The 55,976-nt window shown below is 71.6% G+C and carries 53 protein-coding genes and 2 pseudogenes (1 of these 55 running past the window's edge); 31 read left to right on the top strand and 24 right to left on the bottom strand.

The genetic code is table 11. From position 1 onward, the window contains the following. Together coaE and ACWDD7_RS15640 are read left to right on the top strand one after the other, a co-directional pair. Positions 1 to 336, top strand: partial view of a dephospho-CoA kinase gene (coaE, locus tag ACWDD7_RS15645; protein WP_351869621.1) — the 3' portion only. It extends 291 nt beyond the left edge of the window; the window shows 336 of its 627 coding nt (coding positions 292-627); its start codon lies off the left edge, out of view; it ends in the stop codon at positions 334 to 336. Between the two features lie 49 nt (positions 337 to 385). Next, entirely contained in the window at positions 386 to 766 is a 381-nt protein-coding gene (locus ACWDD7_RS15640; protein ID WP_351869624.1) for a tetratricopeptide repeat protein, read from the top strand. Between the two features lie 119 nt (positions 767 to 885). Here the strand turns inward: ACWDD7_RS15640 and ACWDD7_RS15635 are convergent. Next, positions 886 to 1,137: pseudogene (locus ACWDD7_RS15635) on the bottom strand (DUF6343 family protein); the annotation flags it as partial. Positions 1,138 to 1,351: 214 nt separating this feature from the next. Between ACWDD7_RS15635 and ACWDD7_RS15630 the strand changes: the two are divergent. Continuing rightward, entirely contained in the window at positions 1,352 to 2,047 is a 696-nt protein-coding gene (locus ACWDD7_RS15630) for a class I SAM-dependent methyltransferase (RefSeq protein ID WP_450457699.1), read from the top strand. A 73-nt stretch (positions 2,048 to 2,120) separates the two neighbouring features. Here ACWDD7_RS15630 and ACWDD7_RS15625 read toward each other — a convergent pair whose 3' ends face one another. Next, positions 2,121 to 2,705, bottom strand: a complete 585-nt coding sequence (locus tag ACWDD7_RS15625) for an RNA-binding S4 domain-containing protein (RefSeq protein WP_450457698.1) — start codon at positions 2,703 to 2,705, stop codon at positions 2,121 to 2,123. A gap of 175 nt (positions 2,706 to 2,880) precedes the next feature. Between ACWDD7_RS15625 and ACWDD7_RS15620 the strand changes: the two genes are divergently transcribed. Next, a complete protein-coding gene (locus ACWDD7_RS15620; protein WP_351869633.1) occupies positions 2,881 to 3,582 on the top strand; it encodes a uracil-DNA glycosylase in 702 nt (233 codons plus the stop codon). A gap of 74 nt (positions 3,583 to 3,656) precedes the next feature. Here ACWDD7_RS15620 and ACWDD7_RS15615 read toward each other — a convergent pair whose 3' ends face one another. After that, on the bottom strand, positions 3,657 to 4,109 hold the full coding sequence (locus tag ACWDD7_RS15615) for an N-acetyltransferase family protein (RefSeq protein WP_450457697.1): 453 nt from the start codon (positions 4,107 to 4,109) through the stop codon (positions 3,657 to 3,659). 89 nt (positions 4,110 to 4,198) lie between these two features. After that, positions 4,199 to 4,597, bottom strand: a pseudogene (locus tag ACWDD7_RS15610) (RidA family protein); the annotation flags it as partial. Positions 4,598 to 4,740: 143 nt separating this feature from the next. On the opposite strand from ACWDD7_RS15610, the gene ACWDD7_RS15605 reads away from it, so the two are divergent. From ACWDD7_RS15605 to ACWDD7_RS15595, 3 genes are all read left to right on the top strand, one after another. After that, a complete protein-coding gene (locus tag ACWDD7_RS15605; protein WP_450457696.1) occupies positions 4,741 to 5,514 on the top strand; it encodes a nucleotidyltransferase domain-containing protein in 774 nt (257 codons plus the stop codon). Positions 5,515 to 5,617: 103 nt separating this feature from the next. After that, complete coding sequence (locus ACWDD7_RS15600) at positions 5,618 to 6,262, top strand: DUF899 domain-containing protein (protein WP_450457694.1); 645 nt, start codon at positions 5,618 to 5,620, stop codon at positions 6,260 to 6,262. A gap of 153 nt (positions 6,263 to 6,415) precedes the next feature. Then, positions 6,416 to 6,592, top strand: coding sequence for a hypothetical protein (locus ACWDD7_RS15595; protein ID WP_285553730.1), 177 nt, complete (start codon positions 6,416 to 6,418; stop codon positions 6,590 to 6,592). Between the two features lie 24 nt (positions 6,593 to 6,616). Here the strand turns inward: ACWDD7_RS15595 and ACWDD7_RS15590 are convergent, their stop codons facing one another. Further along, positions 6,617 to 7,009, bottom strand: a complete 393-nt coding sequence (locus ACWDD7_RS15590; protein WP_450457778.1) for a hypothetical protein — start codon at positions 7,007 to 7,009, stop codon at positions 6,617 to 6,619. 95 nt (positions 7,010 to 7,104) lie between these two features. Next, entirely contained in the window at positions 7,105 to 7,839 is a 735-nt protein-coding gene (locus ACWDD7_RS15585; RefSeq protein WP_450457692.1) for an ATP-binding protein, read from the bottom strand. A gap of 304 nt (positions 7,840 to 8,143) precedes the next feature. Here ACWDD7_RS15585 and ACWDD7_RS15580 point away from each other — a divergent pair, with 304 nt between their 5' ends. The 3 genes from ACWDD7_RS15580 (at position 8,144) to ACWDD7_RS15570 (ending at position 10,158) form a co-directional block, all read left to right on the top strand. Continuing rightward, positions 8,144 to 9,004 (top strand): helix-turn-helix domain-containing protein, encoded by an 861-nt coding sequence (locus tag ACWDD7_RS15580; protein ID WP_351869650.1) that lies wholly within the window; start codon positions 8,144 to 8,146, stop codon positions 9,002 to 9,004. Continuing rightward, positions 9,005 to 9,259 carry a DUF397 domain-containing protein gene (locus ACWDD7_RS15575; RefSeq protein ID WP_285553724.1) on the top strand — a complete coding sequence of 85 codons (255 nt, stop codon included), beginning with the start codon at positions 9,005 to 9,007 and terminating at the stop codon, positions 9,257 to 9,259. A gap of 89 nt (positions 9,260 to 9,348) precedes the next feature. Continuing rightward, a complete protein-coding gene (locus ACWDD7_RS15570) occupies positions 9,349 to 10,158 on the top strand; it encodes an SAM-dependent methyltransferase (RefSeq protein ID WP_351869658.1) in 810 nt (269 codons plus the stop codon). 63 nt (positions 10,159 to 10,221) lie between these two features. Here the strand turns inward: ACWDD7_RS15570 and ACWDD7_RS15565 are convergent, their stop codons facing one another. After that, positions 10,222 to 11,709 carry a glutamate synthase subunit beta gene (locus ACWDD7_RS15565; RefSeq protein WP_450457691.1) on the bottom strand — a complete coding sequence of 496 codons (1,488 nt, stop codon included), beginning with the start codon at positions 11,707 to 11,709 and terminating at the stop codon, positions 10,222 to 10,224. A gap of 234 nt (positions 11,710 to 11,943) precedes the next feature. Beyond that, positions 11,944 to 12,639 carry a DUF2293 domain-containing protein gene (locus ACWDD7_RS15560; RefSeq protein WP_351869664.1) on the bottom strand — a complete coding sequence of 232 codons (696 nt, stop codon included), beginning with the start codon at positions 12,637 to 12,639 and terminating at the stop codon, positions 11,944 to 11,946. A 174-nt stretch (positions 12,640 to 12,813) separates the two neighbouring features. Here ACWDD7_RS15560 and ACWDD7_RS15555 point away from each other — a divergent pair, with 174 nt between their 5' ends. Then, on the top strand, positions 12,814 to 13,227 hold the full coding sequence (locus tag ACWDD7_RS15555) for a hypothetical protein (protein ID WP_450457690.1): 414 nt from the start codon (positions 12,814 to 12,816) through the stop codon (positions 13,225 to 13,227). 258 nt (positions 13,228 to 13,485) lie between these two features. Next, entirely contained in the window at positions 13,486 to 14,118 is a 633-nt protein-coding gene (locus ACWDD7_RS15550) for a nucleoside/nucleotide kinase family protein (RefSeq protein ID WP_351869670.1), read from the top strand. 102 nt (positions 14,119 to 14,220) lie between these two features. Here the strand turns inward: ACWDD7_RS15550 and ACWDD7_RS15545 are convergent, their stop codons facing one another. Then, positions 14,221 to 15,348 (bottom strand): magnesium and cobalt transport protein CorA, encoded by a 1,128-nt coding sequence (locus tag ACWDD7_RS15545; RefSeq protein ID WP_450457689.1) that lies wholly within the window; start codon positions 15,346 to 15,348, stop codon positions 14,221 to 14,223. 202 nt (positions 15,349 to 15,550) lie between these two features. On the opposite strand from ACWDD7_RS15545, the gene ACWDD7_RS15540 reads away from it, so the two are divergent. After that, on the top strand, positions 15,551 to 16,345 hold the full coding sequence (locus ACWDD7_RS15540; RefSeq protein ID WP_450457688.1) for a methyltransferase: 795 nt from the start codon (positions 15,551 to 15,553) through the stop codon (positions 16,343 to 16,345). A 192-nt stretch (positions 16,346 to 16,537) separates the two neighbouring features. On the opposite strand, the gene ACWDD7_RS15535 is transcribed toward ACWDD7_RS15540, so the two are convergent. From ACWDD7_RS15535 to ACWDD7_RS15520, 4 genes are all read right to left on the bottom strand, one after another. Then, entirely contained in the window at positions 16,538 to 17,518 is a 981-nt protein-coding gene (locus tag ACWDD7_RS15535; RefSeq protein ID WP_450457687.1) for a carbohydrate kinase family protein, read from the bottom strand. Continuing rightward, positions 17,503 to 18,411: a pseudouridine-5'-phosphate glycosidase gene (locus tag ACWDD7_RS15530; RefSeq protein ID WP_392211317.1), complete on the bottom strand. Its 909-nt coding sequence runs from the start codon at positions 18,409 to 18,411 to the stop codon at positions 17,503 to 17,505. Before ACWDD7_RS15530 ends, ACWDD7_RS15535 begins: the two co-directional genes overlap by 16 nt. Before the next feature lie 146 nt (positions 18,412 to 18,557). Next, positions 18,558 to 19,112: a methylated-DNA--[protein]-cysteine S-methyltransferase gene (locus tag ACWDD7_RS15525; protein WP_450457686.1), complete on the bottom strand. Its 555-nt coding sequence runs from the start codon at positions 19,110 to 19,112 to the stop codon at positions 18,558 to 18,560. Between the two features lie 87 nt (positions 19,113 to 19,199). Further along, on the bottom strand, positions 19,200 to 20,075 hold the full coding sequence (locus tag ACWDD7_RS15520) for a glycerophosphodiester phosphodiesterase (protein ID WP_450457685.1): 876 nt from the start codon (positions 20,073 to 20,075) through the stop codon (positions 19,200 to 19,202). Positions 20,076 to 20,353: 278 nt separating this feature from the next. On the opposite strand from ACWDD7_RS15520, the gene ACWDD7_RS15515 reads away from it, so the two are divergent. The 6 genes from ACWDD7_RS15515 (at position 20,354) to ACWDD7_RS15490 (ending at position 28,607) form a co-directional block, all read left to right on the top strand. Continuing rightward, complete coding sequence (locus ACWDD7_RS15515; protein WP_450457684.1) at positions 20,354 to 21,229, top strand: MHYT domain-containing protein; 876 nt, start codon at positions 20,354 to 20,356, stop codon at positions 21,227 to 21,229. A gap of 40 nt (positions 21,230 to 21,269) precedes the next feature. Beyond that, positions 21,270 to 23,426, top strand: a complete 2,157-nt coding sequence (gene uvrB / locus ACWDD7_RS15510; RefSeq protein WP_450457683.1) for an excinuclease ABC subunit UvrB — start codon at positions 21,270 to 21,272, stop codon at positions 23,424 to 23,426. Positions 23,427 to 23,582: 156 nt separating this feature from the next. Then, entirely contained in the window at positions 23,583 to 24,161 is a 579-nt protein-coding gene (locus ACWDD7_RS15505) for a TerD family protein (protein ID WP_392211324.1), read from the top strand. Positions 24,162 to 24,216: 55 nt separating this feature from the next. Continuing rightward, a complete protein-coding gene (locus ACWDD7_RS15500; RefSeq protein WP_450457681.1) occupies positions 24,217 to 26,103 on the top strand; it encodes a TerD family protein in 1,887 nt (628 codons plus the stop codon). A gap of 223 nt (positions 26,104 to 26,326) precedes the next feature. After that, complete coding sequence (locus tag ACWDD7_RS15495) at positions 26,327 to 27,325, top strand: TerC/Alx family metal homeostasis membrane protein (protein WP_450457777.1); 999 nt, start codon at positions 26,327 to 26,329, stop codon at positions 27,323 to 27,325. A gap of 181 nt (positions 27,326 to 27,506) precedes the next feature. After that, positions 27,507 to 28,607, top strand: a complete 1,101-nt coding sequence (locus ACWDD7_RS15490; protein ID WP_450457680.1) for a calcium:proton antiporter — start codon at positions 27,507 to 27,509, stop codon at positions 28,605 to 28,607. A gap of 1 nt (position 28,608) precedes the next feature. On the opposite strand, the gene ACWDD7_RS15485 is transcribed toward ACWDD7_RS15490, so the two are convergent. Then, complete coding sequence (locus ACWDD7_RS15485; RefSeq protein ID WP_450457679.1) at positions 28,609 to 29,913, bottom strand: MFS transporter; 1,305 nt, start codon at positions 29,911 to 29,913, stop codon at positions 28,609 to 28,611. A 175-nt stretch (positions 29,914 to 30,088) separates the two neighbouring features. Here ACWDD7_RS15485 and aroQ point away from each other — a divergent pair, with 175 nt between their 5' ends. Next, positions 30,089 to 30,562, top strand: coding sequence for a type II 3-dehydroquinate dehydratase (gene aroQ, locus ACWDD7_RS15480; RefSeq protein ID WP_351878221.1), 474 nt, complete (start codon positions 30,089 to 30,091; stop codon positions 30,560 to 30,562). A 45-nt stretch (positions 30,563 to 30,607) separates the two neighbouring features. Here aroQ and ACWDD7_RS15475 read toward each other — a convergent pair whose 3' ends face one another. From ACWDD7_RS15475 to ACWDD7_RS15445, 7 genes are all read right to left on the bottom strand, one after another. Then, a complete protein-coding gene (locus ACWDD7_RS15475) occupies positions 30,608 to 31,360 on the bottom strand; it encodes an amino acid ABC transporter ATP-binding protein (RefSeq protein WP_450457678.1) in 753 nt (250 codons plus the stop codon). Further along, positions 31,357 to 32,268: an amino acid ABC transporter permease gene (locus ACWDD7_RS15470; RefSeq protein WP_450457677.1), complete on the bottom strand. Its 912-nt coding sequence runs from the start codon at positions 32,266 to 32,268 to the stop codon at positions 31,357 to 31,359. Before ACWDD7_RS15470 ends, ACWDD7_RS15475 begins: the two co-directional genes overlap by 4 nt. Further along, positions 32,265 to 33,149 carry an ABC transporter substrate-binding protein gene (locus ACWDD7_RS15465; RefSeq protein WP_351878230.1) on the bottom strand — a complete coding sequence of 295 codons (885 nt, stop codon included), beginning with the start codon at positions 33,147 to 33,149 and terminating at the stop codon, positions 32,265 to 32,267. Before ACWDD7_RS15465 ends, ACWDD7_RS15470 begins: the two co-directional genes overlap by 4 nt. 244 nt (positions 33,150 to 33,393) lie before the next feature. Beyond that, the gene (locus ACWDD7_RS15460) at positions 33,394 to 33,933 is read right to left on the bottom strand and encodes a hypothetical protein (protein WP_450457676.1); all 540 of its coding nucleotides are present in this window, start codon (positions 33,931 to 33,933) and stop codon (positions 33,394 to 33,396) included. Positions 33,934 to 34,488: 555 nt separating this feature from the next. Beyond that, a complete protein-coding gene (locus tag ACWDD7_RS15455) occupies positions 34,489 to 36,564 on the bottom strand; it encodes a fibronectin type III domain-containing protein (protein WP_450457675.1) in 2,076 nt (691 codons plus the stop codon). Between the two features lie 232 nt (positions 36,565 to 36,796). Then, complete coding sequence (locus tag ACWDD7_RS15450; protein ID WP_450457674.1) at positions 36,797 to 37,450, bottom strand: MBL fold metallo-hydrolase; 654 nt, start codon at positions 37,448 to 37,450, stop codon at positions 36,797 to 36,799. 293 nt (positions 37,451 to 37,743) lie between these two features. Continuing rightward, positions 37,744 to 38,430, bottom strand: a complete 687-nt coding sequence (locus ACWDD7_RS15445; protein WP_351878242.1) for a maleylpyruvate isomerase family mycothiol-dependent enzyme — start codon at positions 38,428 to 38,430, stop codon at positions 37,744 to 37,746. Positions 38,431 to 38,654: 224 nt separating this feature from the next. Between ACWDD7_RS15445 and uvrA the strand changes: the two genes are divergently transcribed. After that, positions 38,655 to 41,702: an excinuclease ABC subunit UvrA gene (uvrA, locus tag ACWDD7_RS15440; RefSeq protein ID WP_450457673.1), complete on the top strand. Its 3,048-nt coding sequence runs from the start codon at positions 38,655 to 38,657 to the stop codon at positions 41,700 to 41,702. Positions 41,703 to 41,848: 146 nt separating this feature from the next. Here the strand turns inward: uvrA and ACWDD7_RS15435 are convergent, their stop codons facing one another. Both ACWDD7_RS15435 and ACWDD7_RS15430 read right to left on the bottom strand, forming a co-directional pair. Beyond that, positions 41,849 to 42,760 carry a carbohydrate kinase family protein gene (locus ACWDD7_RS15435; RefSeq protein ID WP_450457672.1) on the bottom strand — a complete coding sequence of 304 codons (912 nt, stop codon included), beginning with the start codon at positions 42,758 to 42,760 and terminating at the stop codon, positions 41,849 to 41,851. Next, the gene (locus ACWDD7_RS15430; RefSeq protein WP_450457671.1) at positions 42,757 to 43,887 is read right to left on the bottom strand and encodes a LacI family DNA-binding transcriptional regulator; all 1,131 of its coding nucleotides are present in this window, start codon (positions 43,885 to 43,887) and stop codon (positions 42,757 to 42,759) included. Before ACWDD7_RS15430 ends, ACWDD7_RS15435 begins: the two co-directional genes overlap by 4 nt. Positions 43,888 to 44,131: 244 nt before the next feature. On the opposite strand from ACWDD7_RS15430, the gene ACWDD7_RS15425 reads away from it, so the two are divergent. Beyond that, positions 44,132 to 44,557 (top strand): Rieske (2Fe-2S) protein, encoded by a 426-nt coding sequence (locus ACWDD7_RS15425; protein ID WP_351876815.1) that lies wholly within the window; start codon positions 44,132 to 44,134, stop codon positions 44,555 to 44,557. A gap of 59 nt (positions 44,558 to 44,616) precedes the next feature. Here the strand turns inward: ACWDD7_RS15425 and ACWDD7_RS15420 are convergent, their stop codons facing one another. Next, positions 44,617 to 45,567 (bottom strand): hypothetical protein, encoded by a 951-nt coding sequence (locus ACWDD7_RS15420; RefSeq protein WP_450457670.1) that lies wholly within the window; start codon positions 45,565 to 45,567, stop codon positions 44,617 to 44,619. A 346-nt stretch (positions 45,568 to 45,913) separates the two neighbouring features. On the opposite strand from ACWDD7_RS15420, the gene uvrC reads away from it, so the two are divergent. From uvrC to ACWDD7_RS15375, 9 genes are all read left to right on the top strand, one after another. Beyond that, a complete protein-coding gene (gene uvrC / locus ACWDD7_RS15415) occupies positions 45,914 to 48,232 on the top strand; it encodes an excinuclease ABC subunit UvrC (protein ID WP_450457669.1) in 2,319 nt (772 codons plus the stop codon). Next, on the top strand, positions 48,229 to 49,263 hold the full coding sequence (gene rapZ, locus ACWDD7_RS15410; RefSeq protein WP_392211341.1) for an RNase adapter RapZ: 1,035 nt from the start codon (positions 48,229 to 48,231) through the stop codon (positions 49,261 to 49,263). Before uvrC ends, rapZ begins: the two co-directional genes overlap by 4 nt. Beyond that, a complete protein-coding gene (locus ACWDD7_RS15405; RefSeq protein WP_392211342.1) occupies positions 49,260 to 50,351 on the top strand; it encodes a gluconeogenesis factor YvcK family protein in 1,092 nt (363 codons plus the stop codon). The genes rapZ and ACWDD7_RS15405 overlap by 4 nt, the downstream gene beginning before the upstream one ends. Next, a complete protein-coding gene (whiA, locus tag ACWDD7_RS15400; RefSeq protein ID WP_351876810.1) occupies positions 50,342 to 51,331 on the top strand; it encodes a DNA-binding protein WhiA in 990 nt (329 codons plus the stop codon). The genes ACWDD7_RS15405 and whiA overlap by 10 nt, the downstream gene beginning before the upstream one ends. Positions 51,332 to 51,848: 517 nt before the next feature. Further along, positions 51,849 to 52,856, top strand: a complete 1,008-nt coding sequence (gap, locus tag ACWDD7_RS15395; RefSeq protein WP_351876809.1) for a type I glyceraldehyde-3-phosphate dehydrogenase — start codon at positions 51,849 to 51,851, stop codon at positions 52,854 to 52,856. A 145-nt stretch (positions 52,857 to 53,001) separates the two neighbouring features. Further along, the gene (locus tag ACWDD7_RS15390) at positions 53,002 to 54,213 is read left to right on the top strand and encodes a phosphoglycerate kinase (RefSeq protein ID WP_450457668.1); all 1,212 of its coding nucleotides are present in this window, start codon (positions 53,002 to 53,004) and stop codon (positions 54,211 to 54,213) included. A gap of 6 nt (positions 54,214 to 54,219) precedes the next feature. Further along, the gene (gene tpiA, locus ACWDD7_RS15385; RefSeq protein WP_351876807.1) at positions 54,220 to 54,996 is read left to right on the top strand and encodes a triose-phosphate isomerase; all 777 of its coding nucleotides are present in this window, start codon (positions 54,220 to 54,222) and stop codon (positions 54,994 to 54,996) included. Between the two features lie 126 nt (positions 54,997 to 55,122). Beyond that, entirely contained in the window at positions 55,123 to 55,353 is a 231-nt protein-coding gene (gene secG, locus ACWDD7_RS15380) for a preprotein translocase subunit SecG (protein ID WP_070028463.1), read from the top strand. 210 nt (positions 55,354 to 55,563) lie between these two features. After that, entirely contained in the window at positions 55,564 to 55,899 is a 336-nt protein-coding gene (locus ACWDD7_RS15375) for an RNA polymerase-binding protein RbpA (RefSeq protein WP_003957010.1), read from the top strand. Positions 55,900 to 55,976: the final 77 nt, after the last annotated feature.

Raw genomic sequence — 55,976 nt, 5'->3', positions numbered from 1 at the left:
CTGGAGGAGGCCGCGGCCCCCGACGCCGTGGTGATCCACGACGTACCCCTGCTCACCGAGAACGGCCTGGCGCCGTTCTACGACCTCGTGGTCCTCGTGGACGCGAGTCCCGAGACCCAGCTCGACCGGCTGATACGTCTGCGCGGGATGACCGAGGAGGACGCCCGCGCCCGGATGGCCGCGCAGGCCACCCGCGAGCAGCGGCACGCGATCGCGGACATCGTGATCGACAACGACGTGCCCCTGGACGCGCTGCGCAAGCGGGTCGACGCGGTCTGGGACGACCTGGTGCGCCGGGCCCACGACACGTCCGCCGCGGACCGGTCCGCGGAATAGCGGCCCGCGCGGGTGCGTTGGAATCCGGGAACAAGGGAAGGACTCTGCCGTGCCCGAGACCAGCGGTTCCCCCGGACCCACTCCGGAGACGCATGTCATCGACTTCCGTGCCGCCGAGCAACTGCTCCAGGCGCGGGATCCGCGGGGCGCGGTGAAGCTGCTCGACGGAGTCGTCGCCGCGCATCCCGAGAACACCGCGGCCCGCCTGCTGCGTGCGCGTGCCTTCTTCGCCGCCGCGCAACTGCGACCCGCCGAACTGGAGTTCACCGTCGTCCTGGAGCGGGAGCCGGACAACGCGTTCGCACACTTCGCCCTGGCCCGCACGTACGAGCGCCAGGGCCGCGCCGACCGGGCCAAGCGCCACTTCCGGCTGGCGGCGGCGCTGGATCCCAACCCGGAGTATCTGAAGGCGGCTCGGTTCGACGGGTGAGCGCCTGACGGGGCGCTGCCTCCCGGGCTCCGTCAGGGGTGCCGGTGACGCGGCGGCCGGGGGTACGACGGTCCGCGCCGCGACCACCGGGGGTGGCGGGGCCCGCCCGGACGGTAGTCGTCGGGCGGCTGGTACGGCGGCACGTCGCGGCCCGGCTGGTAGTGCGGGCCCTGCCGGAGGTGCCGGACGATCATGGCCAGGTCGACGGTGACGATCAGCAGCAGCACCCCGCAGGCGGCCGCCCAGCCGGGGCGTCCGACGAGCGCGAACACCGCCGTGCCGAAGACCGTCCAGACCAGTCCCCACACACTCAGCCACAACCGCGCCCGCAGAGCACTGCGCGCGGTCGCCGGTTCACTGCCCGTACGCATCCGGATCACCACTCCTCCCAGCAACGTACTCTCCCGGCCGACGGCGCGCACCGGCGACGAGCGCCGGGCGTGAGCCGGCGGCGGACCGCCTCGGCCGGGTTCCCGTCCGGCGGCGGACCACCTCGGCCGGGTTCCCGTGCGGGGGTGGATCGCTCGAACGGGTGAACTGACGTCGAACGGGAACGGGAGGGCGCGAGCGATCCGTTCTCCGGGCATGACGGTCGAGATGCGTGAGGGATACGAGGGCACAGGCACGGGCGCGATCACCCCGGACGGCTGCGCGGTGGAGGTCTACGCGCGCCTGCCGATCGGGCCGGAGCCGGACATCATCGCCGCGGCGGTACCGGCCGGGGCACACATCCTGGAACTGGGCAGCGGGGCGGGCCGGATGACCCATCCTCTGCTGGAGCGCGGCTTCACGGTCACCGCGGTGGACGAGTCCGCGGACATGCTGGCCCGGGTCCAGGGAGCGCGCACCATATGCGGCCCGATCGAGGAACTGGACCTGGGCGACGAGAAGTTCGACGTGGTGATGCTCGCGTCGTTCCTCGTCCACGCCGGGGACGAGGAGGTGCGCCGGGGCCTGCTGCGCACCTGCGCCCGCCATGTGGCCGAGGACGGCTGCGTGCTCATCCAGCGGGAGGGCGCGGACTACCACACCGACGTACCGAGGGAACGGGTCGACCCGGCCGGCTTCACGGTACGCATCGCCTCGGTGACCCCGGTCGGAGACGGAGTGGACTCGGTCCACGTCGAGTACGACTTCCCGGACGGCACCTGGACCCAGACCTTCCTCGCCCGGCCCCTGACGAAGGAACAGTTCGAATCCGCGCTGGGGGAGGCCGGGCTGGAGGTGGACAAGTACCTGACGCCGGACGGGGTCTGGGTACGGGCGGTGCGGGCGCGGTAGACACCGTGCGGGCGTCCGGGGACCGGTCGGCCCTACCGGAGGGAGCGTGAGGCCGCTCCGGCGTCCGCGTCCGTCAGCGACCCCGAGGCCGCCCTTCCTGCCCGCTCATGCCGCTGCTGAACCCCGGCGGCTTGAGGCCGCGCAGACGTTCCATGTCCCGGCGCTCGCGCTTGGTGGGGCGGCCGGTGCCGCGGTCGCGGAGGCCGGCGGGGGCGATGGCCTCGCGGGGCGGCGGCGGAGGGGAGTTGTCGATGTAGCACTGCACGGCCACGGGCGCACCGACCCGCTTGCGGATGAGGCGCTTGACGATCACCACCCGCTCCCGGCCCTCGTGCCGCAGCCGCACCTCGTCGCCCACCCGCACCGAGTACGCGGGCTTCACCCGCTCACCGTTCACATGCACATGTCCACCACGGCAGGCGGCGGCCCCCTGGGAACGCGTCTTGATCAGCCGTACGGCCCAGATCCAGCTGTCGATCCGGACCGTCTCGCCGTTGCCCGGTCCCGCGGTCTCGGCGGCGGCCACCGCGGCGGCGACCTCGGGACCGACCGGCCCACCGGGCGGGTCACCGGGGTCATCGGCGCCCCGGCCGGGGTCCGTCCCGGCCGGCTCGTCGGTGCCGCGGTTCACGCTCTCGTCCGCATCCTCGGAAGCCATGTCCCGACCCTAACTCCCCGGGCCGGGTGAGCCGGACCCGTTTTCCGGGGGTGGGCCGGGACCCGCAGGAGGGAGGTGTCCTCCGGGGGCGGAGAGGAGGTGTCGTCCCGGAGGCCGGTCACGCAGCACCCGGTCATGGGCATGGGCAGCCGTGCCCCGGGCATACGGTGGCCCTATGGACGAGAGCGGCCCCCTTGCCCGGCTGGACCGGCGGGTCACGGGCTGCCGGGCCTGCCCCCGGCTGGTGGAGTGGCGCGAGGAGGTGGCGCGGACCAAGAGGGCCGCGTTCGCGGACTGGACGTACTGGGGTCGGCCGGTGCCCGGTTTCGGCCCCGCAGACGCCCGGCTGCTGATCGTCGGCCTGGCCCCGGCCGCGCACGGCGGCAACCGCACCGGACGTATGTTCACCGGCGACCGCTCGGGCGATGTGCTGTACCAGGCGCTGTACGACGTGGGGCTCGCCAGCCGGCCCACCTCGGTCCGCGTCGACGACGGCCTGGAGCTGTACGGGGTCCGGGTCACCGCCCCCGTGCACTGCGCGCCGCCCGCCAACAGGCCGACGCCCGGCGAGCGCGACACCTGCCGCCCCTGGCTGGTCCAGGAGCTGAGGCTGCTGCGTCCGACGCTGCGGGCCGTCGTGGTCCTCGGCGCCTTCGGCTGGCAGGCGGCGCTGCCCGCGTTCGCCGAGGCCGGCTGGACCGTGCCCCGCCCCCGCCCGGCCTTCGCCCACGGCACCCGTGCCGCGCTCGACGGCCTGGAACTCTTCGGCTGCTTCCACGTCAGCCAGCGCAACACCTTCACCGGCCGGCTCACCCCCGAGATGTTGCGCGAGGTGCTGCGCACGGCGGCCCGCACCGCCGGGCTACCGGTCACCTGATCCGCCGGTCCTGTCACCCCTTCCCTGCTCGGGTTCCGGGCTCGGGCGCCCCCGGTGCGCCGGAGCCCGCGACCTCAGGGCCGCCAGACGTATCGCACATCCGGCTCACGTTCCTCGTTGCCGCTGCCGTCCGTGGACTCGGCGACGGTGAAACCGTGCCGTTCGTAGAAGCGGTGCGCGGGTCTGTTGACCTGGAAAGTCCACAGGGTCAGACCCTCGGGACCGCGCTCCTTGGCCAGCGCGACGAACCGGTCCCCCAGTCCCCGCCCCCGCCACTCCGGCTCCAGGTACAGCTGGGACAACAGCTTCCCGTCGAGCACCATCACCCCGACGACCCGCCCCCCGTCCGCCTCCGCCACCCAGGTCTCGCGCAGCGGCACGACGACGTCCCGGAAGTAGTCGCGCACGTCGTCGTCGGTGCGCGGCCGGACCACCGTGGGCAGCGCGGCGGCGAAGGAGCGCAGCCAGACATCGGCGGCGGCCCGCGCGTCGGCCGCCCGCGCCCGCCGGAGGACGACGCCGGTCACCGTCGTACCCCTGCGTCCCTTGCGTTCTCCGCATTCTCCGCATTCTCTGGGTTCTCCGCGTTCCTCGTGTTCCCCGCGTCCTCCCGGTCGTCCGGCACCACCGCCGTCGCGGTGATCTCCACCAGCTGCCCGGTGTATCCGAGGCAGGCGACCCCGAGCAGGGTGGAGGAGTGCGGCCCCTTGCTCAGGTCCGAGGCCTCCACGACCTCCCAGACCGCGGACAGCGTCGCCGGCTCGGCGCTCACGACGTACACCTCCGTGGTGAGCACATGCGCCAGATCGCTTCCCACGGCCTGGAGTTGTGCGCGCAGATTGGCGATCACCTGCTCGGCCTGGCGCACGGGGTCGCCCGCACCGACGATCTCGCCGCGCTCGTCGAGAGGCACGGCACCGGCGAGGAACGCGAGCTTCGTGCCGGCCTCGACGACGGAGGCGTGGGAATAGGCGGGCGGCGGGAAAAGGGCGGGGACGGTGACACGCTGGATCATGGACCTGCTCCTACGACGGTCAGCGGACAACCTTCCGATCATCCGCCCTCGCCCGACGCGCGCGCACCCCGATTTCCCGGCCCGGCAACGGACACGAGGAAAACCGGGAGCCGACGTCCCCGCCCATGAAGCACGCTGGTCCCATGCCGCACCTCTCCGACCCCGACTTCCTCTCCGCCACCGCCGACCGGCTCGCCGCGCTCCCCACGGTCCGCGCGGTGGCCCTCGGCGGCTCCCGGGCGCAGGGCACCCACCGCCCGGACAGCGACTGGGACCTGGCCGTCTACTACCGCGGCCCCTTCGACCCGGCCGACCTGCGCGCCCTCGGCTGGCCCGGCGAGGTCTCCGAGATCGGCGGCTGGGGCGGCGGCGTCTTCAACGGCGGCGCCTGGCTGACCGTCGAGGGGCGGCGCGTCGATGTGCACTACCGCGATCTGGACGTCGTGGAGCACGAGTTGGCCGAGGCGGAGCAGGGACGGTTCCGGGTGGAGCCGCTGCTGTTCCATCTCGCCGGCATCCCCACCTATCTGATCGTCGCCGAACTCGCCCTCAACCAGGTGCTCCGCGGCGAACCGCCCCGTCCGGCCTGCTACCCCGAGCGGCTGCGCCGTACCGCCGCCGAGCGCTGGGGCGGCACCGCCCGCGCCACCCTCGGCTACGCCAAGGCCAACCACGCGCCCCACGCCCGCCTCACCGAGACCGCGGGCGCCCTCGCCACCGCCGCGACCCAGGCGGCCCACGCGGTGCTCGCGGCCCGCGGTGAGTGGGTCACCAACGAGAAACGGCTGCTGGAGCGGGCCGGGTTGCGGGAGTTCGACGCGCTGACGGCCGGCCTGCGGGCCACGCCCGACGCCCTGGTCGCGGCCGTCACCAGGGCCGAGGAGATCGTCGCCGGCGCGACGGCCCCGCCTTCGTGAACGGCGCCTTCGTGAACCCGCCGAAGAAATCCGCGCTCACGGCGATGAGTTCCGCGTCCGGCACCGGTCATCACCCCGAACCGACTGTCGGACAGGAGGGCCCATGTCGCTACCGGAGATCGTCTCGCGCGAGCAGTGGCGCGCCGCACGCGAGGAGTTGCGGCTCCGGGAGGAGTCGGTCGGACGGGCGCGTGAGGCCCTCGGTGCCGAGCGGCGGCGGCTGCCCATGGTCGAGGTCGACCCCGAGTACCTCTTCGAGGGCGGCGACGGCAAGGCCACCCTCCTCGATCTCTTCGAGGGACGCTCCCAACTCGTCGTCCACCACTTCATGTTCGCCCCCGAGTGGGAGACCGGCTGCCCCTGCTGCGCCGCCTTCCTCGACCAGGTCGGCCACCTCGCGCACCTGCGCGCCCGGAACACCTCGTTCGCCGTCGTCTCCCGGGCGCCGTTCACCCGCATCCTGCCGTTCAAGGCGCGCATGGGCTGGGCGGTGCCCTGGTACTCCTCTTCACCGGGCGACTTCAACGACGACTTCGAGGCGACCGTGCGGGACGGCGGGACACCGGTCGAGCGGCCGGGCCTGAGCTGCTTCCTGCGCGAGCGCGATCGGGTCTTCCACACCTACTCGGTGTACGACGCGGACCTCGGCGAACTGGGCGGCACCGCCGCCCTCCTCGACCTGACCGCCCTCGGCCGCCACCCCGTCGGCAGCGAGGGGCTCCGCCTGCACGACGAGTACGACCTCTGACGCGGACAGCGCACCCCCTGTCACCGTGTGACCGAATCGTCACGATCTGCACCATGCCTGTGCCGGCTGTGTCCCGGTCGGGTCACTGGGCGAGGCGTTCGGCCCCTCCGGAGCGTTGACTCCTAGCAGGACGACGCTCTCTGGAGGTGCGCGATGGTGAACGGGCGAACGGTGCTTGAGCGCTTTCCCGCCGGCGGCCCACGCGGATCGTGGCCCGCGGAGGAGTTCGCGCACGCGCGCCGCCTGGAGGGCCTGCCCGCCGAGGTCGTCATGGACCTCGCGACGGACACGTTCCTGGTGATCGTGCGGGGGAGTGAGGCGGCCGAGTGACACCCCGCACGGTGGCGGCCGGTTCTACGCCGTGATGGTGCGCGACCAGTCCGGGGTCGTGCCCGTCGCCCGGCACAGGGCCAGGTAGAGGGGGATCGGCGGGGTGTACGGCACCGTGCCCCCGGGGCGGTGGACCAGTCGGGCGGCACCCTTGACGAGGGCGCCGGGCGCGTACTGCGCGGGCGCCGGCCAAGGAAGCGCGTAGTCGGAGTCCGACGGGACGATCCACCACCAGTGCGCGTCGTCGGCGTACACGCATCCCAGCCGCGGCAGCCGCGACACGACGAGCGGCCCGAGCCGACCGGGCACGCCCACGGCGTCACAACCGAGCGGTACCGTCATGCCGTCCGGCACCTGGAGCCGGTGCAGCGGGTCCGTGGCCGGTCGCCGGCGCTGCAACCGCACCAGGGTGTCCATCCCCAGCGCCCGCTCGGACCCGGCGGTCTCCGAACGGACGTCGAGACCCCTGCCGGAACCCCGGGCGTCGTGCCGCCCCCGGCCCGTCGCGCCGGTCACGACCACTCCCGGCCGAGGTGCTGCTCGGGGGCACGCCGGCACTCCGGAACGCCGTGCCGCTCCTGCGTCCCGTGCCACCGGTGGTCCGGACCCCGGAGCGGGGGCCGGCCGGTCGCCTCGTACGAAGGGTGTTGCGGCGGGACCCGGTGCGCGGGCTGCTCCAATGTGTCCCAGAGCCGGTCGGCGCCCGTGTCGCAGGTCACGCCGTGATCCATGCCATGGTCCTCGACCGGTTCGCCGTCGCCCGTGCCGTCCGGCCGGTCCGGCTTGGGGCGGGCGGCACCCCAGCCGAGGTCGTCGCGCGGCTCGGCGCATCCCGGGGCCGCCTCGCCGCGGCGGGCCAGCTCCGCCCAGACCAGCAGCCCGGAGCCGTACTCCTGCGCGCCCCAGGACCGGCACAGGGCCTCGACGAGGAGCAACCCCCTCCCGTGCTCCTCGTCGGGGCGCTGCGGGGAGGGGTGGGGCTCGCCGGGGGCACAGCCCTCGTCGCGCACGGCGATGCGCACCAGGTCGTCGTGGTCGTGCAGCTCGCACACGACCCGTGTGCTCGCGGTGTGCACGATCGCGTTGGTGACCAGCTCCGACACGACCAGGGCCGCGCTGTCACAGGTGTCCGCGCACACCGACCAGCCGGTCAGCCGGGCATGCGCCAGGCGCCGCGCCCGGGAGACGGAACCCGGATGCGCGGCCAGCTCGAAGCGGAACCGGCGCTCGACGGCGGTACCACCCATGGGGGGCACCGTCGCGGTGGCGCCACGACCGGGGCGGTCTGCGGCGGCGTCTGTTCCTAAGGGCGCGGACGGAATCACGCCTGCCACTATCGCCCCGCCGTGGACACTTGGCAAGGGTCACTCTGAAAATTGCAGAGTGCGGTGTGACTCGGTCAGACGCCGTGGCACACTGCTCGCAACAGCACGTCGAGCGGCGCCAATTGGGTCCATCGGAGGTCCGACCCGGTCTTCCGATGAGCCTTCGAACGGCGCCGCAGGGCTGTCAGGGTTCCTTTCGGTGAAGGCTTTCGGTGGAGGTGGGAGCGTGAGCGAGCCGCGGTCCGCGCCGACGGTGGGTCAGGTGGTCCTCGGGCGACGCCTGCTGGACCTGCGGGAACGCGCCGGACTGAAGCGCGAGGACGCGGCCCGGGTACTGCGCGTCGCCCCCGCGACCGTCCGCCGTATGGAGATGGCCGAGGTCGGGCTCAAGATTCCGTACCTCCAGCTGCTGCTGAAGGCCTACGGCGTCCCGGAGGACGAGGCCGAGGCCTTCGTCCAACTGGCCGAGGAGGCCAACCGTCCCGGCTGGTGGCAGCGTTTCCACGACATCCTGCCGGGCTGGTTCTCCATGTACGTCAGCCTGGAGGGCGCCGCGAGCCTCATCCGCTCCTACGAGCCGCACTTCGTCCCCGGACTGCTCCAGACCGAGGACTACGCGCGCGGGGTGCTCCGATCCGGGGCGATCGGCCAGACCAGCCCGGACGACATCGAGCGCCATGTCGCGCTGCGCATGCAGCGCCAGCAGCTGCTCACCCGCCCTGACGCGCCCCGGTTCTGGGTCGTGATGGACGAGACCGCCCTGCGCCGCCCCGTCGGCGGCCCCGAGGTGATGCGCGCCCAGCTGGAGCGGCTCATCGAGGCCGCGAGCCTGCCGAACGTGACGCTCCAGGTCGCCCCGTTCGAGAACGGCCCGCACCCGGGGACGTACGGGCCCTTCGTGCTGTTCCGATTCGCCATGTCAGAACTGCCGGACATGGTCTACAGCGAGTACCTGACCGGCGCCGTCTACCTCGACGCGCGCGCCGAGGTGGCGACCCACCTTGAGGTCATGGACCGCATGGCGGCGCAGGCCGCCACGGCGCAACGCACCAAAGAGATCCTCCGGGATCTTTGCAAGGAGCTGTGAATGAAACACATCAAGTCGCGTGCCCGCGTCTACAACGGCATGCCGGCACGGGAGCTGGGCAGCGAGGGCTGGCACAAGCCCTGGAGCGGCGGCAACGGCGGCAACTGCCTGGAGGCGATGAAACTGGCCGACGGCCGCATCGCCGTACGCCAGTCCACCGATCCCGACGGGCCGGCCCTGATCTACACCACGGACGAGATGACCGCCTTCATAGAAGGCGCCAAGGCGGGGGAGGCCGACTTCCTGCTTTCCTGACACGTGTCGCTTGTGTTGTTACTTGCTCGACTTCTCAGCTTGAAACCAGACTTGACAATCCATCACCACAGACGCTTACGGAGTGCCGCATGAGCGGGCAGGACCCGACGGCCGTAGAGATCGACACCAGCAAACCGCATCCCGCGCGGATGTACGACTGGTACCTCGGGGGCAAGGACAACTACCCCGTCGACGAGGAAATGGGCCGCCAGATGCTGGCCCTCGAACCCCGGGTGCCGGTCATGGCCCGGGTCAACCGCGCCTTCATGCACCGCGCCACCAGGTGGCTGGCCCAGCAGGGCGTACGGCAGTTCCTGGACATCGGCACCGGCATACCGACCGAGCCGAACCTGCACCAGGTCGCCCAGGAGATCGCGCCCGACGCCCGGGTCGTCTACTGCGACAACGACCCGATCGTGCTGGCCCACGCGGCGGCCCTGCTGCGCAGCACGCCCCAGGGTGCCACCGAGTACCTCCAGGCCGATGTGCGCGACCCGGACGCGATCATCGCCGGCGCCCGGGAGGTCCTCGACCTGAAGCAGCCGGTCGCCCTCTCCATGATCGCCCTGCTGCACTTCATCACGGACGCGGACGGCGCCCACGAGCTCGTCCGCCGGCTGCTGTCGGAACTCCCCTCCGGCAGCTACCTGATGATGACCCACGCCACGTCGGACTTCACTCCGGAGGAGTCCGTCACCGCCACCGACAAGCTCAAGGGCGCGGGCATCACCATCGCCCTGCGCTCCCGCGCGGAGTTCACCCGCTTCTTCGACGGCCTCGAACTGGTCGAGCCCGGTGTCGAGATCGTCCACAAGTGGCACCCCGAACTGGGTGAACCGGTACCGGGTCAGGACGACGGGGTGATCCCGGGGTACGGCGCGGTGGCGCGCAAGCCGTAACCGCCCGGGACGGCTCGGGGGCGGCGTTCATCAGGGTTGGCGCCGCCCCCGCGCCGCCCCCTCTCACACCCGCATCGGCTTGTCCCCGGGCGAGATCGGTGCGGGCAGCTGCGTACCGCCCGTCAGATACCGGTCGACGGCCGCCGCCACGGCCCGCCCCTCCGCGATCGCCCAGACGATCAACGACTGCCCGCGCGCCGCGTCCCCGGCGGCGAACACCCCGGGGACGTTGGTCGCGAAACCGTCGTCGCGTGCGATCGTGCCGCGCGCGTCGAGCGCCAGCCCCAGCTGGTCGATCAGCCCGTCCTCCCGGTCCGGACCGGAGAACCCGAGCGCCAGCAGCACCAGATCGGCGGGGATCGTCCGTCCGGTGCCCGGCACCGGCTGCCGCCGCTCGTCCACCTCCACCAGCTCCAGCGCCCGCACGTGCCCGCCGTCGTCCCCGGTGAAACGCAGCGTCGACGCCGCGAACAACCGCGCGTCCGCGTCCGCCGCCGGTGCCGTGCGCAGCTGCCCCGCCTCCTCGTGCGCGGGCGACAACCGGTAGATCTTCGGGTACGTCGGCCACGGCTCCGCGTACTCGTCGCGCTCCGCCCCCGGCTGCGCGTAGATGTCCAACTGGGTCACGGACGCCGCACCCTCCCGCACCGCCGTCCCCAGACAGTCCGCCCCGGTGTCCCCACCGCCGACGATCACCACATGCCGCCCCGCCGCCGACAACGGCGAGACCTCCAGATCCCCCTCGCCGACCCGGTTGGCCAGCGGCAGATACCGCATCGCCTGGTGTATCCCGTCCAACTCCCGTCCCGGCACCTGGAGTTCGCGCCACGCCGTGGCGCCCGTGGCGAGCACGACCGCGTCGTACCGCGTATGCAACTCCGCCGCGTCGACATCCCGCCCGACCACCGTCGACGTGCGGAACCTCGTCCCCTCGGCCCGCATCTGCCCCAGCCGCCGATCCAGATGCCGCTTCTCCATCTTGAACGAGGGGATGCCGTACCGCATCAGCCCCCCGATCCGGTCGTCCTTCTCGTACACCGCGACCGTGTGCCCGGCCCGGGTCAGCTGCTGTGCCGCCGCGAGCCCGGTGGGCCCGGAGCCGATGACGGCGACCGTCTTCCCGGACAGCCGCTCCGGCACGCGCGCCGGTACGAACCCCTCTTCCCACGCCCGGTCGGCTATCGCGCACTCGACGTTCTTGATGGTGACGGCCGGCTGGTTGATCGCCAGCACACACCCCGCCTCGCACGGCGCCGGACACAACCGTCCGGTGAACTCCGGGAAGTTGTTCGTCGCGTGCAAGCGGTCGCTGGCCGCCCGCCAGTCCTTCCGGGCCACCAGGTCGTTCCACTCGGGGATGAGATTGCCCAGCGGGCAGGCGTCATGGCAGAAGGGGACCCCGCAGTCCATGCACCGGTCCGCCTGCTTGCTGATGATCGGCAGCAGCGCGCCCGGCTCATACACCTCGTCCCAGTCCCGCACCCGCTCCTCGACGGGCCGCCGCGCCCACTCCTGACGCGGCGTGGTCATGAACCCCTTGGGATCGGCCATGATCATCTTCCTCGCCTACGGGCACCGCGCCGACCGCCCAGGGCCATACGCCACCAGGCGGCACGTATCGGCACTCTTCCGGCCACGATACGTCTGGGCGGGGGGTGGCGCAGGGTGGGCGGGGGAGGGGGTGGGATGAGCCTGGGGGTGGAGGCGGTGCGTGGGGCAGGGGCGGGGCCGGGGCCGGAGCCGCCGCTCGTACTCGGGGGCCGAGGGAGCGGCGCCCCCGTGCCCTCAGCCCCCGCCCTCCCCAGCCCTCTGCCACGCCCGCAGCACGCCTTCCACGGCCGGGGCGATCCGGCGCCGGGCCTCGTACCGTGGCACCCCGTTCATCAGCAGCTGGTCGTACGGCGTGTCCACATGCCGTACGCCCGCCACGACCGCCGAGATCACCGCACCCTCGGACAACGCCCGCCCCGCCGCACTGCGCCCCACCCGACCACTGCCCCGCACGGAGGCATGCGCCGCCGTCGCCCGCGCCCGCTCCACCGGGCAGCCCGGGAACAGGCGCAGGATCTCCGCCGCGAACGCCGCCGCGAACCGCTCGTCCTCCACCCTCCTGCGCCGCGCGTCCCGTGCCCGCCGTCGGCGCCGTGCCTCCGCGTCCGCCAGGCACCGCGCCTCGGCGCGGGCCAGCGCCGCCTCCTCCACGAGCACGCCCTGCCGCTCGTAACGGCCCTTGCGCCGGTTGAAGCGCACCACCACCGCCGACAACGCGCTCTCCTCCCGCGACCTGCGGGTCAGTGCCGTATCACCTCGCGGCACAAGGACCAGATGCCCGAGATCCGCGCAGTCCAGGCAGCGCGGGGCGCCGTCCTCGAACACCAGCAACGACAGCGGCCCACGCCGACAGGCGGAACAGCGCTTGTGCCTGAGAGGCTGGATGACGACAAGCCCGCCGGATGGATGGGGAGTTGAGGGGATTCCCATACTCCTTTCCTTCCCCGCCCCCGTCCCCGTCCACGTCTCCCTTTCGCCTCCGTGGCGGGTGATCCCGTCTCCTGCCAGACTGGGCGCTTCCTGATCAAGAACGGCTTGAGGGGACAGGCGGTGGGGGTACGCGGGCCGGTGCGGTGGGGACGGCGGCCGGCCGCGGTCGCGGTGGTGGGTGCGGTAGTAGCCGGGGGGATCTCCTGGTGGGCGAGGGACCGCCTCGACGCACAGGTGCGATTCGCCGCGGTCTCTTCGCCGGCTTCGCTCGTCGGAACCTGGAAACCGGAGGACGGCACGGCCGGGCAGATCCGGTTCACCGGCGACGACCGCTTCACGGCCACCGCCCTGCCCCTGGAGGTGTTCACGGTCCCCTCGGACGGTACGTTCGCCGGCGGCGGCAGCTGGAGCGTCGGCGACGGTGGGCGGTCCGTGGTGCTGAAGGCGGACTCCCCGCCGCCGGGGGCGAGTCCGGACGAGCGGCCTTCCCTGGGCGTCGTGCGCAACAGCGACGGCATCCGGTTGTGCGTCCTCTCCGGCGATCCCGGAGTCCTTTGCGACCATCTGCTGCGGCGCGTCACCACATGACGCCCCCTGGCCCGCCAAAGTGGCGGAACGGTCACACCCTGGTCCTGCTGTCCGGTCCGGCCGGCCGTGCGCGACCGGGCTCCTGGCCGACACCGCTTCCCTCGCACGTGACGCGCCGGCTTCGACAGCCCCACGACATCACGCGTCGAAGTCCGGTGGCTTCTCGGCCCGCACGCCATCGGGCCTCCACCGCACATCCAGCCCCCGCGCCCCGGCCCCACGCCACCTCTTCCCGGCCGCACCCGGCATCATGGCACCGTGCGACTCGAAGCGATCACCTGGGAACGGCTCGCCGGACTGCTCGCCGACCGGGTGGCCGGACTGGAGGCGGCCGACGGTGGTGCCTGGCTGCGCGTCGGCTTCGACGGGGCCCCCGCCGCCCGCCCCGGGGACCTGGCCGAGCGCGTCGGAGAGGCGCTGCGAGTGCGCGGCCGGCCCTCGCTGGTCGTCGACGCCGAGGGCTTCCTGCGCCCCGCCTCGCTGCGCCTGGAACACGGACGGCGCGACGCGGAGTCGTACTACGGCGGCTGGCTCGACACCGGTGCCCTGTGGCGTGAGGTGTTCGGCCCGCTCGACCCCGGCGGCAGCGGGCGCGTCCTGCCCGACCTGTGGGACCCGGCCACCGACCGCGCCACCCGCAGTCCGTATGTCCAACTCCCGCCCGGCGGCGTCCTGCTGCTCCACGGCCCCCTGCTGCTGCGTCACTGGTTCCCGTTCGACCTGACCGTCCACGTCCTCCTCTCCCCGGCCGCCCTGCGTCGCCGTACCCCCGAACCCGACCACTGGACGCTCCCCGCCTTCGAGCGCTACGAGACGGAGACGGACCCGGCCGGCACGGCGGACGTCCTCGTCCGCGCCGACGATCCGCGCCACCCCGCCTGGCGCGGCTGACCACCGACGTCCGCTCCGGACCGTCTGCGCCGCCCGCATAGGACCACCGGCACCGCCCGCACGGAACCAAGGGCACCGCCCCGCCGTCCCGGTGCGCGCCGGTCAGAGCCAGCCGTTGCGCCGGAAGCCCCGGTACAGCGCCACGCACGCCGCCGCCATCAACCCCATGGCCAGCGGATAACCGAACCGCCAGTGCAGCTCCGGCATGTGGTCGAAGTTCATGCCGTACACCCCGCACACCATCGTCGGTACGGCGATCACGGCCGCCCATGCCGTGATCTTCCGCATGTCCTCGTTCTGCGCGACGGTCACCTGCGCGAGGTGCGCCTGGAGGATGGAGTTGAGGAGTTCGTCGAAGGCGGCTATCTGCTCCTTGGCCCGGATCAGATGGTCCAGCACATCCCGGAAGTACGTCTGTATCTCGGGGGCGACGACCCGCAGAGGCCGGGTGGCCAGGTCCTCCACGGGGCGGGCCAGCGGCATCACGGCCCTTTTCAGCTCCAGCAGTTCACGTTTCATCTGGTACACGCGCCCCGGGTCGAGCCGCGCACCGCCTTCCGAGAACACCTCCGTCTCCACCTGGTCGATGTCGGCCTGCACCGCGTCCGTCACGCTGAGATAGCCGTCGACCACATGGTCCGCCAGAGCGTGGAGCACCGCCGCGGGCCCCCTGGAAAGCTGGTGCGGGTGCGCCTCCAGCTCTTCGCGCAGCGGCCCCAGCGAGCCGTGCCTGCCGTGCCGCACCGTGATCACGAAGTCCTCGCCGACGAAAGCCATGATCTCGCCGGTGTTCACCACTTCGCTGGTCGCCGTCAGCTGTTCGTGCTCGACGTAGCAGACCGTCTTGAACACGGCGAACAAGGTGTTCCCGTAGTGCTCCAGCTTCGGCCGCTGATGGGCCTCGACCGCGTCCTCCACCGCGAGGGGGTGCAGGTCGAACAGCTCGGCGACGCCCGCGAACTCACGGTTCGTCGGCTCGTGCAGCCCGAGCCAGACGAAGCCCTCGCCGGTCTTGCGGACCATCCGCACGGCTTCCAGCAGATCGGTGCACTGCGGCACCCGTATGCCGTCCTGGTACGTCACGCAGTTGACCACCGAGGAGCCCAGGGGTGAGCGTGCGGGATGACTCAGGTCCACGCGCGGCCGCCGCCGGGCCAACTGCGCGACCTTGCGCAGACCACCGCCCCTGCCCAGTTCCGTGACCTTCCGCAGATTCCCTGCCATGGACATCCGGATCTCCTCGCGTGCATCTCCCCCTGCGACGCTTTCACGTCCTGGCCCGAAAGTGTGCCAGTCCTGAGCAAAGCGCGGGCAAGCCTGTGGGAATACCGCGTTCCGCTTTGTTTCCGCCTGTGGAAAAACTCCGCCCGTGCCCTCCCCGGCAGGAGGAGCCGACCGGCCTCATCCGCCGGTCACCTGGGATGATCGCGGTATGACGCCATCCGACGGGTACCTCCTGGACAACCGGCAGCGCGAGGCGGGTGAGCGCTTCGACGCCTTCGCCGGCCTGTTCGACCCCACGACCTTCCGGCACATCGAGGCCCTCGGCGTCGAGCCGGGTTGGCACTGCTGGGAGGTCGGGGCCGGCGGCACCTCCTTGGTGTCCTGGCTCGCGCGGAAGGTGGGGCCGGACGGCAAGGTCGTCGCCACCGACATCGACACCTCGCGGCTGGCTCCCGTGGACCACCCGCCGGTGGAGGTCCACACCCACGACGTGGGCGCCCAGGAGCCGCCGGGGGAGGGCTTCGACCTGGTCCACGCCCGTCTGGTCCTCGTCCATGTCCCGGACCGCGAAAGCGCGTTGAGGTCCATGATCCAGGCGCTGAAGCCCGGCGGCCGGTTGCTGATCGAGGACGCCGACCCCGCTCTCCAGCCGCTGACCTGCCCCGACGAGTACGGCCCCGAACAGCGGCTCGCCAACCGGCTCCGCCAGGGCTTCCGCAGACTGCTCGCCGAACGGGGCGCCGACCTCGCCTACGGCCGCCGGCTGCCGCGCCTGCTCAGGGAGGCCGGACTGCACGAGGTCGAGGCCGACGGCTTCTTCCCCATGACCTCGCCCGCCTGCACCGCCCTGGAGGCCGCGACGGTCCGCCAGATCCGCGGCCGGCTCCTCGACGCGGGCCTGGCCACCGACGAGGAGATCGACCAGCACCTGGCCAACGTCGAGGCCGGCGGCATGGACCTGGCCACGGCACCGATGATCTCGGCGTGGGGCCGCAAGGCGTGACACCTGCGGCATGGCATGGCATGGCATGGCACCCATGGCACGGCATGGCACCCGCGGCATGGCGTGACACCTGAGGCATGGCGTGACACCTGAGGCATGGCGTGAGACTTGTTCGGCACGGCGTGACACCCCGCCGTGAGGCGTCATCCTCGCGCGCGGCCGCCACCGGTGCCAGCCCGCCCGACACCCTTCTCACACGCCACCTTTCTCACACGCCCCGCCCGACGCCCTCCTCGGCCGCCCCGCCCCGCCCCGGTGCGGCGGCCGGCCGCCGACCCGGCCCACCGCCCGCGCGCCCGCCGAGCAGCCCCGCGCCGCCGCCTCCGCCGCGTCCGCGCCCGCGAGGAGGGCGGCGAGGAAGGCGCCGGTGAAGGCGTCACCGGCGCCCGTGGTGTCCCGCGCGGTCGCCGGCACCGCGGGGACCCTGACCGGCGCGTCCCCGGCACGGGTCACCAGCGCCCCGTCCGTCCCCGCCTTGGTCACCACCAGCGGGACCACACGGCCCAACTCGGCCGCCGCGTCCACCGGTTCCGCCAGCCCCGTCAGCAGACACGCCTCGTCCCGGCTGGGCAGCAGCACGTCCAGCCCCTCGGCGAAGGCGAGGAACTGTTCGACCCCCAGCTCCGCCAGAAAGCCGGCCGACGCCGGATCCATGCTGACCGGCACGCCCCGCGCGCGTGCGGCCCTGAGCGCGGTCCCCGCGAGCGCCCGGCTCGACTCCTTGAACAGCAGATAACCCGACAGATGCAGCCAGGCGACCCCGTCCAGCAACGCGTCCGACCAGTCGGCGGGCTCCAGCCGTAACGACGCCCCGCTGTCCGTGAGGAACGTGCGTTCGGCCGCCGCGCCCGCGTCGACCAGGCACACCACCGTCCCGGTCGCCGCCCGCGGGTCGGTCACCAGCAGCGGCCGTACCCCGGCCGCGACCAGCTCCCGTTCGTGCCACTCCGCCGCGTCCGTGCCCACCCGGCCGAGCAGTCGTACGTCCGGACAGCCCGAATGGGCCGCCCAGCAGGCCACGTTGGCGCCCGCGCCGCCCGGCAGCATCCGGATCACCGCGGCGGTGTCGGTGCCGGTCGCGAGCGGCCCCCGGTGCCGGGCGACCACGTCCGTGACCACGTCCCCGACGACCAGCAGCGCCTCCTTGCGGCCCCTGGTCACCCCCGCGCCCACGCCGTGGCGATCCGCGCCCCCAGCCGCACATTGCCGCGCACCGCCGCCAGGTTGGCGCGCAGCGACGCGCCGTCCGTGTGCCGCACGAGGTAGTCCAGCAGGAACGGGGTCACCGCCTGACCGGTGACACCCTGCTCCGCACAGGCGGCGAGCGCCTCGCCGAGCACGCGCGCGTGCAGCTCGGGGTCGAGCTGTTCCGCCTCCGGCACCGGATTGGCGACGATCAGCGCCGAGTCCGCCGCGCCCAGCGCGTCCTGGGCCCGCATCACCTCCGCGACCTCCTCGGGCCCGCGCAGCGTCCAGTCGACCGGATGCCCCGAGTCCGAGAGGTAGAAGCCGGGGAACCGGTCGGTGCCGTACCCGGCGACCGCCACACCGAGCGTCTCCAGGCGCTGCAGGGTCGCCGGCACGTCCAGGATCGACTTCACGCCCGCGCACACCACCGTGATCCCGGTCCGGGCCAGCAGCCCCAGGTCGGCCGACTCGTCCTGGGTCACCGTCCACTCCCGGTGCACTCCGCCCAGCCCGCCGGTGGCGAAGACCCGGATGCCCGCGAGCGCGGCCAGCCGCGCGGTCGCCGACACCGTGGTCGCCCCGCTCGCCCGCGCCGCCATGGCGAGCGGCAGGTCGCGGTGGCCCAGTTTGCGGATGCCGCCGTCATTGGCGACCCGCTCCAGCTGCGCCTTGTCCAGGCCGATCAGCGGGCGACCGTCGAGCACCGCGACGGTCGCCGGCACCGCGCCCTCGCCGCGTACCGCCTCCTCCAGCTCCAGGGCCACCCGCAGATTGCGCGGGCGGGGCAGACCATGGGCGATGATCGTGGACTCCAGGGCCACCACCGGCCGCCGTGCCCCGATCGCCTCCCGGACCTCTTCCGACACCACCAGCACCATGTGCCCGCCTCCTGTCCGCCGGTCCCTGCCGGTATCTCTGGCGGGCACCGACCACGGCCAAACGCCCAGGGGCCCGGCACCGCGTGCGAGACGGCCGTACCTGGCCGAACGGCGACCGGCCCTGGCCGGATAGGACGGGCGGCCAGTCAGAACAGCGGCTCGGGAAGCACCCCTTCCAGCGCGAGCAGCTGTCGCTTGGTCTCCAGTCCGCCCCCGAAACCCCCGATCCCGCCGTCACGCTCGACCACCCGATGGCACGGCACGACCACCGGCAGCGGATTGGCGCCCATCGCCGCGCCGACCGCCTGGGCCCCGCCGGGCTGCCCGACCCGGCCGGCGAGATCGCCGTACCCCACGACGCTGCCGTACGGCACACCGGCGGCCAGCTCACGCAGCACCTGCCGGTTGAACCCGGAGATCAGCGACCAGTCCAGCGGCAGCTCGAAGTCCTGGCGCTCGCCCGCGAAGTACGCCCGCAGCTGACGTATCGCCTCGGCCAGCACCGGCGCCTGCGGATCCGCCACGGGCGCGCCGCCGAACCGGGCCGCAAGCCGCTCCAGCGCCCGCTCGCGCACCGCCCCGGTGGCGTGGAAGACCACGTTGACCAGTCCGTTCCTGGTCGCCGCCAGCATCAGCGGGCCGATGCCGGTCTCGACGACGGCCCACACCACCCGCTGCTCGTCCTGCCCATGGCTGTCCATGCGCCCACCGTACGACCTCCCACCGACAACGCCCGCCGACCCGGTCTCGGCCCGCGTATCCAGCCCGTCACCCGGCCGGTGCCCGGCTCATTTCGTGTCCAGCGCCGCCCGCACCACGTCCGCCTTGCTGCTGATGATCCCGTCGACGCCGTACCCGGCGACCTTGCGGGCGGTCGCCTTGTCGTCCACCGTCCAGACGTCCACCCCGAGCGGCCGGCCGTGCGGCCCGCGGACGCCGTGCACCGCCGACACGTACGACTTCGAGAGCGATCCGTACGACGGATTGATCAGGTCGGCGAACCGCGCGTACCGCTTCAGCTGCGAGACGGGGGGCGCGCCGAGGTAGGCCGTGGCCAGCGCGGGCTTCAGCTCGTGGACGGTCCGCACGCTGTCCGCGCTGAAGCTCTGCACGACGAGCCGCTTCAGATGGCCGCGGTCCAGCCAGCCCTCGTTGCCGAGGACCTTGAGGATCTGCTGCTCGATGCCCGGGTACAGCTCCGGGTTCTTGACCTCCAGGAGCAGGCTCTCGTGGTTGTGCTCGACGCGGCGCATGTACTGCTCCAGCGTCGGCACGCGCGTGCCCGCGAACGCGGGGGAGAACCAGCTGCCCGCGTCCAGCCGGGCGATCTCGGCGGCGGTGAAGTCCTTCACCTTCCACGGCGCCCGGCCGGGGAAGACCTTCTCGGCGTTGGTGGTGCGCTTCAGACTGTCGTCGTGGATGACGACCAGTTCGCCGTCCTTGGTGCGCTGGACGTCGTTCTCGACCCAGGTGGAGCCCAGTCGCCCGGCCTCGTCGATCGAGGGCAGCGTGTTCTCGGGAGCGTGGGCGGGGGCGCCCCGGTGGGCGATCACCAGGGGTGGCCGGACGCCCGCCTTGGCGTCGGAGGTGAGGCTCACCAGGGCCACCGCGGACAGGACCGCCAGGACCACGGCGGCCAGAGCGGCGGCCAGGCGCGCGTGCATGCGTACTCCTCGCGTCGAACGGAAACCGACAGCACCAGACTGACAGCAGAGCGGCAACGGTACGCGGCCGCATGGAGGCCACATATCCCGGTAAGACGCGTCCGGGTGCTCACCGGTGGCCCACAACTGGGGCAAGGCCGTGTTTCTTTGCCGGAAAGTCGTTCGACCATTCCGGTGGCAGTCATACTCTCAGCGACACCCCCGGCCGCCCGACGCGGTGCTGGGACGGCGCGGACTTTCAGGGTTTCCAGGACACAGAGGGCGAAGGGCAGCCGCGGATGCAGGGCACGGTCGACGGTTTCGGCTACGGGGCCGTCACCCCGTTGGTGGCCTATCTGATGGCCTGCCTCGGCGGCGCCCTCGGGCTGCGCTGCATCACCCGGTCCTTGCTGGTCACGCACTCAAGGCGGCCCGCCTGGCTGGCGCTCGGCACCGCCGCGCTCGGCTGCGGCACCTGGACCATGCACTTCGTCGCGATGATGGGCTTCAGCATCGCGCGGACACCGGTGCGCTACGACGAGTCGATCACCTACGCGAGCCTCGGGCTCGCCGTCCTCATGGTCGGCATAGGAGTCTTCATCGTCGGCTACCGGGGCGCCACCGGGGGACCGCTCTTCACCGGCGGCACCATCACCGGGCTGGGCGTCGCCTCGATGCACTACCTCGGTATGGCAGGCATGCGGTTCCACGGACGGTTCGCCTACAGCACACCCACCGTCGTCGTCTCCGTCGCCGTAGCGGTCGCCGCCGCCACCGCCGCCCTGTGGGCCGCCGGACGCGCCCGCGGCCTGCTGCCGAGCGTGGGCGCGAGCCTCCTCATGGGCCTCGCGGTCAGCGGCATGCACTACACCGCCATGGCCGCGCTCAGCGTCCACCTCGACGGCACCGCCGAGACGAGCGCCGACACACCGGACGCGTCCGCCCTCGTGCCCATGCTGCTCGGCCCGCTCGTCCTCCTGGTCCTCGCGGGCGTCGTGGTGATCCTCGACCCGATGCTGGTCCTGCGCCACCCCGGCCGGGCGGTCGCCCTGCCCGCACCGGGCGTCCCGGCCGCCCTCGCCCCCCGCACCGGCTCCCGTACCGACCCCCACCAGCACCACCACCCCGACCGGAGGCCCGTGCGGCGGGGCCCCCGCACCCCGCAGAACCGCTGACCGGGACCCGTTGTCAGTGGGGGGTCGTACGGTTGATGGCATGCGGCCCGTTTCCCACATCGAACGCACGGTGGCGCCCATCGAGGTCGTCAGTCCCTACCAGCCCAGCGGCGACCAGCCGACGGCCATCGCCGACCTGGCCAAGCGCATCAAGGCCGGCGAGAAGGACGTCGTCCTGCTGGGCGCGACCGGCACCGGCAAGTCCGCCACCACCGCGTGGATGATCGAGAAGCTCCAGCGCCCCACCCTCGTGATGGCGCCGAACAAGACGCTGGCCGCCCAGCTGGCCAACGAGTTCCGCGAGCTCCTGCCGAACAACGCGGTCGAATACTTCGTCTCGTACTACGACTACTACCAGCCCGAGGCCTACGTCCCGCAGTCGGACACGTACATCGAGAAGGACTCCTCGATCAACGAGGAGGTCGAGCGCCTGCGCCACTCGGCGACCAACTCGCTGCTCACCCGTCGTGACGTCGTCGTGGTCGCCTCGGTGTCCTGCATCTACGGCCTCGGTACCCCGCAGGAGTACGTGGACCGCATGGTCCCCCTCAGAGTCGGCGACGAGATCGACCGGGACGAGCTGCTGCGCCGCTTCGTCGACATCCAGTACACGCGCAACGACCTGGCCTTCACCCGCGGCACCTTCCGCGTCCGCGGCGACACCATCGAGATCTTCCCGGTCTACGAGGAGCTCGCCGTCCGCATCGAGATGTTCGGTGACGAGATCGAGGCCCTGTCCACGCTCCACCCGCTGACCGGCGAGATCATCAGCGAAGACCAGCAGCTGTACGTCTTCCCGGCCTCCCACTACGTCGCCGGCCCCGAACGCATGGAGCGGGCCGTCAACGACATCGAGAAGGAGCTGGGCGAGCGCCTGGCCGAGCTGGAGAAGCAGGGCAAGCTCCTGGAGGCCCAGCGGCTGCGCATGCGCACCACGTACGACATCGAGATGCTCCGCCAGATCGGCACCTGCTCGGGCGTGGAGAACTACTCGATGCACTTCGACGGCCGCTCGCCCGGCTCCCCGCCCAACACCCTGCTCGACTACTTCCCGGACGACTTCCTGCTCGTCATCGACGAGTCGCACGTCACCGTCCCGCAGATCGGCGCGATGTACGAGGGCGACGCCTCCCGCAAGCGCACCCTCGTGGAGCACGGCTTCCGTCTGCCCTCCGCCCTGGACAACCGCCCCCTGAAGTGGGAGGAGTTCCAGGAGCGCATCGGGCAGACCGTCTACCTGTCCGCGACCCCGGGCGCCTACGAGCTGTCGCGCTCCGACGGCGTCGTGGAGCAGATCATCCGCCCGACCGGTCTCGTCGACCCCGAGGTCGTGGTCAAGCCCACCGAGGGCCAGATCGACGACCTGGTGCACGAGATCCGCAAGCGCACCGACAAGGACGAGCGCGTCCTGGTCACCACGCTCACCAAGAAGATGGCCGAGGACCTCACCGACTACTTCCTGGAACTGGGCATCCAGGTGCGCTACCTGCACAGCGACGTCGACACCCTGCGCCGGGTGGAGCTGCTGCGCGAACTGCGCGCCGGCGAGTACGACGTCCTGGTCGGCATCAACCTGCTGCGTGAGGGCCTCGACCTGCCCGAGGTCTCCCTGGTGGCGATCCTCGACGCCGACAAGGAGGGCTTCCTGCGCTCCGGCACCTCGCTGATCCAGACCATCGGCCGCGCGGCGCGCAATGTCTCCGGCCAGGTCCACATGTACGCCGACAAGATCACCCCGGCCATGGAGCGGGCCATCGACGAGACCAACCGCCGTCGGGAGAAGCAGGTCGCCTACAACAAGGCCAACGGCATCGACCCGCAGCCGCTGCGCAAGAAGATCAACGACATCGTCGCGCAGATCGCCCGTGAGGAGGTCGACACCGAGCAACTCCTCGGCAGCGGCTACCGCAAGTCGAAGGACGGCAAGGGCGCCAAGGCCCCCGTTCCGGCACTGAGCGACAAGGCGGCCAAGGGCGCCAGGGCCGGCAAGGCGGCCAAGTCCGCGAAGGGCAAGGCCGCGGCCACGGTGCCCACGGACCGCCCGGCGGCCGAACTCGCCGAGCAGATCGAGGAGATGACCGAGCGGATGCGCGCCGCCGCCGCGGAGCTGCAGTTCGAGATCGCGGCCCGGCTGCGCGACGAGGTCTCCGAGATGAAGAAGGAGCTGCGCCAGATGCGGGAGGCGGGCCTCGCCTGACCCGGGACATGCCGCCGGACCTCGGCATATGCGCCGAGTGTTGCAACACCGACACAAAGCGCGGGCCGGGGTGCGGCGGCGTCGGTGCCCCTGCGTAGGGTTCTGATCAGCCGTGCGGTGTGCGGCAACAGGGGACCTTCGAGAGGGGATTCAGCCGTGTCCGTCAACTTGACCAAGGGTCAGGCCATCAGCCTGGAGAAGAACGACGGGGGCACCCTCACCGCGGTCCGCATGGGACTGGGCTGGCAGGCGGCGAAGCGGCGCGGCCTGTTCGGCTCGCGCACCAAGGAGATCGACCTGGACGCGTCCGCGGTGCTCTTCGCCGAGAAGCAGCCGGTCGACGTCGTCTTCTTCCGTCACCTGGTGAGCGACGACGGCTCGGTGCGCCACACCGGCGACAACCTGGTGGGCGGTGTCGGCCAGGGCGGCGACGACGAGGCGATCCTCGTGGACCTCCAGCGCGTCCCGGTCCACATCGACCAGATCGTCTTCACCGTGAACTCCTTCACCGGCCAGACCTTCCAGGAGGTGGAGAACGCGTTCTGCCGCCTGGTGGACGAGACCAACGGCCAGGAACTCGCCCGCTACACGCTCGCCGGCGGCGGCGAGTACACCGCCCAGATCATGGCCAAGGTGCATCGCGCGGGCTCGGGCTGGACGATGACCGCCCTCGGCACCCCCGCCAACGGGCGCACCTTCCAGGACCTGATGCCGGCGATCCTGCCGCACCTGTAGACGCCGGGGTCGGCGGGCGGGGCGCAGACGACCACACGACACGGGGGCGACGGGGATGACGGCCGAGCTGGTGCGGGGGCAGAACCACCCGCTGTCCCAGGTCAGGCTGGAGATCCGGATCTCGGTCGGCGTCCCGGTCCTGGCCGGCGCCACGCTCGGTGACGAGAACGGCACGGTGCACGGCCCCCAGTGGGTCGTCCACCCCGGCGCACCCGCGCTCCCCGGTGTCGAGGTCGCCCGGCAGGCCGCCGCCGGACACCGCCTGACCGTCGACCTGTCCGCCGTGCCCGAGGCCGTCCACCGTGTCGACGTCTTCCTCGCCCTGCCCACCGGAAGCACAGGCCCGTCGCGCTTCGGCGCCGTCCCCGCCCCGCGCACCACGGTGCACGGTCCCGACGGCACCGAACTCGCCCGTTACACCATCACGGGCCTGGACACGGAGGCGGCCGTGATCGCCCTGGAGCTGTACCGCAGACAGGGCGCCTGGAAGATACGCGCGATGGGCCAGGGGTACGCCGACGGCCTCCCGGCCCTCCTCGCGGACCAGGGGCTGCGCGGGGCCGACGCATTCGCCGTCGTCCAGGGGGCTGCGATCCCCGGCCCTGGCCCCACGGCCTCGAACGACCACGACGCACACCGCGCGCACGAGGCGGGCCGGAACCCCTACGACACCGAGGCCCCCGGGGCCGCGCCCGCCCTCGGCAGCCCGGTCGACTACACCCACCCCGGTCGCCCCCGGCACACCGCACCGTCCCCGCCCGCTCCGCCCGCGACCGGCGCCGCGGCCGCCCCGCCCGCCGACGGGCAGCCCGCCCCGCCGGTCGCGGGCGACGCCGTGGGCTGGTCGATGGAGGAGCGGCTCTACAACCAGGTCTGGGGCATGTTCGAGGACCTGGCGCGTGCCACGGCCGCGTACCGCAGCGCCGTCGACTTCGCCGACGCCCGCCTGGAGAAGGAACTCGACCAGGCCCTCGCCGACCCGCGGGCCCGGCTCGGCGGCGGGAACGCGGCCGCGCGCGAGGCGGCCCGGTCCCGCCGGGACCGGTTGGCCGACCAGGCACGCGCCGTCCTCGACCGCGACCTCGCCCGGCTCATCGCGGAGTCCGAGGTGGTCGAGCCCGCGCTCCCGCCCGCCTACGCCCGCTGGGACAACCCCGTCTGGCACGGCTACCGCGTGCCCGCCGAGCCGCCGACGGCGCTGCGCCTCGGCGATCTGCACCTGCCCGAGAGCCTGCCGTTGCGCATCCCCCTGCTGGTCGGACTGCCGCTGGAGCACGGTCTGTGGATCGACAGCGGAGCGACGGCCATGACCCAGGGGCCCTTCGTGGACACGGTCGCGCTTCGGCAGTCGGCCATGGAGGCGGCGGTGGCACTCGCGGCGCGGCTGCTCGCCGTCCACCCGGCGGGGGAGTTCGCCGTGCGGGTCCTCGATCCGGCCGGCGCGGGGGCCCGCGCGCTGTGGCCACTGACCGGCGCCGGAGTGCTCGCGGCGCCGCCCGCGACCGGGGCGGCGGGCGTCGCGCAGGTGCTGGAGCGGCTCACCCGGCGGGTCGACCTGATGCAGATGGCGGTGCGCGGCGGCGCGGCAGGGGCGCTGCCGGACGATGTGGAGGCCGCTCAGCAACTACTGATCGTCAACGACTTCCCGCACGGCTTCGACGACCGGGCCGTCACCCGGCTGCGCTACCTGGCGGACGAGGGTCCGGCTGTCGGTGTCCACCTTCTGCTGGTGGCGGACCGTGCGGACGCCGTCGGCTACGGTCCGCTGCTGGACCCGCTGTGGCGCTCGCTGATGCGGCTCACCCCCGTTCCCGACGAGTACGTCGCCGACCCCTGGGTGGGCCATGCCTGGACGTACGAGCCCGCGCTCCCGCCGACCGGCGGCCGGATCCTGGAACAGGTGCTCGGCGAGGTGGCCGCAGCCCGGACCAAGTACAAGTAAAGCGAGTTGACCTGGGGATTTGAACTTTCCTTTGCGTTTCTCTTTACCAATACTTGGTGATTGGGGTATCGTCTTTCGGGCGGAGGGGAGTACTCCCTGACTGCGGCGCACCCGTCAGTACGGACCGGTTCCGGTCCCGGGGCGTCGGCCCCCGTGCGGGTGGAAGAGACCTCCGGCATGACAACGCGTATGTGCTTGCCGTTCCTTGATGCCGGAGGTTGCCGTGGAAGTCTCGATGACCCTGTGGGTCCTGACCGTCGTGGGCCTGGCCGCCCTGATCGGAATCGACTTCCTCGTCGGGCGCAAGCCCCATGAGGTGTCGATCAGAGAAGCGGGCGTCTGGACCGTCGTCTGGATCGTCCTGGCCGGGCTCTTCGGCCTCGGCCTCCTCGCCCTCGGCGGCGGACAGCCGGCCGGCGAGTTCTTCGCGGGATACATCACCGAGAAGTCGCTGAGCGTCGACAACCTCTTCGTCTTCGTGCTGATCATGGCGAAGTTCGCGGTCCCCGCCCTGTACCAACGGCGCGTCCTGCTCGTCGGCGTCCTCATAGCCCTGGTGCTGCGATCGGTGTTCATCGCCGCCGGAACCGCCATCGTCGCCAGCTTCTCCTGGGTGTTCTACCTCTTCGGCGCCTTCCTGATATGGACCGCCTGGAAGCTCGTCCAGGAGGCTCGCGGCGACGACCGGGACGAGGAGGAGTTCGAGGAGAGCAGGCTGCTGAAGGCCGCGGAGCGCAGGTTCGGCGTGGCCGACCGGTACCACGGCACCAAGCTGTGGATCCGGCAGAACGGCAAGCGGATCATGACCCCCATGCTGGTCGTGATGCTCGCCATCGGCACCACCGACATCCTGTTCGCCCTGGACTCGATCCCCGCGATCTTCGGCCTGACCCAGGACCCGTACATCGTCTTCACCGCCAACGCCTTCGCGCTGATGGGCCTGCGCCAGCTCTACTTCCTCCTCGGCGGCCTGCTGAAGAAGCTGGTCCACCTCTCGTACGGCCTGTCGGTCATCCTCGGCTTCATCGGCGTGAAGCTGGTGCTGCACGCACTGCACGAGTCGGGCGTCCCGGCCCCGGAGATCAGCATCCCCGTGTCGCTCGGCGTGATTTGCGCGGTCCTGGTCGTCACCACGGTCACCAGCCTCATGGCCTCCAGGAAGCAGGCGGTCAGGGCGGAGGTCGACGCCGAGGGCGCCGAGAAGGACCCCGTGGACGCCTGATCCCATGGCTCGTCAAGAGCCGTCGTCTGCGGAGGCTCCGCTGCTCGCGGCGGAGCCTCCGGCGGAGACGATCGGACACGCGGGGCCCGGCCCGGTCGGCGCCGGGGCCCGCGGAGAAAGGGACGGAAGTATCCGAAACGAACGGAATGCGAACCATCTGGCATTCTGGGACGATCGCGGCATGATCACTTGGCTGCGATCGCTCGCCCGGCGATGGACGATCCCCGTGCCGGTGCTCGCGATCGTCCTGCTGATCCTCACCTGGCACCGGGCCATGCCCGGCCCGGTCATCGCCCTGGTGACGGTGGTGCTCGCCGGGTCCGTGCTCGCGGCGGTGCACCATGCCGAGGTGGTCGCCCACCGCGTGGGCGAGCCCTTCGGCTCCCTGGTGCTGGCCATCGCCGTCACGATCATCGAGGTGGCACTGATCGTCACGCTGATGGCCGACGGCGGCGACAAGAGCTCCACCCTGGCCAGGGACACCGTCTTCGCGGCCGTGATGATCGCCTGCAACGGCATCCTCGGCATCTGCCTGCTCGTCGCCTCGCTGCGGCACGGCACCGCGGTCTTCAACCCCGAGGGCTCCGGCGCCGCCCTCGCGACGGTGGCGACGCTGGCCACGCTGAGCCTGGTGCTGCCGACCTTCACCACCAGCAAGCCCGGACCGCAGTTCTCCGCGTTCCAGTTGACGTTCGCGGCGCTGTCCTCGCTGATCCTCTACGGCCTGTTCGTGACCACCCAGACGGTGCGGCACCGGGACTACTTCCTGCCCGTCACCCGGCAGGGCGAGGTCATCAGCCGCGAGGACCACGCCAGCCCTCCCTCCAGGCGTATCGCGCTGATCAGCCTCGGCATGCTCGGTCTGGCGCTGGTCGGCGTGGTCGGCCTGGCCAAGGGCGTGTCACCCGCGATCGAGGCGGGCGTGGCGGCGGTGGGCCTGCGCCAGGCCGTCGTCGGTGTGATCATCGCCCTGCTCGTGCTGCTCCCCGAGACCATCGCCGGGCTGCGCGCCGCGCGCCGGGACCGCGTGCAGACCAGCCTCAACCTCGCGCTCGGCTCGGCGATGGCCAGCATCGGACTGACCATCCCGGCCGTCGCGCTCGCCTCCCTCTGGCTGCCGGGACCGCTCGTCCTCGGCCTGGACCCCGTCTATATGCTGCTGCTCGCGCTGACCGTGGTGGTCGCCTCCCTGACCGTGGTGCCGGGGCGGGCCACGCCCTTGCAGGGCGGTGTCCATCTCGTGCTGTTCGCGGCCTATCTGGAACTGGCGATCAGCCCCTAGGTCAGCCGGTGGCCGGCTCCACCGCGGCCACGGGTGCTGGACGCGTCTCCGGCAGCAGTGCGAAGCACCCCAGGCTGAGCAGTGCCATGCCGGTCAGATAACCGCCCACGCCCCAGGGGACGCGCCCGCCGCCCTGCGCGAGCGTCGTGGCCACGATCGGGGTGAGCGCGCCGCCGAGGACCCCTCCGAGGTTGTATCCCACCGCGGCGCCCGTGCAGCGCACCCGGGCCTCGAACAGCTCCGGCAGATAGGCGGAGATCACCGCGAACATGGTGACGAAGGCGAGCAGCGCGCCAAGGATGGCGAGGAACATCAGCAGCGGCTCGCCGGTCGCCAGCAGCGAGACCATGGGCAGCATCCACAGCGCGCAGGCCGCGCATCCGGTCATGCACAGCGGTCGGCGCCCGTAGCGGTCGCCGAGCAGTGCCGCGGCGGGGATGAGCGGGGCCTGCACGACCACCGCGGCCATGACACAGGTCAGCATGACCGTACGGCTCACCCCGAGCCGGTCGGTCGCGAACGACAGCGACCAGGTGGTGACCGCGTAGAACACCGCGTACCCGACGGACAGCCCTCCCGCGATCAGCAGCACCAGCCGCCCGTGGTGCCGTACGACCTCCGTGAAGGGCACGCGCGCGTGGTCGTCGATCTCCAGGAAGTGGGGGCTCTCCGCGAGGGAGGCGCGCAGCCACAGACCCGCCAGCGCGGGTGCGGCCGCCGCCCAGAACGGCACCCGCCAGCCCCACTGCGCGAACTGCGTGTCGGACAGCCCGGCCGACAGCGCCAGCATCACCCCGTTGGCGAGCACGAAGCCGATCGCTGGACCCACCTGGGGAAAACTCGACCACAGGGCGCGCCGCCCGGCGGGCGCGTGCTCGACGGTCAGCAGTACGGCCCCGCCCCACTCGCCGCCGAGTCCGAGGCCCTGGAGGAACCGCAGCACCAGCAGCAGCACGGGTGCGGCCACGCCGATCGAGGCGTAGGAGGGCACACAGCCCACCGCGACCGTCGAGGCGCCGGTGAGCAGCAGCGAGGCGACCAGCACCGGCCGCCGCCCACGCCGGTCCCCGAGGTGGCCGAACAGCACCGAGCCCAGCGGCCGGGCCACGAAACCCACGCCGAACGTCGCGAACGCCGCCAGCGTCCCGGCGACCGACGAGAACGAGGGGAAGAACAGCGGTCCCAGGACCAGCGCAGCCGCGGTCCCGTAGGCGAAGAAGTCGTAGAACTCGATCGCGGTACCGGCGAGGGAGGCGGCGGCGAGGCGCGGCAGAGAGACGCTGGTGACAGCGCGTACGTCGTGCATGGTGCGTCAACTACCCACCGTGATCACGGGTTACGGGGGCGTGCGGAGGTGACCGGCTGACCGCAGCGCGCGCCCGGGGCGAGCGGGACACGGGGCCGGGGCGCACGCCGGGGCCGTGATAGACCGGGTGCGAGCGGCGCTCGTGGACGCACCGCCCTGAACGACCGGAGGAACCGTGCCCCGCACCCTGGCCAACGCCCCGATCATGATCCTCAACGGGCCCAACCTGAACCTGCTGGGCCAGCGCCAGCCCGAGATCTACGGCCGGGAGACCCTTGCCGACGTCGAGGCGCTGTGTGCCAGGACGGCGGCCGCGCACGGCGGCACGGTCGACCTCCGGCAGTCCAACCACGAGGGCGAACTGGTCGACTGGATCCACGAGGCACGGCTGAACCACTGCGGGATCGTCATCAACCCCGGTGCCTACTCCCACACGTCGGTGGCGATCCTGGACGCGCTCAACACCTGCGACGGCATGCCCGTCCTTGAGGTGCACATCTCCAACATCCACCAGCGCGAGGCGTTCCGGCACCACTCGTACGTCTCCCTGCGCGCCGACGGCGTGATCGCGGGCTGCGGTGTGCAGGGCTACGCGTTCGGCGTCGAGCGCGTCGTGGCGCTGCTGGGCGCGGCACAGGCCGACGCGTAGCCCGCGCGGCGCGCAGACAGCCCTGCAGGGTCCCTGCAAGTGGCCCTACAGACGGCCGGCTTCGACGATCCGCCGCAGGAAGCGCCGGGTGCGTTCCTGCCGCGGATCGCCGAACACCTCCTCGGCGGTGCCGCGTTCGAGGACGACCCCGCCGTCCAGGAAGCACACCTGGTCGGCGACGTCCCGCGCGAAGCCCATCTCATGGGTGGCCAGCACCATGGTCATGCCCTCGTCCTTCAGACCCCGGACCACCTCCAGTACCTCGCCCACCAGCTCGGGGTCGAGCGCGGCCGTGATCTCGTCCAGGAGCAGCAGCCGGGGCCGTACGGCGAGGGCCCGTACGATCGCCACCCGCTGCTGCTGGCCGCCGCTGAGCCGGTCCGGGTAGGCGTCCGCCTTGCCGGCGAGCCCGAGGCGCTCCAGCAGCCCCCTGGCCCGCTCCTCGGCCTCCGCGCGGGAGACGCCGTGCACCCGGCGCGGGGCGAGCGTGATGTTGTCCAGCACGGTCATGTGCGGGAAGAGGTTGTACGCCTGGAAGACCACGCCGATCCGGCGCCGTACCGCGTCCTGGTCGGCCCGGGGATCGGTGACCTCCTCACCGTCCAGCCAGATCGCGCCGTCGTCGATCTCCTCCAGGAGGTTGGCGCACCGCAGCAGCGTCGACTTGCCGGACCCGGAGGCGCCGATCAGCGCGGTCACCGTGTGCGGGGCGACCTCCAGGTCGACGTCCCGCAGCACCACCGAGCCGCCGAAGGTCTTGCGCACCGACTCCATGCGCAGCACGGGCGTGTCGCTCATAGGGGTCCCCCCTGTTCCCGCCGCCGGTCCAGCCGGGCCGTCACCCAGTCCGTGAGGCGGGTCATCGGAATGGTCAGCGCCACGAACACGAGGCCCGCCACGATGTACGGCGTGTAGTTCAGGCTGCGGCCCACGATGATGTCGGCCGCCCGCACGGCGTCCACCGCGCCCCCGATCGACACCAGACCGGTGTCCTTCTGCAGCGAAACCAGGTCGTTGAGCAGCGGCGGCACCTGCCGGCGCACCGCCTGGGGCAGCACCACGTAGCGCAGGGCCTGGCGGTTGGTCAGGCCCAGCGAGCGGGCCGCCGCGCGCTGCGAGGGGTGGACGGACTCGATGCCGGCCCGGAACACCTCGGCGACGTACGCGGAGTACGTCAGTGTCAGCGCCGTACCGCCGAGCAGCACCGGATCGACCGTCACGCCCTGCAGCCGCAGCGCGGGCACGCCCAGGACCACGATCATCAGATTGATGATCAGCGGCAGCCCGCGGAAGAAGTCGGTGTACGCCGCAGCCAGGACACGCAGCGGGAAGAACACCGGGCCGCGCAGGGTCCGCGCGACGGCGATCAGCATGCCGAGGACCAGGACGGCGACGCCGCAGACCGCCAGCAGGCGGACGTTCAGCCACAGTCCTTCGAGGACCTTGGGCAGCGCCTCGCGCGCGTACCGGGCGCTGAAGAACGTCTCCTTGGTGCGCGGCCAGCCCGGTGCCTCGACCACGACCAGGTAGAGCAGGGCGGCGGTGACCAGGGTGGACAGTGCCGCGACGGCCGTGGCGCGACGGGCCCGCGCCCGCTTGTGGCGCTCGCGCGCAAGACGCCGCTCGGAGGGCACATAATCGTCGCCGGGGATGCCGTCCTCGTCGTCGGCCCCTTCCCGGGCGGACTCGCCCTTGGTGACGGTCACTTGAGTACCGGGGCACCGACGGCTTCGGACAGCCACTGCCGGTCCAGGCGTGCCAGCGTGCCGTCCTTGCGCAGGGCGTCGACGGCGCCGCTCACGCACGGGGTCAGCGTGCTGCCCTTGTCGAGCACGAGGCCGAACTGCTCAGGAGTACCGCCCTGGTTCTCGAACTGTCCGACGATCTTCGCGTTCGTCACCTCGGCCGAGGTGATGTAGAAGGCGGTCGGCAGGTCGGTGACGATGGCGTCGACCTGGCCGTTCTTCAGGGCGGACTTGGCCTGGTCGTTCTTCGCGTAGACGGCGGGGTCCTGCTTCGGTCTCACCACGTCGGTGATGTAGTCGAGGCTCGTGGTGCCCACCTGGGCGCCCAGTTTGAGGTCGCGCAGGTCGGCGATGCTCGTCGCCTCGGCCGCCTTCCCGCCCTTGAGCGCGATGACGGCCTGACGCACGTCGTAGTAGCCGGAGGAGAAGTCGACGGCCTTTTTGCGTTCGGCGCTGATCGAAACCTGGTTGATGTCGAAGTCGAAGGTCTTCACGCCGGGCGCGAACGCCTTGTTGAAGGGCACGCTCTGCCAGACCACCGCGTCCTTGTCGTACCCGAGCTGCTCGGCCACGGCGTAGGCGACGGCCGATTCGAAGCCCTTGCCGCTTGCGGGCCTGTCGTCCTTGAACCACGGCTCGTAGGCGGGTTCGTCCGTCGCGATGGTCAGCTTCCCGGACGTCTTGGTGGCCAGCTTGCCCTTGGCGCAGCTCGTGCCGGCCGAACCGGGCGCGGTGGCCGACGACTTCGCCTCCGGCTGCGGGGCACAGCCGACAGCGGTGGCGAGCAGGGCGAGGGTGGCGGCCGCTACCGCGCGGCGCACTGTGCGAGGGGCGAGGGGCATGGCGGGAGAGTGGCAGCGAACTCGCCCTTTGTCGAGGTCACGACCAGCTTTGTCCGCATAGTGGGAGCGGGTGTTGCGGCCGCGTGAACGCGTGGCCCGCGGCGGGGCCCCGGCGTCGCCGTACAGGCCCCCGAGCGGGCCGAGACGCGTCCGCCGTCCCCGGCGTCCGCCGGCCTTCCCGATACCGCCGCGGACTTCTGGGTTGACGCGACGAACGCCGTGCCCGTCTTCCTTCGTGTCTCGGTCAGGGGCCGGCCTCGGCTGTCGAGTCGGGCACAGTGTCCGCCACCGTCCCTGGAACGTTCTGCTCCTGCGCGATGCTTCTCGCGTTCTCTTCTTCCACGCGCTGGTCGCGGAGCGTTTCAAGAAGGCGGACGATCTCGTCGGCGCTCAGTCCTTCGACGCCCAGAACTTCACCGTCCTGGCCGAAGGTGACTTTCTTGCCGCTGTTGCGCTCGAAGAACACCTTGAGCACAGCAGCAACCCCGCCGATGCCCCCGGCCGCCCCAAGCATCGTGACCGTCGTCCCGATGAGCGTCGAGTAGTCGACACCAGAACCCGCGGAGTAATTGCTGACTCCTAGGCTTGTCGACAAGCCTTCTTGGCCGGCACAGCTCGCCAGTTGGCCGCCCAGATCACCGTGTCCCATCCGGAAGGCGACTACGGTGACCGGGACGCGCTCGCCGTCCCCGGTCCGCGGCGGATGGTCGCTGAGCCACCCGTCCGGATGCCTCCACACGAACTTGATGTCGACGTGTAACGGCATCCTGGCCCCAGCACTCACGCTTCCTCCTTGCGCTCGCTCTGCCTGCACATGTCGTATGGCATGGTCCCCGCTGTCCGCCCATTCCCGCAGCCGGTCGGCCCTGCACCATCCGCTTGCTGGTGACCACCATGCCCCGACGCCGGGCCTCGGCCGGACCAGTCCTGGCGCAAGGGACGGATTGCCGTGGCCGTCCTGGTCACACCGCATGGCCCGCCCGTACCTGACCGGCGGAGCACCACACGCTGAGGCGCCGCGCGCCGACCCCCACGTCTTCGGGCACCCGTGCCTCCGCTGCTGGCGCCTCCAGCCGCGCGGTCGCGGCTCATGGGCCCGCGGCCGGCTCCGCCCTGTACGCCGCCCTCCAGCTGCCGCGCGAGTGTCACACCACCGGCACGCCGCCCGTCCCCGACACCACGGCGGCGGTGACCACCCGAGCGCGGCCGTCGTGCCCGTTGCGAGAAGGGCCGGCTCCCGGGCCCACCCATGCCCACCAGCGAGGCAGCCATGGCCGACCCCACCACCGACTACCCGAGCACCCACCCCCGGGACCTCGCCCGTAAGGTCGCCCTCTGGCTAGTCCACCGAGGCGATCGCCGTCTCGCGGGCGGGCGTCTCCGTGCCGTCGGCGAGGGTGGCGGTCACGCGGTAGTACGTGGTCGTCCCCTTGGGCATGGTGGTGTCCGCGTACGACCAGCTGGTGCTGTCACCACGCGTCTGGACGTCAACCTTGTCGAAGACGTGGGTCCCCCGGTTCCAGCGATAGACGGTGAAGCCGGTCACCTTGCTGCCGTTGGCGCCCGTGTCGCTGCCCAGCCACCAGCGGACCGAGCCGTACACGTCGCCGTTGAGGTGGCCGAGCGGATTGTCGCCCACGGCCGGGTCGGCGTCGACGCCGGGGCGCAGGTCCAGCTCGGTGACGTCCCGGACGGAGGCGCCGGTCTCGGGGGTGAGCTGGTTGCCGTACTGGTCGACGGCGACGACGCTGTAGCGGACCTGCTCGCCATCGGCGACCGTACGGTCGAGGTGGTGGGTCTCCGTGAACTCCTCGGGCCTGAGGGTCCAGGCGTCGATGAGCGGCTTGTAGACCCACTCGCCGTCGACGAGGGTGCCCCGCATGATGCGGTAGTGGTCGAGACCGGGGTCGTCACTGGCGTCCCAGCTCAGCGAGACGCCGTTCTCCCGGGCGTTGGCGGTCAGACCCGTCACGGGGGGCGGCGGGGTGCCGTTTCCTGCGACGGCGACCGGCATCTCGACAGAGGGGGTGCCCCCGTTCCCCGCGCCGTCCACAGCCACGACCGAGTAGTAGTACGTGGCGCCCGGCGGCGGGGCCGCCTCCGTGAAGGAGGTGCCCTGGATGCCCTTGGCGACCTCCACGACCGTGCGCCCGCTCTCCGTACGCGGCTTGTCGTAGCGCACGACCGTGTACCCGGCGAAGTCCTCGCTGGTGGCCTCCGACTTGTCCCAGGTCAGCGTGACCCCGCGCTCGTCCTCGACCGCCGTCGCGTTGTACGCGGTGTTCACGGGTCCCGTCCTGTCCCGCGTGTAGAACTCCGCCGTGCCGGAAGCCGCCGACTCGTTGCCGTGCGTGTCGACCGCCGTGACGACGTAGTAGTACGTGTCCCCGGTCTGCGGCAGCGGCTGCTCGTACCAGGCGCCGCTGAGCGGCTTGTCGCCGTTCAGCCGGTTCGCCGCGGTGAGCGCGACCGGCCGGCCGGTGGTGGAGCGGTACACGTTGTACCCGGCGAGGTCCGCCTCGGTGTTCCCGTACCAGGAGAGGCGGACCTTCTCGGAGTAGTCGGGCTTCCAGGCGTACTCGACCCCCTTCGGCGCCGCGGGAGCGCTCTCGTCGACGGTGGTGACGGACTTGTCCGCCGTACCCGCGGACTCGTTGCCCGCCTTGTCGTAGGCGCGGACCTCGTAGTAGTAGACCGCGCCGTTCCTCGGCAGCGTGGTGTCCGTGTACGAGGTGGAGGCCGTCGTGGCCAGCGGCTTGGTGCCGTACGAGGTGCCCTGGAGCCGGCGGTACACGCGGTAGCCCGCGAGGTCCATCTCCTTGTCGGCCGTCCAGCTGAAGCCGGCCCGGTACGAGGAGTCGTACGTGAGGGAGGTGCCGGTGGGCACGAGGGGCTTGACCGTGTCGACGGTGGCGGACGTGCGGGGCAGGTAGTCCGCCTTGACGTTCGCGGCGCCCGTCCAGTTGACGAAGTCGAAGCGGAGGGTGTGCGTCCCGGACGGGACGGTGATGTTGACGGTCTTCGTCTGGGTCGTCGAGACGTTCTTCCAGATGTCGACCTTGCGCGTGCCGTCGAGGTAGACGCGCAGGCCGTCGCGGGTCGCGACGGGGATCGAGAACGGGCCGCCGGAGCCGAAGTCCCGGGTGACCGTCCAGCGCACGCCGAAGTAGTCGCCGGGCAACCCGGCGGCGGGGGCGCCGGTGCCCCAGTCCTGATCGATCTTCGAATCGCAGTCCGTCTTCTTCGGAGTGCCGGAGAAGGTCGTGTTCGCGTAGAACTGCCGTTTGAAGACGGGCGACTTACAGGTCACGGTCGCCGTGGCGGCTTTGGCGGCGGACGTGCACGTGAGCAGGGTTCCGGTCGTCGCGAGAACGGTGGTCGCGGCGAGGACGGACGCACGAGTGGCTCGGTTCATGCCTTCCTTCGGTCTGGGTGGCGGCGGGAAGACGCCGTCTTCCGCCGCCACCCAGACCTTCAGAAGGGGTGGGAGGTTGTGCGGGTTTCGAGTGTGGTGTCCCTCACATGCAGCGTGGGGGCCCATTCGCCGGGGCTCCGGCCTGCACACCGGCGGAGGAGTCCAGGGCGCGCCATCTGCTCAAGCCGGCGCGGTCGGCGACCGCCCCGTTTCCTGCCGAAGCGGGGCGCGGTTACCAGCCTCGTGCGCGCCACTCCGCGAGATGGGGCCGCTCCTCGCCGAGTGTGGTGTCGTTGCCGTGGCCGGGGTAGATCCAGGTCTCGTCCGGCAGGACGTCGAACAGCTTGGTCTCCAGGCCGCCCATCAGGGAGTCGAACTCTTCCGGACGTGTTGTCCGACCAGGACCGCCCGGGAAGAGGCAGTCGCCGGTGAAGACGTGCGGATGGCCGTGCGGGTCGTCGTAGACCAGCGCGATGGAGCCCGGGGTGTGCCCGACGAGGTGGCGCGCGGTGAGTTCCACCTGACCCACCCGGATGACGTCGCCGTCGTCCACGAGCACCTCGGTGGCCACCGGGATGCCGGGAGCGTCCTCGCGGCCGGCGTACGTGCGCGCGCCGGTCGCGGCCACGACCTCGGCGAGTCCCTGCCAGTGGTCGCCGTGCCGGTGGGTGGTGACGACGGACGCGATGCCGTCGTCACCGATCATCCCCAGGAGTGTCCGCGGCTCGTTCGCGGCGTCGATCAGGAGCTGCTCGTCGGTGGCCCGGCACCGCAGCAGATAGGCGTTGTTGTCCATCGGCCCGACCGCGATCTTCGTGATCATCAGGTCCTTGAGCTCATGCACATCCGCCGGTCCGCCGACCTTGACCTCGCCCGTGTACGTCATGGTGATCAGCCTATTCCGTTCGCGAGGGAAGCGACGCCCCGCTGACACATCCGGTCCGAGCCGCGACCGCCGCGCCTCACTCGCTGTGCAGCACCTCCGCCACACCGTCCTCACCGGACGGCGGTGAGCCGTGTGCCGTCTCGGCGGAGCAGCGGGCCGGAGGAGCCCCTCCGCCGACCGCCCGCCCTGCGGAAGCCGTGCCCGACGCGGGTGCGGTGACGACGGCGAGCACCTCCGTCAGGAGCCCTTCGCCCGGCACCGGCACCCGCTTCGTCGCGCCGAGCGCCCGAAACCTACAGCGGCGGCAGCTTCGGCAGTACGTCGCCGTCCGTCGTCAGGGCGGAGCCGTCGCGGCGGCCGGCGAGCCAGCCGACCAGATCGGCAGGTGTTCCGGAGACGGTGACCTCGGGTTCGGCCGCGGCCCTTCCGGTGGTCCACGTGTGCGTGCCGTCCGTGACGCGGGTCGCGGGGACGTCGGCGTTGCCGGAGAAGCGCCGGATCAGGAAGTCGGTCTCCCGCTCCAGGAACTCCGCCGGGAGGTCCTCCAGGTCGTACCCGATCCCGAGGTCCACATGGTGCAGCTCCACCTCGGCCCACCGGCGCAACAGCACCCCGGCCGCGTCGTCGGTGACCCCGTTGCGCAGTTCCACCGTGCGCGTCCAGTCCGCGGGCGCGTCCCCCGTCGCCCGGAACCGGTCCGCGGTCTCCCGCAGGTCGGCGAGCTGGACGTCCAGGGAGCGTGCGGCTCCGTTCTCGATGTCGGCGTCCCGCGCCTCGGCGCTCGTGTACATGGGACGGCCCTCAAGGGCGTTCACGAGCGCGTCCGCGTTGCGGGCGAGGTGGGCGAGGACATGGCCGCGGCTCCAGCCGGGAAGCCGTGACGGCTCGGCGAGTGAGGCGTTGTCCAGTCGTGCGACCGCGTGGAGCAGCCGTTCGGTCGCGCCATGTACACAGGCCAGGTCATGAGCGTGATCAATCATGGGCCCGACCCTAGCCGTGCCACACGTTCGGGTGAAGTCGGCGAAGCTCGTCCGTAAATCGAATGCGCGTGCTATATGGTCGAAGGCGGCGTCGGGCATGCTGGAAGGCCGGGGATTGTTATGCAACCGGGCAATCCGACCGGCGTTGTCAGTGGCTCCCCCTAGTCTGAAGAAGCACGGGGGCCCCGCCCCTGTCACTTCTCCCAAGAAAGGTGCGGACCGGCGTGGCCGACCGTCTCATCGTCCGTGGCGCGCGCGAGCACAACTTGAAGAATGTCTCGCTCGACCTGCCTCGTGACTCGCTCATCGTCTTCACGGGCCTGTCCGGGTCGGGCAAGTCCTCCCTGGCCTTCGACACGATCTTCGCCGAGGGCCAGCGGCGCTACGTGGAATCCCTGTCCTCGTACGCCCGGCAGTTCCTCGGCCAGATGGACAAGCCCGACGTCGACTTCATCGAGGGCCTGTCCCCGGCGGTCTCCATCGACCAGAAGTCGACCTCGCGCAACCCCCGCTCGACCGTCGGCACCATCACCGAGGTCTACGACTACCTGCGCCTGCTCTTCGCGCGCATCGGCAAGCCGCACTGCCCCGAGTGCCGCCGCCCGATCTCGCGCCAGTCGCCGCAGGCCATCGTGGACAAGGTCCTGGAGCTGCCGGAGGGGAGCCGCTTCCAGGTGCTGTCGCCGCTGGTGCGCGAGCGCAAGGGCGAGTTCGTCGACCTTTTCTCCGATCTTCAGACCAAGGGCTACTCCCGCGCACGCGTGGACGGCGAGACCATCCAGCTGTCCGAGCCGCCGGCCCTGAAGAAGCAGGAGAAGCACACCATCGAGGTGGTCGTGGACCGCCTGACGGTGAAGGACTCCGCCAAGCGCCGCCTCACCGACTCCGTCGAGACCGCCCTCGGCCTGTCCGGCGGCATGGTCGTGCTCGACTTCGTGGACCTCCCCGAGGGCGATCCCGAGCGCGAGCGCATGTACTCGGAGCACCTGTACTGCCCGTACGACGACCTGTCCTTCGAGGAACTGGAGCCGCGCTCCTTCTCGTTCAACTCGCCGTTCGGCGCCTGCCCCGAGTGCACCGGCATCGGCACCCGCATGGAGGTCGACCCCGAGCTGATCGTCCCGGACCCCGACAAGTCCCTGGACGAAGGCGCCATCCACCCCTGGTCGCACGGACACACCAAGGACTATTTCGGCCGCCTGATCGGCGCCCTCGCGGACGCGCTCGGCTTCCGTACGGACATCCCGTTCGCCGGCCTGCCGCAGCGAGCCAAGAAGGCCCTGCTCAACGGCCACAAGACCCAGATCGAGGTGCGCTACCGCAACCGGTACGGCCGCGAGCGCGTCTACACCACGCCCTTCGAGGGCGCGGTGCCCTTCGTCAAGCGCCGGCACAGCGAGGCCGAGAGCGACGCCAGCCGCGAGCGCTTCGAGGGCTACATGCGCGAGGTGCCCTGCCCCTCCTGCGAGGGCACCCGCCTCAAGCCGATCGTCCTCGCCGTCACCATCATGGAGAAGTCGATCGCCGAGGTCTCGGCGATGTCCATCAGCGACTGCGCCGAGTTCCTGGGCAAGCTGAAGCTGAACGCCCGCGACAAGAAGATCGCCGAACGCGTGCTGAAGGAGGTCAACGAGCGACTGCGCTTCCTGGTCGACGTCGGCCTGGACTACCTCTCGCTCAACCGCGCGGCCGGCACCCTCTCCGGCGGCGAGGCCCAGCGCATCCGCCTGGCCACCCAGATCGGCTCCGGCCTGGTCGGCGTTCTGTACGTGCTGGACGAGCCGTCCATCGGCCTGCACCAGCGCGACAACCACCGGCTGATCGAGACCCTGGTCCGGCTGCGCGACATGGGCAACACGCTCATCGTCGTGGAGCACGACGAGGACACCATCAAGGTCGCCGACTGGATCGTGGACATCGGCCCCGGCGCCGGTGAGCACGGGGGCAAGGTCGTGCACAGCGGCTCCCTGAAGGAACTGCTCGCCAACACCGAGTCGCAGACCGGTGCCTACCTGTCCGGGCGCAAGGCGATCCCGCTCCCGGACGTCCGGCGGCCCCACGACCCGTCCCGCCGGCTCACCGTGCACGGCGCCCGGGAGAACAACCTCCAGGACATCGACGTGTCCTTCCCGCTGGGCGTGTTCACGGCCGTCACGGGCGTCTCGGGCTCCGGCAAGTCCACCCTGGTCAACGACATCCTGTACACCCACCTGGCACGCGAGCTGAACGGCGCGCGCGCCGTCCCCGGCCGCCACACGCGCGTGGCGGGCGACGACCTGGTGGACAAGGTCGTACACGTCGACCAGTCGCCCATCGGCCGCACCCCGCGGTCCAACCCGGCGACCTACACCGGCGTCTTCGACCACGTCCGCCGTCTGTTCGCCGAGACCACCGAGGCCAAGGTCCGCGGCTACCTGCCCGGCCGCTTCTCCTTCAACGTCAAGGGCGGCCGCTGCGAGAACTGCGCGGGCGACGGCACCATCAAGATCGAGATGAACTTCCTCCCGGACGTCTACGTCCCGTGCGAGGTCTGCCACGGCGCCCGGTACAACCGGGAGACCCTGGAGGTCCACTACAAGGGCAAGTCCATCGCCGAGGTGCTGAACATGCCGATCGAGGAGGCCATGCACTTCTTCGAGGCGGTCCCGGCGATCTCCCGCCATCTGAAGACACTGCACGACGTGGGCCTCGGCTACGTCCGCCTCGGCCAGTCCGCCACCACCCTCTCCGGCGGCGAGGCGCAGCGCGTCAAGCTCGCCAGCGAACTGCAGAAGCGCTCCACCGGGCGCACGGTCTACGTGCTGGACGAACCGACCACCGGTCTGCACTTCGAGGACATCAGCAAGCTGCTGAAGGTGCTCGGCGGCCTGGTCGACAAGGGCAACACGGTCATCGTCATCGAGCACAACCTCGACGTGATCAAGACCGCCGACTGGCTCGTCGACATGGGCCCGGAAGGCGGCGCCGGCGGCGGCCTGGTGGTCGCCGAGGGCACGCCCGAGGAGGTCGCCGCGGTACCGGCCAGCCATACCGGCAAGTTCCTGCGCGAGATCCTCGGCGCCGACCGCGTCAGCGACGCGGAGACCGTGAAGGCGCCGCGCGCCAGGAAGACGGCGGCGGCCAGGACGGCGGCGAAGAAGACGGTGACGGCCAGGGCCGACGACACGGCGACCGAGAAGGCCGCCGCGGCCGCGAAGAAGACGGCCACGAGGAAGGCGGCCACGAAGAAGGCGACGCCCGCGAAGGAGACGACGCGGGCCGGCAAGGACTGACACCCGATCCGGAGCCCGTCAGGGCGATCGGTCCGAGACCTGACGTCGGATCAAAAGAGCGGCGCCCGCGGGAACTTCCCGCGGGCGCCGCTCGTTCCACCCGTAGCCACCCGCTCCTTGACAAGAGCAGAGAGAACGCGGACAGCTCACAGCCCGCCGAGCTCGTTCGCGTACGGCGGCTCCGCCCCCGCCCGTGAACAGGTGATCGCCGCCGCGCGCGCCGCGAAGCGCAACAGCCGCGCCCAGCCCTCCGTCCCGAGGGCGGCCAGCGCCTCTCGCGACAGCGCGTCCAGGACGGACAGACCGTGCAGCAGTGCCGCGTTCACCGTGTCACCGGCGCCGATGGTGTCCACGACATCGACCTTCTCCCCGGGCACCGAGCACTCCCCGCCGTCCCGGGTGTACACGGTCAGGCCCTCACCGCCCCGGGTCACCACCGCGGCCGACGGCCCCTCGGCCAGCCACTCGCGCGGCGTCCCGCCCAGCCAGGCCGCGTCCTCCGCGGACACCTTCAGCAGCGTCACCGAGGGCAGCCAGCCCGCGAAACGCTTCCGGTAGGCGTCCGCGTCCGGGATCAGCCCCGCCCGGATATTGGGGTCGAGCGCCGTGAACAGCCCCTGCCCGGCCGCCCTGCGCATCAGCTCCTCATAGGCGCTCGCCCCCGGTTCCAGGACGAGCGAGAGGGTGCCGAAGGACACCGCGCGGGTGCCCGCGGGGAGCGAGGCGGGCGCGGTGAAGAGACGGTCCGCGGTGCCGTCGACATAGAAGGAGTACGACGCAGAGCCGCCGCCGTCGATCGTGGCCGCCGCGAGGGTCGTCGGCTCCGGCCCGCGTTGTACGCCCGAGACCTCGACCCCGGCCCGCCGCAGCCCGTCGAGCAGCGCCTCGCCGAAGGCGTCGTACGACGTCCGGGAGCAGAAGGCGGTGGGGGAGCCGAGCCGGCCGAGTGCCAGGGCGGTGTTGTACGGGCCGCCGCCGGGCGCCGGCTTCAGGGCCGCGAGGGCGCCGGGGCCCTGCGGTACCAGGTCGATCAGTGCCTCACCGGCGACGACGATCACGAGGCGGTTCCCTTCTCGGAAAGCAGCTCGGGCGGGGACTCGGACAGGACGGGCGAGACGGTGCGCGCGGCTGCTTCGGGCCGCTCGGGTTGCTCCGGGCAGCCGCAGGACGTGCGGTGGACGAACGCGCAGGGCAGGCGCACGGTCCGGGGCGGTCGGTCCGGCTCGGCCAGGCGTTCGAGGAGCAGTCGTACGGCCTGGGCACCCAGTTCCCTGCTGGGCTGGGCGAAGGCGGTGAGCCGGGGCGAGAAGAGGTCGGCCCAGGGGAAGTCGTCGAAACAGCACAGGGCGATGTCCCCGGGCACGGACAGGCCGTGTCGGTGCAGGGCGCGCAGGGCGCCGAGGGTCATCGCGTTGTTGGCGGTGACGAGCGCGGTGGGCGGCTCGGGCAGGGCGAGCAGGGCGGCGGTGGCCCGCTCGGCGCCGGCGGACTCGGAGTTGCCGGACACCAGGAGACGCTCGTCGTGCGCCAAGCCCGCGGCGGCGAGGCCGTCCCGATAGCCCGCGACGCGCTCACGGGTCGTGCTGAGCCCCGGCAGACCCGCGACCATACCGATCCTGCGGTGCCCCAGCCCGGCGAGATGGGCGACGAGACGGGCCGTCGGCGCGGCATTCTCCGCACCGACCTGGTCGAAGCGCGGGACGCCCTCGGCAGGAGCGGTGTCACCGGCCCCGGGCGGGTCGATCATCCGGTCCAGGAACACGGTCGGTACGGCGTGACGGCCGAGGTAGCCGACCAGTTCGCCCGGCTGCGCGGACGGTGCGGCGATCACGCCGTCCACCCGGCGCTCGTGGAGGAGCTGTACGACCTTGCGCTCGTGCAGGGGGTCGTCGTGCGGGTCGGCCAGGAGCAGGCCGTAGCCGGCCTCCAGCGCGGCGGCCTCGATGCCCTGGAGGATCTCGGTGAAGTACGGGTTGCTGATCGCCGACACCGCGAGCCCGATGGAGCGGGTGCGGGCGGTCACCAGGGAGCGGGCCAGGGTGTTCGGCGTGTAGCCGAGGGCGTCCACGGCGTCCAGGACGGCCTGCCGGGTGCCGGGCGACACCGGGCGGGTGCCGTTGAGGACGTGGGAGACGGTCGCCACGGAGACTCCGGCGCTCCGCGCCACGTCCGCCATGGTGGCCATCGTGTTCCCCTCCCCGCCGCCCACCGGACGGGCGCCTTCGGCCGGGAAGCTACCCCATCGGCCGCCCCCGCGTAAACGCTTGCGCAAGCGTTTACGCGCTCGATCCCGCCGCACCGGATGCCTTTGACCGCCCGCCGTCGCAGGTGCCGCACCCCACCCCTCGTAGCACCGCACCCCGCCCCCGGGCCGGGCCTTCTGCCCCGGTATCGTCGCCCCGTACACCCCTTGACCAGTGGAGTTCGAGATGCCCGAGCGTTCTTCCGCGAGCCGTCGTACCGTCCTTCGAGGGGCCGCCGTGGTCCCGGTCGCCGGGCTCGGCCTGGCCGCGTGCTCCGCACCGGCGAACAACGCGACCGCCGCCAGCCCGACCGCGCCGGTGGACCTCGGCGCCGAGAGCGAGGTCGCCAAGGGCGCTGCCAAGCTCTACAAGGACCACAATGTGGTGGTCAGCCGGGACCGGAGCGGCGCGCTGAAGGCCTACAGCACGGTGTGCACGCACGCCGGCTGCCCGATCAACAAGCTCCAGGGCACGACCCTGATCTGCCCCTGCCACGGCAGCGAGTTCGACGCCGTGACCGGCAAGGTGGTCCAGTCGCCCGCCACCGTGCCGCTGACGCAGCTGTCGGTGAAGACGGAGAACGGCAGGATCGTCGCGGGCCCGGCGGCCTGATTCCCGACCGGCGCGGCCCCGCTTCTCCGGCCGGGTCGACCGGTGGGGGCACGGCCCGTTCACTCGGGCCAGTCCCAGGCGATGCCCACGACGCCCGGCCGGATGCGGGGCTCGACCAGGTGGACGCAGTGGTGCGGCCCGGTGGCGGACAGTTCCTGCCGGGCGCTGCGGGGGGCCGCGGGGGAGTGCTGGGTGAGGCGTCGGCAGCGCACGGGCAGCGCGGCCGGGTCGAAGCGCACCTGGAGCGCGTACTGGCCGCCGGGCACCTCGAACCGGTGCAGATACGCGTGGGCGGCCTCGGCCGTGCCCTCCTCGACGGCGTACCGGAAGAGGAAGGTGTCGCCGACGCGCAGCCGGGTGTCGAAGAGCAGTTCGGCCACCAGCACCCCGGTCTCCCGGTCCCGGCGGACGCGGCCGGTGCGGCAGTTCTCCAGGCCCCGCACCCTCGTCTCGTGCGGGGCGCCGCCGGGCTCGCCCTGGTGGACGGCCAGGAAGCCGTCGACGCCGTCGCGGTGGGCGCGCACGATGTGATGGGCCTCGCGGGCCGCCAGCTCGCGTCGGGCACCGATCCGCACGCACTCGTGGTGGCCCAGCGTGTGCAGCCCGCTGTCGGCCGGCCGGCCCAGCCCGGCCCGGAGGCGGTCCAGCACGGCCGAGCCCTCGACCAGGGAGCGGTACGAGCGCCCCGCCGAGGAGTCCGCCTCCCCGCGCCGGCCGGGCTCGGCGAGCAGCCGGATCAGGGACTCGTCCGGCAGTCGGAGGATCTCCTCCAGGGCGCGGACCGCGCGCAGCGACTCCGGGCGCTGGGGGCGGCGGGCGCCCTGCTGCCAGTAACTCAGACTGGTCACACCGACTTTGACACCGTGGCGTGACAGATGGTGCTGGACGCGCTGGAGCGGCAGGCCGCGCGCGGCGATCGCGGCGCGCAGCGCCACGTGGAAGGGGCCGCCCCGCAGGGCCGTGTCCAGTTCCCCGGTGGGGAGGTCCTGGTGCTCTAGGGCATGCCGCATGCCGAGGGGCCTTTCTGTCGGTGTCACTACGGCTGGTCAGACCGTCTGCGCGGGTGTGCGGGGCCACCCCCGTGGCGTCGTCGACGACGTGTGGCTGCGCGCGCCGCGCCCCTGCCTGCGCGTGCCGGCCCCGAGTTCCCCCGCATTGAAGCGTGTTGACCAGAACCCGACAACACCTTGCGGTCGTCCGTCCCGTACGACTGGCCGGACCGTGCCCTTCACCGGTCGGCCGGCAGCGGCGGGCCGGGCCCGCACCGGTCCGTGCGAGTGCCGTTCGACGATCTACGTGGCCGGGGTCGTCCACAGGCCCGACGTGGTGTCGGCGCTCGCCAGTAGGGTGTGAGACATGGCCGATCCCTCCAGCTACCGCCCCAGGCCGGGTGAGATCCCGGACACTCCCGGGGTGTACAGGTTCCGTGACGAGCACCGCCGGGTGATCTACGTCGGAAAGGCGAAAAGCCTGCGCCAGCGCCTGGCGAACTACTTCCAGGACCTGGCGAACCTGCACCCGCGCACCCGGACGATGGTGACCACCGCCGCGTCCGTGGAGTGGACCGTGGTGTCCACGGAGGTCGAGGCGCTGCAGCTGGAGTACTCCTGGATCAAGGAGTTCGACCCCCGGTTCAACGTCAAGTACCGCGACGACAAGAGCTACCCGTACCTCGCGGTGACGATGAACGAGGAGTTCCCGCGCGTCCAGGTGATGCGCGGTCACAAGAAGAAGGGCGTGCGGTACTTCGGGCCGTACGGACACGCGTGGGCCATCCGGGACACCGTCGACCTGCTGCTGCGGGTCTTCCCGGTGCGCACGTGCTCGGCGGGCGTGTTCAAGAACGCCGCCCGCACCGGCCGCCCCTGCCTGCTCGGCTACATCGGCAAGTGCTCCGCCCCCTGCGTCGGCCGGATCAGCCCCGAGGACCACCGGGACCTGGCCGACGAGTTCTGCGACTTCATGGCCGGCCGCACCGGCACCTACCTCCGCCGCCTGGAGAAGCGGATGATGGAGGCGGCGGAGGAGATGGAGTACGAACGGGCGGCCCGGCTGCGCGACGACATCGGGGCCCTGAAGAAGGCCATGGAGAAGAGCGCGGTCGTGCTCGCCGACGCGACCGACGCCGACCTCATCGCTGTCGCCGAGGACGAGCTGGAGGCGGCCGTGCAGATCTTCCACGTGCGCGGCGGCCGGGTGCGCGGCCAGCGCGGCTGGGTGACCGACAAGGTCGAGGAGATCACCACCGGCGCGCTGGTCGAGCACGCCCTGCAACAGCTGTACGGCGAGGAGACCGGGGACGCGGTGCCCAAGGAGGTCCTGGTCCCGGCCCTGCCCGAGCCGGTCGAGCCGGTCCAGGAGTGGCTGACCGGCCGCCGCGGGTCGTACGTGTCCTTGCGCATCCCGCAGCGCGGCGACAAGAAGGCGCTCATGGAGACCGTGCAGCGCAACGCCCAGCAGGCGCTCGCCCTGCACAAGACCAAGCGCGCCTCCGACCTCACGACCCGTTCGCGCGCCCTGGAGGAGATCGCCGACGCCCTCGACCTGGACAGCGCCCCGCTGCGCATCGAGTGCTACGACATCTCGCACCTCCAGGGGGACGACGTGGTGGCCTCCATGGTCGTCTTCGAGGACGGCCTCCAGCGCAAGAGCGAGTACCGCCGCTTCCAGATCAAGGGCTTCGCCGGCCAGGACGACGTCCGCTCCATGCACGAGGTGATCAGCCGCCGCTTCAAGCGGTACCTCGCGGAGAAGGAGCGGACCGGCGAGTGGGCCGACGGCGAGGAGCCGGGCACCGACGGTGGGGCCGTGCCGGCGGACACCGGGGCCGTGTCTGCCGACGCCGGGGCCCTGTCCGCGGACCCCGAGGCCGCGCCTGCCGACACCGGAGCCACGCCCACGGGCACCGCCACCGAATCCACCGCTCCCGCCGACACGGTGACCGGCGCCTCCGCCGACACGCTGACCGGCGCCTCCGCCGCCAGGGAATCCGGCCCCCTCCCCACCATGGGCCCCGCCGCCCTCACCCCCAGCGCGCTCGGCGGCCCCATCGCCACCCCTGTCGACGGCGCCCTCAAGGACGACGACGGACGTCCCCGGAAGTTCGCCTATCCGCCCCAGCTGGTCGTGGTCGACGGCGGACAGCCGCAGGTCGCGGCGGCCCGGCGGGCGCTGGACGAACTGGGCATCGACGACATCGCGGTGTGCGGCCTGGCCAAGCGACTCGAAGAGGTCTGGCTGCCCGGCGAGGACGACCCCGTGGTGCTGCCCCGCACCAGCGAGGGCCTGTATCTGCTCCAGCGCGTCCGGGACGAGGCCCACCGGTTCGCCATCACCTACCAGCGCACCAAGCGCGCCAAGCGCTTCCGCGCCGGCCCCCTGGACGACGTCCCCGGCCTCGGCGAGACCAGGAAACAGGCGCTCATCAAGCATTTCGGCTCGGTGAAGCGGCTGCGGTCCGCCACAATCGAGCAGATCCAGGAGGTGCCCGGGATAGGCCGGAAGACGGCCGAGACCATCGCCGCGGCCCTCGCCCAGGCGGCCCCGGCCGCACCCGCCGTGAACACGGCGACCGGAGAGATCATGGAAGACGAGGAACCCGAGACGACGGCGGGTTCCTCGGGGGTGCCCGCGACCGCGGGCCCCCCGGACGAACGACGGGGGCAGGAGACATGACCGAGCACGACGCACAGCCCGCACAGCGCCGAGATCAGGCGCATGCCGACCCGGGCGAGCACGCCCTGCCGCCCACCGGCCAGGAGACCGGCCAGGCCGGCCAGGACACGGGCGACGACAACGGAGCACAGGTGAGTTCGGGCAGCGAGGCACCCGGGGTCCCCGAAGCGGCGATCCCCGAGCTGGTGATCATCTCCGGCATGTCCGGAGCGGGCCGCTCGACGGCCGCGAAGTGTCTGGAGGACCTCGGCTGGTTCGTCGTGGACAACCTGCCGCCCGCGCTCATCCCCACCATGGTGGAGCTGGGCGCCCGTTCCCAGGGGAACGTGGCGCGGATCGCGGTGGTCGTGGACGTCCGCGGCCGGCGCTTCTTCGACAACCTGCGCGAGTCCCTGGCGGACCTGGAGGCCAAGCACGTCACCCGGCGGATCGTCTTCCTGGAGTCCTCGGACGAGGCCCTGGTGCGCCGCTTCGAGTCGGTGCGCCGCCCGCACCCCCTCCAGGGCGACGGCCGCATCGTGGACGGCATCGCCGCCGAGCGGGAACTGCTGCGCGAACTGCGCGGCGACGCCGACCTGGTGATCGACACCTCCAGCCTGAACGTGCACGAGCTGCGCGCCAAGATGGACGCCCAGTTCGCCGGCGAGGAGGAGCCCGAGCTGCGGGCCACCGTGATGTCCTTCGGCTTCAAGTACGGCCTCCCGGTCGACGCCGATCTCGTCGCGGACATGCGGTTCCTGCCCAACCCGCACTGGGTCCCGGAGCTGCGCCCCTTCACGGGCCTGAACGAGGAGGTCGCCGCCTATGTCTTCAACCAGCCCGGCGCCAAGGAGTTCCTGGACCGCTACGCGGAGCTGCTGCGGCTCGTCGCGGCCGGCTACCGGCGCGAGGGCAAGCGCTACGTGACCATCGCGATCGGCTGCACCGGGGGCAAGCACCGTTCGGTCGCGATGTCGGAGAAGCTCGCCGCGCGCCTCGCGGCCGAGGGCGTGGAGACGGTGGTCGTACACCGGGACATGGGACGGGAATGACGGAACGTACACCGCGGCTGGGCAGGCTGCGCCGGATGGTGCCGGAGGGGCGTTCCGGCCGCTCCGCCGTGACGCGCGCCGGCCGCCCGGCCGAGGCCCGCGGGGGCCGGCCCCGCCGCCGGGGGGCGCAGCCCAAGGTGGTCGCGCTCGGCGGCGGCATGGGCCTGTCGGCCTCGCTCGCCGCGCTGCGCCGGATCACCGGCGATCTCACCGCGGTCGTCACGGTGGCCGACGACGGTGGCTCCAGCGGACGGCTGCGCGACGAGCTGGGCGTGCTGCCGCCCGGCGATCTGCGCAAGGCGCTGGCCGCGCTGTGCGGGGACGACGACTGGGGCCAGACCTGGGCCCGTGTCATCCAGCACCGCTTCCACTCCCAGGGCGACCTGCACGACCACGCGGTCGGCAACCTTCTGATCGTCGCCCTGTGGGAGCAGCTCGGCGACCATGTCCAGGCCCTGGACCTGGTCGGCAAGCTGCTCGGCGCGCACGGGCGGGTGCTGCCCATGTCCGCCGTGCCGCTGGAACTCCAGGCCCTGGTCAAGGGCCACGATCCGGAGCACCCGGAGGACGTGGACACGGTGCGCGGGCAGGCGACCGTGGCGCTGACGCCGGGCGAGGTGCAGTCCGTGCACCTGGTGCCGAACGACCCGCCGGCCGTCCCGGAGGCCCTCGCGGCGGTCCTGGACGCGGACTGGGTGGTACTCGGTCCCGGCTCCTGGTTCTCCTCGGTGATCCCGCACCTGCTGGTGCCCGAACTGCTGGACGCCCTCACCGAGACCAAGGCGCGCAAGGTCCTGTCCCTGAACCTCGCCCCGCAGCCGGGGGAAACAGACGGCTTCTCCCCGCAGCGTCATTTGGAGGTTTTGGGGCGACACGCCCCTAAACTCGCCCTGGACGTGGTGCTGGCCGACGAGGCCGCCGTGCCCGACCGCGACTCGCTCACCGAGGCCGCCAAGCGGCTGGGAGCCGCGGTCGAGCTGGCCCCGGTGGCCCGGACCGACGGAACACCCCGGCACGACCCGGAGCTGTTGGCCGCCGCGTACGACCGTATTTTTCGGATGCATGGAAGGATCGGCCCATGGCGATGACGGCAGCGGTGAAGGACGAGATCTCCCGGCTCCCCGTCACCCGGACCTGCTGCAGGAAGGCGGAGGTCTCCGCCATCCTGCGGTTCGCCGGCGGCCTGCACCTGGTGAGCGGGCGCATCGTGATCGAGGCGGAGCTGGACACGGCGATGGCGGCCCGCCGCCTCAAGCGGGACATCCTGGAGATCTTCGGGCACAGTTCCGAGCTGATCGTGATGGCGCCCGGCGGACTGCGCCGAGGCTCGCGCTACGTCGTCCGGGTCGTCGCGGGCGGGGACCAGCTCGCCCGGCAGACGGGCCTGGTCGACGGCCGGGGCCGGCCGATCCGCGGACTGCCCCCGCAGGTGGTCTCCGGGGCCACGTGCGACGCGGAGGCGGCCTGGCGCGGGGCGTTCCTCGCGCACGGCTCGCTGACCGAGCCCGGCCGTTCCTCCTCCCTGGAGGTGACCTGCCCGGGTCCGGAGGCCGCGCTGGCGCTGGTCGGCGCCGCCCGTCGGCTGTCGATCGCCGCCAAGGCCCGCGAGGTGCGTGGCGTGGACCGGGTGGTCGTCCGGGACGGCGACGCGATCGGCGCGCTGCTGACCCGGCTCGGCGCGCACGAGTCGGTGCTGGCCTGGGAGGAACGCCGGATGCGCCGCGAGGTGCGGGCCACGGCCAACCGGCTCGCCAACTTCGACGACGCCAACCTGCGGCGCTCGGCCCGTGCGGCGGTGGCCGCCGGGGCGCGGGTGCAGCGCGCACTGGAGATCCTCGGTGAGGAGGTGCCCGAACACCTCGCCGCGGCCGGGCGGCTGCGCATGGAGCACAAGCAGGCCTCGCTGGAGGAGCTGGGCGCGCTCGCCGACCCGCCGCTGACGAAGGACGCGGTGGCGGGCCGGATCCGCCGGCTGCTGGCCATGGCCGACAAGCGCGCCTCCGATCTGGGCATCCCGGGCACGGAGGCCAACCTGACGGAGGAACTGGCGGACAACCTGGTCGGCTGACCGGTCCCACGCCGACACGCCGGTGCCGGCCCCCACCTGAGGGGGCTCGGCACCGGCTTTCGTGTATCCGCGTCCGGATAGTCCTTCTCGCGATCCCGAAAATGCCGGGCTGCCAAAAAAAAATCGAGCCACCCGCAGAAAAAAAAGAAGCGATCCGTGTCGCGCCACCGAAACACCGGCCGCCCAAAACCGTCGATTCACGACCCCTTTACCACAGGTGAGCGGAGCACCCATCAACGGTGCGGAATCGGGGTAGGTAACAGGTGAGCCAACCCGCTCACGAACGAGTGACATCGACGTCAACAAGGGGCGACATTAGATAGCAAAAACGGGTGAATCCATTGCCGATCCGAGACGGTCCGTACCTCTACTGACAGGTACGAAACACCTGCCCATGTATGCGCCATCTCGATGTCACCGAGGGGCCCTCAGAGAGGTAGGGTCGGTGGTGGTCGGGGACATCCCAAACAGAGCTCGCCGGCTCGCATGGCCGGCGTACCAACGAGGAGATCGGTTCGTGACGATCCGCGTAGGCATCAACGGCTTCGGCCGCATCGGTCGTAACTACTTCCGCGCACTGCTGGAGCAGGGTGCGGACATCGAGGTTGTGGCTGTCAACGACCTGGGTGACACGGCCACCACGGCCCACCTGCTCAAGTACGACACGATCCTGGGTCGCCTCAAGCAGGAGGTCTCCCACACCGCCGACACGATCACCGTCGACGGCCACACCATCAAGGTGCTGTCCGAGCGCAACCCGGCCGACATCCCCTGGGGCGAGCTGGGCGTCGACATCGTCATCGAGTCGACCGGCATCTTCACCAAGCGCGAGGACGCCGCCAAGCACCTGGCCGGCGGCGCCAAGAAGGTCCTCATCTCGGCTCCGGCCAAGGACGAGGACATCACCATCGTGATGGGCGTCAACCAGGACAAGTACGACGCGGCGAACCACCACGTCATCTCGAACGCCTCCTGCACCACCAACTGCGTGGCCCCGATGGCGAAGGTCCTGGACGAGAACTTCGGCATCGTCAAGGGTCTGATGACCACGGTGCACGCGTACACCAACGACCAGCGCATCCTGGACTTCCCGCACAAGGACCTGCGTCGCGCCCGCGCCGCCGCCGAGAACATCATCCCGACCACCACCGGTGCCGCCAAGGCCACCGCCCTGGTCCTGCCGCAGCTCAAGGGCAAGCTGGACGGCATCGCCATGCGCGTCCCGGTCCCGACCGGCTCCGTCACCGACCTCGTGGTCGAGCTCAGCCGCGAGGTCACCAAGGAAGAGGTCAACGCCGCCTTCCAGAAGGCCGCCGAGGGCGAGCTCAAGGGCCTCCTCGACTACACCGAGGACCCGATCGTCTCCTCGGACATCGTCAACGCCCCGGCGTCCTGCACCTTCGACTCCTCCCTGACCATGGTCCAGGAGGGCAAGAACGTGAAGGTCATCGGCTGGTACGACAACGAGTGGGGCTACTCCAACCGTCTCGTGGACCTCACGGTCTTCGTCGGCAACCAGCTCTGATCGCCGAAGACCGCAGCAGCACGACCGTGACATGAGAGCAGGGCTCGGCCGGCGCACCGGAGCGCCGACCGGGCCCTGTCTCGCGCACGGACCACGTCCTCATACGATCAAGGTGCACCACGAGCCCTCCTCAGGAGTCCACTCAATGAAGACGATCGACGAACTTCTCGCCGACGGCGTAAGCGGCAAGCGGGTCTTCGTCCGCGCCGACCTCAATGTGCCGCTGGCCGGCGGGACGATCACCGACGACGGCCGCATCCGCGCCGTACTGCCCACCGTCAAGGCCCTCGCGGAGGCGGGCGCCAAGGTGATCGTCGCCTCGCACCTGGGCCGCCCCAAGGGCGCCCCGGACCCCGCTTTCTCGCTGCTGCCCGCCGCCGAGCGCCTCGGTGAACTGCTCGGCGCCCCGGTCGCCTTCGCCCAGGACACCGTCGGCCCCGCCGCCCACGACGCCGTCGACGGCCTCCAGCCCGGCCAGGTCGCCGTCATCGAGAACCTGCGCTTCAACCCCGGAGAGACGTCCAAGGACGACGCCGAGCGCGGCGAGTTCGCCGACCGGCTGGCCGCCCTCGCCGATGTCTACGTCGGCGACGGCTTCGGGGCCGTGCACCGCAAGCACGCCTCCGTCTACGACCTCCCGGCCCGGCTGCCGCACTACGCCGGCCACCTCATCGCCACCGAGGTCGGTGTCCTGAAGAGGCTCACCGAGGACGTCGAGCGCCCCTACGTCGTGGCGCTCGGCGGTTCCAAGGTCTCCGACAAGCTCGCCGTCATCGACCAGCTGCTCGGCAAGGCCGACCGGCTGCTCATCGGCGGCGGGATGCTCTTCACCTTCCTCAAGGCCCGGGGCTACGAGGTCGGCAGCTCCCTCCTCCAGGAGGACCAGATCCCGGCCGTCACCGAGTACATGGAGCGCGCCGAGAAGCTGGGCGTGGAACTGCTGCTCCCCGTCGACGTCCTGGTCTCCGCGGAGTTCCCGGACCTGAAGACCAAGGCGCCGAGCCAGTACGAGACGGTCGACGCGGACAAGATCCCCGCCGGCCGGCTGGGCCTGGACATCGGCCCGAAGACCCGGGCGCTGTACGCCTCGAAGCTCGCCGACGCCAGGACCGTCTTCTGGAACGGCCCCATGGGCGTCTTCGAGCACCCCGACTACGCCGAGGGCACCAAGGCGGTCGCCCAGGCGCTCGTAGACTCGAACGGTTTCACCGTTGTCGGCGGCGGTGACTCCGCCGCGGCCGTGCGCACGCTCGGCTTCGACGAGAACGCGTTCGGCCACATCTCGACCGGCGGCGGCGCCTCCCTCGAATACCTTGAGGGCAAGACGCTTCCCGGTCTCGCCGCACTGGAGGACTGAACCCGTATGACCACCCGCACGCCGCTGATGGCGGGCAACTGGAAGATGAACCTCAACCACCTTGAGGCCATCGCGCACGTCCAGAAGCTCGCCTTCGCCCTGGCCGACAAGGACTACGAGGCCGTCGAGGTCGCCGTCCTGCCGCCCTTCACCGACCTGCGCTCCGTCCAGACCCTGGTCGACGGCGACAAGCTCAAGATCAAGTACGGCGCCCAGGACATCTCGCAGCACGACTCCGGTGCCTACACCGGCGAGATCTCCGGCCCGATGCTGGCCAAGCTGAAGTGCGCCTACGTGGTCATCGGCCACTCCGAGCGCCGTCAGTACCACCAGGAGACCGACGACATCGTCAACGCCAAGGTGAAGGCCGCCTACAAGCACGGCCTGACCCCGATCCTGTGCGTCGGCGAGGAGCTGGACGTCCGCGAGGCGGGCAACCACGTCAGCCACACCCTCACCCAGGTCGAGGGCGGCCTCAAGGACCTCCCGGCCGAGCAGGCCGAGACCCTCGTGATCGCCTACGAGCCGGTGTGGGCCATTGGCACCGGCAAGGTCTGCGGCGCCGACGACGCCCAGGAGGTCTGCGCCGCCATCCGCGCCAAGGTCGCCGAGCTGTACTCCCAGGACGTGGCCGACAAGGTCCGCATCCAGTACGGCGGCTCCGTGAAGTCGGGCAATGTCGCCGAGATCATGGCCAAGGCCGACATCGACGGCGCCCTGGTCGGCGGTGCCTCGCTGGACACCGACGAGTTCGTCAAGATCGTGCGCTTCCGCGATCAGTGACGGAGCGGCGACGCCCGTCCATGAGTAGGCGGTAGCCGCGATACGTCGTACTCTTGCGGGGGCATGGCCCAGGTGCCGTGCCCCCGTCGTCCATCCGAATCCGAGGAAGTTGGTCCAGCCGTGGTTTTGGGGTTCTCGATCGCCCTGATCGTCTTCAGCCTGCTGCTGATGCTGCTGGTGCTGATGCACAAGGGAAAGGGCGGCGGCCTCTCCGACATGTTCGGTGGCGGCATGCAGTCCTCCGTCGGCGGCTCCTCGGTCGCCGAGCGCAACCTCGACCGGATCACCGTCGTGATCGGTGTGCTGTGGCTCGCGTGCATCGTGGTCCTCGGCATCCTGATGAAGACGAACAGCTGATCCCGGCCTTTCAGGCATATACATTCCGTACGTTGAGCCCCGTGTCCGGTACGCGCTCCCGAGCGCGGCCTATCATGGGGCTTGCGTCTGGGTGCGGGGACGGTAACTCCCATCACTGGACGCGCGTTGGGCCTTACGTAGACTGAGGCGCTCGCAGCGAAGCGGTACGCCGACTCGCTTCGCGGCACCATCACGCAGGGAGTTACGACCGTGGCAAGTGGCAACGCGATCCGAGGAAGCCGGGTCGGGGCGGGGCCGATGGGCGAGGCCGAGCGCGGCGAGTCCGCACCGCGGCTGCGCATCTCCTTCTGGTGCTCCAACGGGCACGAGACGCAGCCGAGCTTCGCCAGCGACGCACAGGTCCCCGACACCTGGGACTGCCCGCGCTGCGGCTTTCCGGCCGGCCAGGACCGGGACAACCCGCCGGACCCGCCGCGCACCGAGCCGTACAAGACGCACCTCGCCTATGTGCGGGAGCGGCGCAGCGACGCGGACGGCGAGGCGATCCTCGCCGAGGCACTCGCCAAACTGCGCGGCGAGATCTAGACGTTGAGGTCCGGCCGGGCACCCGCGGGTGCAGGAAGTCCCGCAGCCCCACCTCGACCCCCAACTCCCTTCTGAGC

Source organism: Streptomyces sp. NPDC001056, from assembly GCF_053598955.1.
Note: the sequence above shows the minus strand (reverse complement) of the source record. Positions and strands in the feature narration are given on the sequence as shown.

Coding starts and splice junctions, on each gene's coding strand:
- ACWDD7_RS15530 (WP_392211317.1), bottom strand. CDS start 18,411: ATGGTGCTGGTGGTGTCGGAAGAGGTCCGGGAGGCGATCGGGGCACGG.
- ACWDD7_RS15490 (WP_450457680.1), top strand. CDS start 27,507: ATGATCACTTGGCTGCGATCGCTCGCCCGGCGATGGACGATCCCCGTG.
- ACWDD7_RS15500 (WP_450457681.1), top strand. CDS start 24,217: ATGACGGCCGAGCTGGTGCGGGGGCAGAACCACCCGCTGTCCCAGGTC.
- uvrC (WP_450457669.1), top strand. CDS start 45,914: ATGGCCGATCCCTCCAGCTACCGCCCCAGGCCGGGTGAGATCCCGGAC.
- ACWDD7_RS15450 (WP_450457674.1), bottom strand. CDS start 37,450: ATGACGTACACGGGCGAGGTCAAGGTCGGCGGACCGGCGGATGTGCAT.
- ACWDD7_RS15595 (WP_285553730.1), top strand. CDS start 6,416: ATGGTGAACGGGCGAACGGTGCTTGAGCGCTTTCCCGCCGGCGGCCCA.
- ACWDD7_RS15560 (WP_351869664.1), bottom strand. CDS start 12,639: ATGGGAATCCCCTCAACTCCCCATCCATCCGGCGGGCTTGTCGTCATC.
- tpiA (WP_351876807.1), top strand. CDS start 54,220: ATGACCACCCGCACGCCGCTGATGGCGGGCAACTGGAAGATGAACCTC.
- ACWDD7_RS15520 (WP_450457685.1), bottom strand. CDS start 20,075: ATGCACGCGCGCCTGGCCGCCGCTCTGGCCGCCGTGGTCCTGGCGGTC.
- ACWDD7_RS15570 (WP_351869658.1), top strand. CDS start 9,349: ATGAGCGGGCAGGACCCGACGGCCGTAGAGATCGACACCAGCAAACCG.
- ACWDD7_RS15455 (WP_450457675.1), bottom strand. CDS start 36,564: ATGAACCGAGCCACTCGTGCGTCCGTCCTCGCCGCGACCACCGTTCTC.
- ACWDD7_RS15620 (WP_351869633.1), top strand. CDS start 2,881: ATGGACGAGAGCGGCCCCCTTGCCCGGCTGGACCGGCGGGTCACGGGC.
- ACWDD7_RS15430 (WP_450457671.1), bottom strand. CDS start 43,887: ATGGCCACCATGGCGGACGTGGCGCGGAGCGCCGGAGTCTCCGTGGCG.
- ACWDD7_RS15605 (WP_450457696.1), top strand. CDS start 4,741: ATGCCGCACCTCTCCGACCCCGACTTCCTCTCCGCCACCGCCGACCGG.
- ACWDD7_RS15590 (WP_450457778.1), bottom strand. CDS start 7,009: ATGGACACCCTGGTGCGGTTGCAGCGCCGGCGACCGGCCACGGACCCG.
- whiA (WP_351876810.1), top strand. CDS start 50,342: ATGGCGATGACGGCAGCGGTGAAGGACGAGATCTCCCGGCTCCCCGTC.
- uvrB (WP_450457683.1), top strand. CDS start 21,270: ATGCGGCCCGTTTCCCACATCGAACGCACGGTGGCGCCCATCGAGGTC.
- ACWDD7_RS15600 (WP_450457694.1), top strand. CDS start 5,618: ATGTCGCTACCGGAGATCGTCTCGCGCGAGCAGTGGCGCGCCGCACGC.
- ACWDD7_RS15465 (WP_351878230.1), bottom strand. CDS start 33,149: ATGCCCCTCGCCCCTCGCACAGTGCGCCGCGCGGTAGCGGCCGCCACC.
- ACWDD7_RS15545 (WP_450457689.1), bottom strand. CDS start 15,348: ATGTCCATGGCAGGGAATCTGCGGAAGGTCACGGAACTGGGCAGGGGC.
- ACWDD7_RS15425 (WP_351876815.1), top strand. CDS start 44,132: ATGCCCGAGCGTTCTTCCGCGAGCCGTCGTACCGTCCTTCGAGGGGCC.
- ACWDD7_RS15565 (WP_450457691.1), bottom strand. CDS start 11,709: ATGGCCGATCCCAAGGGGTTCATGACCACGCCGCGTCAGGAGTGGGCG.
- ACWDD7_RS15390 (WP_450457668.1), top strand. CDS start 53,002: ATGAAGACGATCGACGAACTTCTCGCCGACGGCGTAAGCGGCAAGCGG.
- ACWDD7_RS15625 (WP_450457698.1), bottom strand. CDS start 2,705: ATGGCTTCCGAGGATGCGGACGAGAGCGTGAACCGCGGCACCGACGAG.
- ACWDD7_RS15445 (WP_351878242.1), bottom strand. CDS start 38,430: ATGATTGATCACGCTCATGACCTGGCCTGTGTACATGGCGCGACCGAA.
- ACWDD7_RS15420 (WP_450457670.1), bottom strand. CDS start 45,567: ATGCGGCATGCCCTAGAGCACCAGGACCTCCCCACCGGGGAACTGGAC.
- ACWDD7_RS15405 (WP_392211342.1), top strand. CDS start 49,260: ATGACGGAACGTACACCGCGGCTGGGCAGGCTGCGCCGGATGGTGCCG.
- ACWDD7_RS15630 (WP_450457699.1), top strand. CDS start 1,352: ATGACGGTCGAGATGCGTGAGGGATACGAGGGCACAGGCACGGGCGCG.
- ACWDD7_RS15515 (WP_450457684.1), top strand. CDS start 20,354: ATGCAGGGCACGGTCGACGGTTTCGGCTACGGGGCCGTCACCCCGTTG.
- ACWDD7_RS15525 (WP_450457686.1), bottom strand. CDS start 19,112: ATGGACAGCCATGGGCAGGACGAGCAGCGGGTGGTGTGGGCCGTCGTC.
- ACWDD7_RS15585 (WP_450457692.1), bottom strand. CDS start 7,839: ATGGGTGGTACCGCCGTCGAGCGCCGGTTCCGCTTCGAGCTGGCCGCG.
- ACWDD7_RS15575 (WP_285553724.1), top strand. CDS start 9,005: ATGAAACACATCAAGTCGCGTGCCCGCGTCTACAACGGCATGCCGGCA.
- ACWDD7_RS15540 (WP_450457688.1), top strand. CDS start 15,551: ATGACGCCATCCGACGGGTACCTCCTGGACAACCGGCAGCGCGAGGCG.
- ACWDD7_RS15475 (WP_450457678.1), bottom strand. CDS start 31,360: ATGAGCGACACGCCCGTGCTGCGCATGGAGTCGGTGCGCAAGACCTTC.
- ACWDD7_RS15485 (WP_450457679.1), bottom strand. CDS start 29,913: ATGCACGACGTACGCGCTGTCACCAGCGTCTCTCTGCCGCGCCTCGCC.
- rapZ (WP_392211341.1), top strand. CDS start 48,229: ATGACCGAGCACGACGCACAGCCCGCACAGCGCCGAGATCAGGCGCAT.